Origin of the sequence: Streptomyces sp. NPDC028722 (assembly GCF_040637655.1) — a bacterium.
Taxonomy (GTDB): Bacteria; Actinomycetota; Actinomycetes; order Streptomycetales; family Streptomycetaceae; genus Streptomyces.
The window spans coordinates 341091-397428 of record NZ_JBEZWU010000004.1 but is presented as its reverse complement, the minus strand read 5'-3'; the positions used below and the strand labels follow the sequence as shown (position 1 = coordinate 397428).

General features: G+C 73.7%; 50 protein-coding genes and 1 pseudogene (2 of these 51 only partly in view). 28 read left to right on the top strand and 23 right to left on the bottom strand.

Annotated features, from left to right (window positions below; genetic code table 11):
• On the top strand, positions 1 to 103 hold the end of the coding sequence (locus tag AB0F03_RS09440; protein WP_361988137.1) for an acyl-CoA dehydrogenase family protein. It extends 1088 nt beyond the left edge of the window; 103 of the gene's 1191 nt are visible here — the last part of the coding sequence; the start codon falls outside the window, past its left edge; the stop codon is at positions 101 to 103.
• Between the two features lie 36 nt (positions 104 to 139).
• Here AB0F03_RS09440 and AB0F03_RS09435 read toward each other — a convergent pair whose 3' ends face one another.
• Together AB0F03_RS09435 and AB0F03_RS09430 are read right to left on the bottom strand one after the other, a co-directional pair.
• Positions 140 to 577: a cell division protein SepF gene (locus tag AB0F03_RS09435; protein WP_356821894.1), complete on the bottom strand. Its 438-nt coding sequence runs from the start codon at positions 575 to 577 to the stop codon at positions 140 to 142.
• 507 nt (positions 578 to 1084) lie between these two features.
• Complete coding sequence (locus AB0F03_RS09430) at positions 1085 to 2032, bottom strand: ABC transporter substrate-binding protein (RefSeq protein WP_361988135.1); 948 nt, start codon at positions 2030 to 2032, stop codon at positions 1085 to 1087.
• Between the two features lie 440 nt (positions 2033 to 2472).
• On the opposite strand from AB0F03_RS09430, the gene AB0F03_RS09425 reads away from it, so the two are divergent.
• The 8 genes from AB0F03_RS09425 (at position 2473) to AB0F03_RS09390 (ending at position 13817) form a co-directional block, all read left to right on the top strand.
• Positions 2473 to 3330 (top strand): amino acid ABC transporter permease, encoded by an 858-nt coding sequence (locus AB0F03_RS09425; protein WP_361988133.1) that lies wholly within the window; start codon positions 2473 to 2475, stop codon positions 3328 to 3330.
• Positions 3327 to 5084: an FAD/NAD(P)-binding protein gene (locus AB0F03_RS09420; protein ID WP_361988131.1), complete on the top strand. Its 1758-nt coding sequence runs from the start codon at positions 3327 to 3329 to the stop codon at positions 5082 to 5084. Before AB0F03_RS09425 ends, AB0F03_RS09420 begins: the two co-directional genes overlap by 4 nt.
• 31 nt (positions 5085 to 5115) lie before the next feature.
• The gene (locus AB0F03_RS09415) at positions 5116 to 5877 is read left to right on the top strand and encodes an amino acid ABC transporter ATP-binding protein (protein ID WP_361988129.1); all 762 of its coding nucleotides are present in this window, start codon (positions 5116 to 5118) and stop codon (positions 5875 to 5877) included.
• A 136-nt stretch (positions 5878 to 6013) separates the two neighbouring features.
• A complete protein-coding gene (locus tag AB0F03_RS09410) occupies positions 6014 to 7087 on the top strand; it encodes an LLM class flavin-dependent oxidoreductase (protein ID WP_361988127.1) in 1074 nt (357 codons plus the stop codon).
• A gap of 68 nt (positions 7088 to 7155) precedes the next feature.
• The gene (locus AB0F03_RS09405) at positions 7156 to 7938 is read left to right on the top strand and encodes a DUF1684 domain-containing protein (RefSeq protein ID WP_361988125.1); all 783 of its coding nucleotides are present in this window, start codon (positions 7156 to 7158) and stop codon (positions 7936 to 7938) included.
• 221 nt (positions 7939 to 8159) lie between these two features.
• A complete protein-coding gene (locus AB0F03_RS09400; RefSeq protein ID WP_361988123.1) occupies positions 8160 to 9059 on the top strand; it encodes a S1 family peptidase in 900 nt (299 codons plus the stop codon).
• A 265-nt stretch (positions 9060 to 9324) separates the two neighbouring features.
• Complete coding sequence (locus tag AB0F03_RS09395) at positions 9325 to 12846, top strand: DNA polymerase III subunit alpha (RefSeq protein ID WP_361988121.1); 3522 nt, start codon at positions 9325 to 9327, stop codon at positions 12844 to 12846.
• Positions 12843 to 13817, top strand: coding sequence for a hypothetical protein (locus AB0F03_RS09390; RefSeq protein WP_361988119.1), 975 nt, complete (start codon positions 12843 to 12845; stop codon positions 13815 to 13817). Before AB0F03_RS09395 ends, AB0F03_RS09390 begins: the two co-directional genes overlap by 4 nt.
• A gap of 17 nt (positions 13818 to 13834) precedes the next feature.
• Here AB0F03_RS09390 and AB0F03_RS09385 read toward each other — a convergent pair whose 3' ends face one another.
• On the bottom strand, positions 13835 to 14209 hold the full coding sequence (locus AB0F03_RS09385) for a cupin domain-containing protein (protein WP_361988117.1): 375 nt from the start codon (positions 14207 to 14209) through the stop codon (positions 13835 to 13837).
• Between the two features lie 88 nt (positions 14210 to 14297).
• Between AB0F03_RS09385 and AB0F03_RS09380 the strand changes: the two genes are divergently transcribed.
• Both AB0F03_RS09380 and AB0F03_RS09375 read left to right on the top strand, forming a co-directional pair.
• Positions 14298 to 14744 (top strand): MarR family winged helix-turn-helix transcriptional regulator, encoded by a 447-nt coding sequence (locus AB0F03_RS09380; RefSeq protein ID WP_361988115.1) that lies wholly within the window; start codon positions 14298 to 14300, stop codon positions 14742 to 14744.
• A 183-nt stretch (positions 14745 to 14927) separates the two neighbouring features.
• Entirely contained in the window at positions 14928 to 15794 is an 867-nt protein-coding gene (locus AB0F03_RS09375; protein WP_361988113.1) for an alpha/beta fold hydrolase, read from the top strand.
• A gap of 228 nt (positions 15795 to 16022) precedes the next feature.
• Here AB0F03_RS09375 and AB0F03_RS09370 read toward each other — a convergent pair whose 3' ends face one another.
• Entirely contained in the window at positions 16023 to 16157 is a 135-nt protein-coding gene (locus AB0F03_RS09370) for a hypothetical protein (RefSeq protein WP_361988111.1), read from the bottom strand.
• Positions 16158 to 16295: 138 nt separating this feature from the next.
• Here AB0F03_RS09370 and AB0F03_RS09365 point away from each other — a divergent pair, with 138 nt between their 5' ends.
• Positions 16296 to 16916: a class I SAM-dependent methyltransferase gene (locus tag AB0F03_RS09365; protein WP_361988109.1), complete on the top strand. Its 621-nt coding sequence runs from the start codon at positions 16296 to 16298 to the stop codon at positions 16914 to 16916.
• A gap of 19 nt (positions 16917 to 16935) precedes the next feature.
• On the opposite strand, the gene AB0F03_RS09360 is transcribed toward AB0F03_RS09365, so the two are convergent.
• Positions 16936 to 17436, bottom strand: a complete 501-nt coding sequence (locus AB0F03_RS09360; protein ID WP_361988107.1) for a DUF402 domain-containing protein — start codon at positions 17434 to 17436, stop codon at positions 16936 to 16938.
• The gene (locus tag AB0F03_RS09355; RefSeq protein ID WP_361988105.1) at positions 17417 to 18346 is read right to left on the bottom strand and encodes a GNAT family N-acetyltransferase; all 930 of its coding nucleotides are present in this window, start codon (positions 18344 to 18346) and stop codon (positions 17417 to 17419) included. The genes AB0F03_RS09360 and AB0F03_RS09355 overlap by 20 nt, the downstream gene beginning before the upstream one ends.
• A gap of 72 nt (positions 18347 to 18418) precedes the next feature.
• Between AB0F03_RS09355 and AB0F03_RS09350 the strand changes: the two genes are divergently transcribed.
• On the top strand, positions 18419 to 18787 hold the full coding sequence (locus AB0F03_RS09350; protein ID WP_356821861.1) for a GntR family transcriptional regulator: 369 nt from the start codon (positions 18419 to 18421) through the stop codon (positions 18785 to 18787).
• 22 nt (positions 18788 to 18809) lie between these two features.
• On the opposite strand, the gene AB0F03_RS09345 is transcribed toward AB0F03_RS09350, so the two are convergent.
• A complete protein-coding gene (locus tag AB0F03_RS09345) occupies positions 18810 to 19580 on the bottom strand; it encodes a DUF72 domain-containing protein (protein ID WP_361988103.1) in 771 nt (256 codons plus the stop codon).
• A 15-nt stretch (positions 19581 to 19595) separates the two neighbouring features.
• Entirely contained in the window at positions 19596 to 20690 is a 1095-nt protein-coding gene (locus tag AB0F03_RS09340; RefSeq protein ID WP_361988101.1) for a DUF5925 domain-containing protein, read from the bottom strand.
• A 154-nt stretch (positions 20691 to 20844) separates the two neighbouring features.
• Here AB0F03_RS09340 and AB0F03_RS09335 point away from each other — a divergent pair, with 154 nt between their 5' ends.
• Positions 20845 to 22251: a xylan 1,4-beta-xylosidase gene (locus AB0F03_RS09335; protein ID WP_361988099.1), complete on the top strand. Its 1407-nt coding sequence runs from the start codon at positions 20845 to 20847 to the stop codon at positions 22249 to 22251.
• Positions 22252 to 22263: 12 nt separating this feature from the next.
• Here the strand turns inward: AB0F03_RS09335 and AB0F03_RS09330 are convergent, their stop codons facing one another.
• From AB0F03_RS09330 to AB0F03_RS09310, 5 genes are all read right to left on the bottom strand, one after another.
• On the bottom strand, positions 22264 to 25605 hold the full coding sequence (locus AB0F03_RS09330) for a lipopolysaccharide biosynthesis protein (protein WP_361988228.1): 3342 nt from the start codon (positions 25603 to 25605) through the stop codon (positions 22264 to 22266).
• Between the two features lie 124 nt (positions 25606 to 25729).
• Positions 25730 to 26530 carry a polysaccharide deacetylase family protein gene (locus AB0F03_RS09325; RefSeq protein ID WP_361988097.1) on the bottom strand — a complete coding sequence of 267 codons (801 nt, stop codon included), beginning with the start codon at positions 26528 to 26530 and terminating at the stop codon, positions 25730 to 25732.
• Entirely contained in the window at positions 26527 to 27705 is a 1179-nt protein-coding gene (locus tag AB0F03_RS09320) for a glycosyltransferase (RefSeq protein WP_361988095.1), read from the bottom strand. Before AB0F03_RS09320 ends, AB0F03_RS09325 begins: the two co-directional genes overlap by 4 nt.
• Complete coding sequence (locus AB0F03_RS09315; protein ID WP_361988094.1) at positions 27702 to 28523, bottom strand: glycosyltransferase family 2 protein; 822 nt, start codon at positions 28521 to 28523, stop codon at positions 27702 to 27704. The genes AB0F03_RS09320 and AB0F03_RS09315 overlap by 4 nt, the downstream gene beginning before the upstream one ends.
• A 414-nt stretch (positions 28524 to 28937) precedes the next feature.
• Positions 28938 to 29246 (bottom strand): hypothetical protein, encoded by a 309-nt coding sequence (locus tag AB0F03_RS09310; protein ID WP_361988092.1) that lies wholly within the window; start codon positions 29244 to 29246, stop codon positions 28938 to 28940.
• A 362-nt stretch (positions 29247 to 29608) separates the two neighbouring features.
• Here AB0F03_RS09310 and AB0F03_RS09305 point away from each other — a divergent pair, with 362 nt between their 5' ends.
• Positions 29609 to 30415, top strand: coding sequence for an SGNH/GDSL hydrolase family protein (locus tag AB0F03_RS09305; RefSeq protein ID WP_361988090.1), 807 nt, complete (start codon positions 29609 to 29611; stop codon positions 30413 to 30415).
• A gap of 119 nt (positions 30416 to 30534) precedes the next feature.
• Here AB0F03_RS09305 and AB0F03_RS09300 read toward each other — a convergent pair whose 3' ends face one another.
• The 3 genes from AB0F03_RS09300 to AB0F03_RS09290 form a co-directional block, all read right to left on the bottom strand.
• Entirely contained in the window at positions 30535 to 32112 is a 1578-nt protein-coding gene (locus tag AB0F03_RS09300) for a nickel transporter (RefSeq protein ID WP_361988088.1), read from the bottom strand.
• Positions 32109 to 33635: a hypothetical protein gene (locus AB0F03_RS09295; protein WP_361988086.1), complete on the bottom strand. Its 1527-nt coding sequence runs from the start codon at positions 33633 to 33635 to the stop codon at positions 32109 to 32111. Before AB0F03_RS09295 ends, AB0F03_RS09300 begins: the two co-directional genes overlap by 4 nt.
• Before the next feature lie 108 nt (positions 33636 to 33743).
• On the bottom strand, positions 33744 to 35285 hold the full coding sequence (locus tag AB0F03_RS09290) for a DUF4331 domain-containing protein (RefSeq protein ID WP_361988085.1): 1542 nt from the start codon (positions 35283 to 35285) through the stop codon (positions 33744 to 33746).
• Between the two features lie 208 nt (positions 35286 to 35493).
• Here AB0F03_RS09290 and AB0F03_RS09285 point away from each other — a divergent pair, with 208 nt between their 5' ends.
• From AB0F03_RS09285 to AB0F03_RS09275, 3 genes are all read left to right on the top strand, one after another.
• Positions 35494 to 36036 (top strand): sigma-70 family RNA polymerase sigma factor, encoded by a 543-nt coding sequence (locus AB0F03_RS09285; protein ID WP_361988083.1) that lies wholly within the window; start codon positions 35494 to 35496, stop codon positions 36034 to 36036.
• Entirely contained in the window at positions 36033 to 36845 is an 813-nt protein-coding gene (locus AB0F03_RS09280) for an anti-sigma factor (protein ID WP_361988081.1), read from the top strand. The genes AB0F03_RS09285 and AB0F03_RS09280 overlap by 4 nt, the downstream gene beginning before the upstream one ends.
• Positions 36846 to 36971: 126 nt before the next feature.
• Entirely contained in the window at positions 36972 to 37241 is a 270-nt protein-coding gene (locus AB0F03_RS09275; RefSeq protein ID WP_356821838.1) for a hypothetical protein, read from the top strand.
• Between the two features lie 57 nt (positions 37242 to 37298).
• On the opposite strand, the gene AB0F03_RS09270 is transcribed toward AB0F03_RS09275, so the two are convergent.
• From AB0F03_RS09270 to AB0F03_RS09260, 3 genes are read right to left on the bottom strand one after another with little or no spacing between them, the layout of a single operon-like run.
• Positions 37299 to 38504, bottom strand: coding sequence for a CaiB/BaiF CoA-transferase family protein (locus AB0F03_RS09270; RefSeq protein WP_361988227.1), 1206 nt, complete (start codon positions 38502 to 38504; stop codon positions 37299 to 37301).
• 57 nt (positions 38505 to 38561) lie between these two features.
• Positions 38562 to 39341 carry an ABC transporter permease gene (locus tag AB0F03_RS09265; protein WP_361988079.1) on the bottom strand — a complete coding sequence of 260 codons (780 nt, stop codon included), beginning with the start codon at positions 39339 to 39341 and terminating at the stop codon, positions 38562 to 38564.
• On the bottom strand, positions 39338 to 40294 hold the full coding sequence (locus tag AB0F03_RS09260; RefSeq protein WP_361988077.1) for an ATP-binding cassette domain-containing protein: 957 nt from the start codon (positions 40292 to 40294) through the stop codon (positions 39338 to 39340). Before AB0F03_RS09260 ends, AB0F03_RS09265 begins: the two co-directional genes overlap by 4 nt.
• A 62-nt stretch (positions 40295 to 40356) precedes the next feature.
• Between AB0F03_RS09260 and AB0F03_RS09255 the strand changes: the two genes are divergently transcribed.
• Positions 40357 to 41085, top strand: coding sequence for a TetR/AcrR family transcriptional regulator (locus AB0F03_RS09255; protein WP_361988075.1), 729 nt, complete (start codon positions 40357 to 40359; stop codon positions 41083 to 41085).
• A gap of 190 nt (positions 41086 to 41275) precedes the next feature.
• Here AB0F03_RS09255 and AB0F03_RS09250 read toward each other — a convergent pair whose 3' ends face one another.
• From AB0F03_RS09250 to hmgA, 3 genes are all read right to left on the bottom strand, one after another.
• Positions 41276 to 42430 (bottom strand): type ISP restriction/modification enzyme, encoded by a 1155-nt coding sequence (locus AB0F03_RS09250; RefSeq protein WP_361988073.1) that lies wholly within the window; start codon positions 42428 to 42430, stop codon positions 41276 to 41278.
• A 293-nt stretch (positions 42431 to 42723) separates the two neighbouring features.
• Positions 42724 to 43470, bottom strand: coding sequence for a GntR family transcriptional regulator (locus AB0F03_RS09245; protein ID WP_361988071.1), 747 nt, complete (start codon positions 43468 to 43470; stop codon positions 42724 to 42726).
• Between the two features lie 45 nt (positions 43471 to 43515).
• The gene (gene hmgA / locus AB0F03_RS09240) at positions 43516 to 44826 is read right to left on the bottom strand and encodes a homogentisate 1,2-dioxygenase (RefSeq protein WP_361988069.1); all 1311 of its coding nucleotides are present in this window, start codon (positions 44824 to 44826) and stop codon (positions 43516 to 43518) included.
• Positions 44827 to 44980: 154 nt separating this feature from the next.
• Between hmgA and AB0F03_RS09235 the strand changes: the two genes are divergently transcribed.
• The 9 genes and pseudogenes from AB0F03_RS09235 to AB0F03_RS09195 all read left to right on the top strand — a co-directional run bounded on the left by AB0F03_RS09235 (position 44981) and on the right by AB0F03_RS09195 (position 55783).
• Positions 44981 to 45628: a hypothetical protein gene (locus tag AB0F03_RS09235; protein ID WP_361988068.1), complete on the top strand. Its 648-nt coding sequence runs from the start codon at positions 44981 to 44983 to the stop codon at positions 45626 to 45628.
• Positions 45629 to 45692: 64 nt separating this feature from the next.
• Positions 45693 to 46358: a TetR/AcrR family transcriptional regulator gene (locus AB0F03_RS09230; RefSeq protein ID WP_361988066.1), complete on the top strand. Its 666-nt coding sequence runs from the start codon at positions 45693 to 45695 to the stop codon at positions 46356 to 46358.
• 200 nt (positions 46359 to 46558) lie between these two features.
• Positions 46559 to 48790, top strand: a complete 2232-nt coding sequence (locus AB0F03_RS09225; RefSeq protein WP_361988064.1) for a molybdopterin oxidoreductase family protein — start codon at positions 46559 to 46561, stop codon at positions 48788 to 48790.
• 125 nt (positions 48791 to 48915) lie between these two features.
• Entirely contained in the window at positions 48916 to 50382 is a 1467-nt protein-coding gene (locus AB0F03_RS09220) for a citrate:proton symporter (protein ID WP_361988062.1), read from the top strand.
• Positions 50383 to 50406: 24 nt separating this feature from the next.
• Positions 50407 to 51657, top strand: a pseudogene (locus tag AB0F03_RS09215) (MFS transporter).
• Between the two features lie 101 nt (positions 51658 to 51758).
• A complete protein-coding gene (locus AB0F03_RS09210) occupies positions 51759 to 52421 on the top strand; it encodes a hypothetical protein (protein WP_361988060.1) in 663 nt (220 codons plus the stop codon).
• A complete protein-coding gene (locus tag AB0F03_RS09205) occupies positions 52408 to 53121 on the top strand; it encodes a class F sortase (protein ID WP_361988058.1) in 714 nt (237 codons plus the stop codon). The genes AB0F03_RS09210 and AB0F03_RS09205 overlap by 14 nt, the downstream gene beginning before the upstream one ends.
• Before the next feature lie 175 nt (positions 53122 to 53296).
• Positions 53297 to 54685: an aldehyde dehydrogenase family protein gene (locus AB0F03_RS09200; protein WP_361988056.1), complete on the top strand. Its 1389-nt coding sequence runs from the start codon at positions 53297 to 53299 to the stop codon at positions 54683 to 54685.
• Between the two features lie 15 nt (positions 54686 to 54700).
• Positions 54701 to 55783 (top strand): Zn-dependent alcohol dehydrogenase, encoded by a 1083-nt coding sequence (locus AB0F03_RS09195; protein ID WP_361988054.1) that lies wholly within the window; start codon positions 54701 to 54703, stop codon positions 55781 to 55783.
• Positions 55784 to 55842: 59 nt separating this feature from the next.
• Here AB0F03_RS09195 and AB0F03_RS09190 read toward each other — a convergent pair whose 3' ends face one another.
• On the bottom strand, positions 55843 to 56338 hold the 3' portion of the coding sequence (locus tag AB0F03_RS09190) for a TetR/AcrR family transcriptional regulator (protein WP_361988052.1). Its footprint extends 146 nt past the window's final position; the window shows 496 of its 642 coding nt (coding positions 147–642); the start codon falls outside the window, past its right edge — the gene reads right to left on this strand; its stop codon occupies positions 55843 to 55845.

The following is a 56338-nucleotide window of genomic DNA, read 5'->3' as shown; positions in this document are numbered from 1 at the left end:
GCACGCGACCAACCTGGAGTCCGTGCTCACCTACGAGGGCACCGTCGAGATGCACCAGCTCGTGCTGGGCAAGGCGCTCACCGGGCTTGACGCCTTCCGGTGAGCCCCGTCGGGGTGCGGGGCCGGGAGCGGCCCCGCCTCAGCTCTGGTTGAAGAATCCGTCGGAGCGGTGCGAGGACGCCTCACCGCTGATGATCTCGGTGTCGGCGGGGGTCAGCAGGAACACCCGGTTGGAGACACGGTCGATCGAACCGCGCAGTCCGAAGATGAGCCCCGCCGCGAAGTCCACGACGCGCTTGGCGTCGCCGGGTTCCATGTTGGTGAGGTTCATGATGACCGGGACACCCTCCCGGAACAGCTCGCCGATGGCACGGGCGTCCCGGAAGCTGTCCGGGGTGACCGTGCCGATTCTGCGGTCCTTCTCGTCGGCCGTGTCCGTGGCCACCTTCACGCGCGGGTCGGTGACCCAGGCGTCCCCGGACTCGGAGCCCTCGGAGTAGTCGTCGTCGTAGTAGCGCTCGTCATCGTTGTCGTCGACGAGGCCGAGCCACGCACTCGCCTTGCGTACCGATCCCATGGACGCCTCCTCTCACAGCGTTCTTTCTTGCTTTCCGTATCCCTATGGTCATCCATGATGCGGACGGTGCGCCAAGTGGATAGACGCCGCGCGGGGGGTTTGTGACGGTACTGGTGCACAGCAGATCCGTCGAGAGTCCTTGTGCCCCAAGGGGCGAGACTCATACGGGTGCTGACTGAGAGTGAAATATGATGGTACGCGGCGGACGGGTGATGCACAGTGCGTATGGGTGAACCCCAACGTCGTACCACAGTACGGGCGAAACCGGCAGATCGCGCGCGCGGAACGCGGACGGCGTACCGGCGCGCGGGCTCCGGCCCGCGCCCTCGCCGCGACCACGGCCGGTCCTGAGGATCGTGACACGATATGACGGGCTGCTCATATCCGCCCTGACGGTGGATCAGGCACCGCGACCCGGGACGCGCCGAGCCCCCGGCGGGGCCGGGGGCTGTTCGGCCGGCTTCACCGGGGGCTCGGAGGCGGGGGAGGGCCGAAGGCCCTGCTTCTCTAGTTCTTCAGCTCCGGAGGGGAGATCCGCGACGTGTCGATCGCGGAACCCGTCGTGTCCCACTTCTTGAGGATCCTGTCGTAGGTGCCGTCCGCGAGCAGCTTGTTCACCGCCGCCCGGAAGGCCGGGGCCAGCGCGGTGCCCTTCTTGAAGGCGAAGCCGACGTCCAGGCGGTGGAACTCGTTGAGGAATCTCAGGCCCCGCTGGTGGGCGACGGCGTAGCGCAGTCCGTTGATCGTGGACATCACCACGTCGCTGCGGCCCTGCTGGAGCGAGGACCAGATCGCGCTCGTCTCCCCGTACGTCTGCACCTGGTAGGCCTTCTTGCCCGCGTCGGCGCACACGTGCTTGTTCTCCTCCAGCGTGGCCTCGAAGGTCGTGCCGGCGGCGGTCGCGACGTTCAGGCCGCACAGCTGCGTCAGCTTCGTGATCTTCGAGAGCTTGCTGTCCTCGCGGGCGGCGAAGCCCTGGCCGTCGTTGATGTAGGTGACGAAGTCGATGGTCCTGCGCCGCTCGTCGGTGACGCCGAAGTTGCTCGCGCCGACGTCGTACTTGCCGCTGTCCAGGGCGGGCAGGATCGCCTCGAAACTCGCCTGCTCCAGCTTCGGCTCGATGCCCAGCACCCGGGCGACCGCCTTGGTGAAGTCGACGTCCTGGCCGGTGAGGGTCGTGCCGTCGGCGAGGTAGGTGGTGCCGGGCGGGGTGCCGCCGACGCTGACCGCGAAGGTGAGGCCGGTGGTGCCCGCCGGCAGCAGCCGCGCCGCGGCCTCGTCCTTCTTCTCGGCGGAGACGACGTCCGTGGTGGGCACCTTGACGGACCTGGCCGCCACTCCGGAGGCGTCCGCGCCGTCCTGGCCGCCGGACCCGGAACCGCAGGCGGTGAGGAGCAGGGCGGCCGACGTGATGCTGACAAAAGGGAGGAAATGCCGATAGGTGGGCGTACGCATCGGGGAGCGGTCTCCTGAAGCCGAAGGGGGTGCGACAACGCGAGGGGAGGGGTGCGCGTGTGAAGGCGGAGAAGCAAGAGAACGCGAGTGCGCCCGCCGTGAGGGCGGGTGCGCGCAGGGGGTCAGCTCAACAGGAAGAGGACCACACGCGACCGAAGTCGATGTGGGAGCGGGTGACCAGCCACTGCTGTGGATGCATGGGCCAAGTGGAACAGGCATTCGGTTCCGCGTCAACCGAGTTGAGATGTACCGCTCACAGTGTGGACAGCCTTGACAGCGGAGGGAAACGCCCCCGTACTCTCGGGGTGCGGCCCTGCTGAGGGGCTCGGCCGTAACGCGCCGCACGGCGCGTCCGTGTGAAGGCACCACCCCGTATCGACGACTCTCCCCCACTCCCGGCCTCGCCGAGCGGGGGACTCCTCCCGTCACGGAGCCTTCGCATGTCATCGGACACCCTCGCCAAAGTCCCCACGGTCCCGGATCTGCCCGACCCCGCGGACGTCCCCCGGATCGTCCCGCAGCGCCGGTACGGGCAGTGGGCGGCCGCCGTCGCCGTCCTCGTCGCGCTCGGCCTGGCCGTCAACTCGGTCGTGCGCAACGAGGCGTTCCAGTGGGACGTCGTCGCCGACTACTTCACCTCGGACTCCGTCCTGCGCGGACTGTGGCTCACGCTGTGGCTGACCGCGGTGGTGATGGTCCTCGGCTTCGCCCTCGGCACCCTGCTCGCCGCGTTCCGGCTGTCCGCCAACCCCGTGCTGCGCGCGGTCAGCTGGGGCTACGTGTGGCTGTTCCGGTCGATCCCGATCCTGGTGCAGCTGCTGCTGTGGTTCAACATCGGGGCGCTGTACCCGCAGGTGTTCGGTGTGCGGACCGTCAACCTGCTCAGCCCGGTGGCCGTCGCGATCGTCGGCCTCACCCTGCACGAGGCCGCCTACGCCGCCGAGGTCGTCCGCGGCGGGATCCTCTCCGTGGACCGCGGCCAGATCGAGGCGGCCCACGCGCTCGGCCTGAGCCGGTGGCGGCGCTGGTGGCGGATCGTGCTGCCGCAGGCGATGCGCTCCATCGTGCCGCCGGCCGGGAACATGCTGATCGGCACCCTCAAGGGCACCTCGATCGTCAGCGTCATCGCCGTCAACGACCTCTTGTTCTCCGCCCAGTTGATCTACCACCGCACCTATCAGGTGATCCCGCTCCTGATGGTGGCCACCCTCTGGTACGCCGTGGTCACCTCGCTGCTGGGTGTCGGCCAGTACTACGTCGAGAAGCGCTACGCGCGCGGCACGGAGAGCGCCCGATGAGACAGCAGCTGGTGATCGTCGGAGCCGGGCCGCGGGGGACCGGCATCCTCGAACGCCTCGCCGCCAACGCGCCCGGTCTGTACGCCGGTTCGGGCCTCGACATCCACCTGGTCGACCCCCATCCGCCGGGCGGCGGACGCATCTGGCGCGAGGAGCAGTCGCCGCTGCTGTGGATGAACTCGCACGCCGAGGACGTCACCATGTTCACCGACGAGACGGTGGCGATGGAGGGCCCGGTGCGCGAGGGGCCCACCCTGCACGAGTGGGCCCGGCTCGACGGCCGCGTCTTCGCCGGCCGCCAGGTCCAGGGCCGCTATCTGCGCTGGGTGTACGAGCGGGCCCTCGCCGACCTCCCCGCGAACGTCTCCGTGTACCACCACCCCCGGCGCGCCCTCCGGGTCGGCGGGCCGCGCGAGGGCCGCCAGCAGGTGTGGCTGGAGGGCCTCGCGCGGCCCCTCCTCGCCGACCTGGTGATCCTCACCCTCGGCCACCTGGACACCGAACCGGACGCGGAACAGGCCCGGCTGGCGCAGTACGCCCACGAACACGGTCTGGTGCACCTGCCGCCCGACTTCACCGCCGACAGCGACCTCTCGCCGCTCGCACCCGGCGAACCCGTCCTCGTCCGCGGGTTCGGCCTGGCCTTCGTCGACCTGATGGTGCTGCTCACCGAGGGACGCGGCGGACGGTACGAGGGGGAGACGTACCTCCCCTCGGGGCGCGAGCCGGTGCTGTACGTCGGCTCGCGGCGCGGAGTGCCGTACCACTCCAAGATCGGCTACGACTGGACCGGCGACCGTCCCCCGCTGCCCCGGTTCCTCGGCCCCGCCGAGGTGGCGGAACTGCTGGCCCGGCCCGGCGGCTTCGACTTCCGGCGCGATGTGTGGCCCCTGGTCGAGAAGGAACTGGGCTTCGCCCACTACCACCGGCTGTTCACCGCCCACCCCGGGCGTACGGCGATGGCCTGGGCCGACTTCGAGGAGAAGTACGCGGTGGCCGGCGACCCCGCCGAGATCCGGGCGCTGGTCGCCGCGGCCGTACCGGACCCGGCCGACCGGCTCGACCTCGCCGCGCTCGACCGCCCGCTGGACGGCGTCCGGTACGCCTCGCACGAGGACTTCCAGGCGGGGCTCAGGGACTATGTCGAAGCCGACCTGGACCGGCGTCACGACCCCGCGCACAGCGCGGACCTGGGCGTCTTCCTCGGGCTGCTCTCCGTCTACGGACAGCTCGTGCGGCTCGGGGACATCGGGCCCCGGTGGCACGGGTTCTTCAGCTACCTGGCGTCCGGGCCGCCCGGCCCGCGACTGCGGCAGATGCTCGCGCTGTCCCGGGCCGGGCTGCTGAAGTTCGTCGGCGCAGACATGACCGTCACCGCCGAGGACGGGGTGTTCCGGGCGGCCGGTTCCACGGTGCCCGGGTTCTCCGTGGAGGCCCGGGCGCTGGTCGAGGCCCGGCTGCCCGAGCCCACCGTCGGGCGCGCCCGGGACGGCCTGCTGCGCGAACTGCACGCCGACGGCGCCGCCGCGACCCCCGACGGGCTGCTCCGGGTCGACCCCCGCGACGGCCGCGTCCTCGACGGCGCGGGGCGCCCGCACCCCCGGCGCTTCGCGCTCGGCCCGTACACCGACACCCGTACCCCCGGCGCCTTCACCCGCCCCCGCACCGGCGGACCCGCGTTCCGGCAGAACGACGCCACCGCCCGGGCGGCACTGGTCTTCCTGCGGGACCTGGCCGGCCGCCTGGCCGCCTGAACCACTCGACTCGAAAAGGAACTCACCCGCCATGACCGTCATGGTCGACATCAGGTCGGTGCACAAGAGCTTCGGCCCGCTGGACGTGCTCAGGGGCATCGACCTCCAGGTGCGCGCCGGCGAGGTCACCGTCGTGCTCGGCCCGTCCGGCTCCGGCAAGTCCACGCTGCTGCGCACCATCAACCACCTGGAGAAGGTGGACCGGGGCGAGATCAGCGTGGACGGCGCGCTGATGGGCTACCGGCGCGCCGGGGACAGACTGTACGAGCTGCCCGAACGGGAGGTGCTCCGCCAGCGCACCCGGATCGGGTTCGTCTTCCAGAACTTCCGTCTCTTCCCGCACCTCACCGTGCTGGACAACGTCGTCGAGGCGCCGGTGTCCGCGCTGAAGCGGCCCCGCAAGGAGGCGCTGGAGCACGCGCGCCGGCTGCTGGAGCGGGTCGGGCTCGCGGACAAGGCCGGTGCCTATCCCCGGCAGTTGTCCGGCGGGCAGCAGCAACGGGTCGCCATCGCGCGGGCGCTGGCGCTGGAGCCGAAGCTGCTGCTGTTCGACGAGCCGACGTCGGCACTCGATCCCGAACTGGTGGGCGAGGTCCTCGATGTCATCCGGGACCTGGCGGCGCGGGGCACCACGATGATCGTCGTCACGCACGAGATCGCGTTCGCCCGGGAGGTCGCCGACACGGTGGTGTTCATGGCCGACGGGAGGATCGTCGAGCAGGGGCCGCCGCAGGAGGTGCTCGGCGCTCCGCGGGAGGAACGGACGCGGACGTTCCTGGCGAAGGTGCTGTGAGGGTGGCGGCCGTGGTCGCCATGGGCGGCGCGTCCGGCACCGCGCCGGCCGTCCGGACGGCGTGGACGGGCCCCCGGCCCCGCCCGGGCGGCGGCCCGCCGTCGCGGCGGGAACGGGAACCGGGGAGGCGCCCGGCATGAGCAGTCTGCTGCACCTCGCCGCCGCCGTGGACCAGCCCGGCGCGCCCGACGCGGCCACCTGCGCGGAGCTGGCTCTGCTCGCCGAACGCGGCGGGCTGGACTTCGTGACACTGGACGACTCCTTCGCCGGGCCCGACGCGCTCGGCGTGCTGTCCGGACTGGCACCCGCGACCCGGCGGATCGGGCTGGTGCCGACCGTCACCACCACCCACGGCGAGTCCCTCCGGGTGCGGGCCGCCGTGGCCACCCTGGACCGGGTCAGCCGCGGGCGGGCCGGCTGGCGGACCGGCGTGCCGGCCGCCGGGTCGGAGGCCCGGCTGGGCGGCCGCCGGTCCGCCGCGCCGCCGGAGACGCCGTGGCGGGAGGCGGACGAGGCCGCCGGCGCGGCGGCCGGGCCGGGGGACGGCTGGGAGGACGGCGCCGGGAGCCGGGACGCGGCCACCGGCCGGTTCCCGGACCGGGACCGCCCGCACCACGTCGACCTCACCCGCACCGCGTTCTCGGTCCGGGGCCCCTCCACCGTGCCCCGGCCGCCGCAGGGCCACCCCGTCCGCGTGGTCGACGCCACCGACGACCACGCTCTCACCGTCGCCGCCCGGTACGCGGACGTGGCCCTGGTGCGGGCCGCGGACCCGGCCCGGGCCGCCGGCTTACGCGACCGGCTGAGGGAACGGGCCCGCGCGTCCGGCCGGGATCCGGAGACACTGCGCATCCTGGTCAGCCTGCTGGTGGACCTCGGCGACGGCGAGTGCGCGGCCCGGCCGGGGCACGGCGGGGGCGGCCCGCGGCCCACCGCGCGGGGCCCGCTGTACCGGGGCGGCCCGGTCGATCTCGCGGAACTGGTGACCGCCTGGCATGCCGACGGCGTCACCGACGGCTTCCACCTGATCCCCGTCGAACCGCGCCGCGACCTTGAACGTCTGGTCAACGGCACGGTCGCGCTGCTCCAGCACCGCGGCCTGTTCCGCACCTTCTACCCGGGCAGCACCCTGCGCGAGCACCTGGGCCTCGGCCGGCCCGCCCACCGGTACGCCGTGCTGACGGACCACCGCCGGCACCCCGCGCCCTGATCGGCGACGGACCCCGGGCCTGCCGCTCCCGCCGGGGAGCGCGGCCGCACACGAAAGGAAACAACCGCATGACGACGGACGCATCCGACGCCTGGAAGCAGTGGCACGAGAAGCGCGTGGAGGCGGTCACGGCTCCCTACGGGCCGCTCGCGCTGACCGGGACCCATTGGATCGAGGACTATCCGGAGGGGCGACTTCCGGACATTCCCGGGACCTGGGTGGCCGAAGAGGACGGGGTGACGCTCACCGCCGGCGACACCGACGGCCTCACCGTGGACGGCCGGCCCCTCGCGGGGACGGTCGGGCTGGCCGCCGACCGCGGCCCGGAGTCCGGAGCGCGGATCGCGCTGGGCGCGAAGCGGCTGGTCGTCCTGGTCCGCGAGGGCGTCTGGGGCGTGCGCGTCTACGACCCCGGCGCAAAGGCCCGCCGCGCCTTCCCGGGCATCGAGGCCGGCCCCTACGACCCGGACTGGGTGGTGCCGGCGCGGTTCACGCCGTACGACGCCACGCGCACCGTCCGGGTCGGCAACGCGGACGGCCGCGAACGCGGCTTCGACCTCGCCGGGGAGCTGGACTTCACCCTGGCCGGGCGGGAGCGGACCCTGAAGGTCGCGCGGCAGGCGGACGGGGGCCTGTGGGCGGTGTTCGCCGACGCCACCAGCGGTGACACGAGCTTCCGGTTCCGCTTCCTCTTCGCCGGGGCGCCGGACGCCGAGAGGCGCACGACCGTCGACTTCAACCGCGCCCAGCTCCCGCCGTGCGCCTTCGCCGACCACTTCCTCTGCCCCTTCCCCGCTCCCGGGAACGCGCTGGACGTGGCGGTGCCGGCGGGGGAGCGCCGGGTGGGGTGAACGGGGTGCGCATCCGGGGCCGGTGCGGGGCGTGTTGATGCTTTCGAGTGGTTTGGGGGTGACGGCCGAAAGGCACCCTTGTGCCGACCGGCCGTTCGGCCGAATACTCCCCCTCAGCGCTTGTCAGGGGCATGCGTATTTGATCCGGTCGGCTCCCTGGCTGCGCCTCACGGGCCCCGACCCCACGCGGGCCCCCTGACGTCCCTTGGAGGGAACGACAAGTGAGGATCAAGCGCATCACTCCCCGCAACGGTGCCACGAGACGGACCCGGCTGACCGCCGTGGCCACCGGCTTCCTGGCCGCAGCGGCGTTCGCGGCCCCCACCGCCAACGCCAGCGATGCCCACACGTTCAGCGCCCCCCAGCTGACCAGTGCGAGCGACTCCGTCCGCAAGGCCGACATCCCCGGTACGGCCTGGGCGGTCGACGGCAGGACCCACCGCGTCGTCGTCACCGTCGACAGCACGGTGTCCCCGGCCGAGATCGCCAGGATCAAGCAGCAGGCCGGCGCCGACGCGGGCGCGCTCACCATCAAGCACACCCCCGGCAGGTTCAAGAAGCTGATCACCGGCGGCGACGCCATCTACGGCGGCGCCTACCGCTGTTCGCTCGGCTTCAACGTGCGCAGCGGCAGCACGTACTACTTCCTGACCGCAGGGCACTGCGGCCAGGTCGCCTCCACCTGGTACAGCAACTCCAGCAAGACCACGGTGCTCGGCACCAACGTCGGTTACAGCTTCCCGGGCAACGACTTCGCACTGGTGCGCTACACCAACTCCTCGGTGGCGCACCCGAGTGCGGTGGGCAGCCAGACCATCAGCAGCGCGGCCACCCCGTCCGTGGGGACGACCGTCTACCGGCGCGGTTCCACCACCGGCACCCACAGCGGCCGGGTGACGGCGCTGAACGCCACGGTCAACTACGGCAGCGGTGACGTCGTCTCCGGGCTGATCCAGACCACCGTCTGCGCCGAGGGCGGCGACAGCGGCGGCCCGCTCTACGGCGGCAGCGTGGCCTACGGTCTGACCTCCGGCGGCAGCGGCGACTGCACCTCCGGCGGTACGACCTTCTTCCAGCCGGTCACCGAGGCGCTGAGCTACTACGGGGTGACCCTGCCCTGACGGCCGCCGGGGCCCGCTCCGGTGACACGAGCCCCCGCCGGCCGAGTGCGAGCGGGGGCTCCGCCGTGCCCGGGCCCGGCCGGTGCGGGCTCCCCGGACTGCCGGTGTCATGTCCCCGAGGACCGCCCGCGGCGGGTGTTTGCGCAGGTGGGAGGCGCCCGAGCGGGAGTCGTACATACGTTCGGGAATGGGGGTATGGTGGGGTGAGGGAGTTGGGAACAGATGTTCGAGAGCCGTTCGGGGCTCACGAGTGCGGGAGGTGTGCGTGCCGGGTTTCGCGCATCTGCACACCGTCTCCGGGTTCTCCCTGAGATACGGGGCGTCCCACCCGGAGCGGCTGGCCGAGCGTGCCGCCGAACGGGGCATGGACGCCCTCGCCCTGACCGACCGCGACACCCTCGCCGGCACGGTGCGCTTCGCCAAGGCCTGTGCCGGCGCGGGCGTCCGTCCGCTGTTCGGGGTGGACCTGGCGGTGGAGACGGGACGGGACGTACGGCGGGACCGGCGGCGCACCCCGGTGCGCGGCGGCGCCTTCGTGGACGAGTCGGCGCCCCGGGTGACCTTCCTCGCCCGGGACGGTGCCCGTGGCTGGGGCGGTCTGTGCCGGCTCGTCACGCAGGCGCACGCCGGCGGGGGCACGCCGCTGCTTCCCTGGTCCGCGCACCAGGAGGACGGCCTGGTGGTGCTGCTCGGCCCGGGATCGGACGTGGGGCGTGCGCTGGCCGCCGGGCGGCCCGACCGGGCGGCGTCGCTGCTGGCCCCGTGGCGCGAGATCTATGGCGACGCGCTGCGCCTGGAGGCCGTGTGGCACGGCCGTACCGGCACGGGGACCGGCTCCCTGCGGCTCGCCGCCCGTACCGTCGGCTTCGCCGCCGAGCAGGGTATCCGGCCGGTGCTCAGCAACGCCGTCCGGTACGCCGATCCCGGTCAGGGGCCGGTCGCCGACGTGCTGGACGCCGCGCGCCGTCTGGTGCCGGTCGACCTCCGGGGCGAGCTGGACTCCGGCGAGGCCTGGCTGAAGGACCCCCAGGCCATGCTGCGGGTCGCCGAGCGGGTCGTGGAGGCCGCCGGGTTCCGCCGGGACACCGCCCACCGGCTGCTGGAGCAGACCCGGGCCACGGCCGCCGAGTGCCGGGTCGACCCCGAGGACGGCCTCGGCATCGGCACCGTCCACTTTCCCGAGCCGCACCTCGTCGGCGCCGGCCTGCGCACCGCACAGCGGACGCTCGCCTCGCGGGCGACGACGGGGATGCTGCGGCTCGGGTACGGCGGCCGGCGCGCGTACTGGGAGCGGATGCACCACGAGCTGGACATCATCGCCCACCACGGTTTCGCGTCCTACTTCCTGACGGTCGCCCAGGTGGTCGACGACGTACGGGAGATGGGCATCCGGGTGGCCGCGCGGGGCTCCGGCGCCGGGTCGCTCGTCAACCACCTGCTCGGGATCGCGCACGCCGACCCGGTCGGGCACGGGCTGCTGATGGAGCGCTTCCTGTCCAGGGAGCGGGTCGTGCTGCCCGACATCGACATCGACGTGGAGTCCGCGCGGCGGCTGGAGGTCTACCGGGCGATCATCGGCCGGTTCGGCGCCGAGCGGGTCGCGACCGTCTCCATGCCGGAGACCTACCGGGTCCGGCACGCGATCCGGGACGTGGGCGCCGCGCTGTCCATGGACCCGGCCGAGATCGACCGGATCGCCAAGTCCTTCCCGCACATCCGCGCCCGCGACGCCCGGGCCGCCCTGGCGGAGCTGCCCGAGCTGCGGCGGCTGGCGGGGGAGAAGGAGAGGTTCGGCAGGCTGTGGGAGCTGGTGGAGGCTCTCGACGCCCTGCCGCGCGGGATCGCCATGCATCCGTGCGGGGTGCTCCTGTCCGACGCCTCCCTGCTCGCCCGTACGCCGGTGGTGCCGACCAGCGGCGAGGGGCTGCCCATGTCGCAGTTCGACAAGGAGGACGTGGAGGACCTCGGGCTGCTCAAGCTGGACGTGCTGGGGGTGCGGATGCAGTCGGCGATGGCGCACGCGGTCGCCGAGGTGGAGCGGGCGAGCGGGGAGCGGATCGACCTGGACGCGGTGCCGCCGGAGGACCCGGAGACGTACCGGCTGATCCGGTCCACCGAGACCCTGGGGTGCTTCCAGATCGAGTCGCCGGGGCAGCGGGACCTGGTGGGGCGGTTGCAGCCGGCCACCTTCCACGACCTGGTGGTCGACATCTCGCTGTTCCGGCCCGGCCCGGTCGCCGCCGACATGGTGCGGCCGTTCATCGAGGCGCGGCACGGGCGGGCGCCGGTGCGCTGTCCGCACCCGGACCTGGAGGAGGCGCTGAAGGGGACGTACGGGGTCGTCGTCTTCCACGAGCAGGTCATCGACATCATCGCCGTCATGACCGGCTGCGGCCGGGGTGAGGCCGACCGGATGCGGCGCGGGCTGTCCGATCCGGAGACGCAGGGGCGGATCAAGGTGTGGTTCGCCGAGCGGGCGGCGGCCAGGGGGTATAGCGCAGAAACGATTCAGCAGACCTGGGGGACCGTGGAGGCCTTCGGTTCGTACGGCTTCTGCAAGGCACACGCGGTCGCCTTCGCCGTACCCACCTACCAGTCGGCCTGGCTGAAGGCGCACCACCCGGCCGCCTTCTACGCCGGGCTGCTCACGCACGACCCCGGGATGTATCCCAAGCGGCTGCTGCTGGCGGACGCGCGGCGGCGCGGGGTGCCGGTCCTGCCGCTGGACGTGAACGTCTCCGGGGTCGCCCATAAGATCGAACTGGTGTCCGGGTCTCCGGCGGTGTGGGGACTGCGCCTCGCCCTGGGCGACGTGCACGGCATCAGCGAGGCCGAGGCGGAGCGGATCGAGGACGGCCAGCCGTACGCCTCCCTGCTGGACTTCTGGGAGCGGGCCCGGCCCAGCAGGCCGCTGGCGGGACGGCTCGCCCAGGTGGGGGCGCTGGACGCCTTCGGCGCCAACCGGCGTGACCTGCAACTGCACCTCACCGAGCTGCACCGGGGCGCCCGGGGCGGTGGCGGCGGCCAGCTCCCGCTCGCGGGCGGCAGGAAGACCGCGCCGGCCGGCCTGCCGGATCTCACCCCGGCCGAACGGCTCAGCGCCGAGCTGGGTGTGCTGTCCATGGACGCCTCCCGCAATCTGATGGACGACCACCGGGAGTTCCTCGACGAACTGGGCGTGGTCTCCGCGCGCCGGCTGCGCGAGGCGCGGCACGGCGAGACCGTGCTGGTCGCGGGCGCCAAGGCGGCCACCCAGACCCCGCCGATCCGCTCCGGCAAGCGGGTCATCTTCTCCACGCTGGACGACGGCACGGGACTGGTCGACCTCGCGTTCTTCGACGACTCGCACGACACGTGCGCCCACACCGTCTTCCACTCCTGGCTGCTGCTGGTGCGCGGAGTGGTGCAGCGGCGCGGCCCGCGCAGCCTGAGCGTGGTGGGCTCCGCCGTCTGGAACCTCGCCGAACTGGTGGACGTACGCCACGAGGAGGGACTCGACGGGGTCGCCGCCCGGCTGGCCGGCCCCCGCGCCGGCGACGGATCCCCGGCGGGAACTCCGGCGGGCTCCCCGGCGGAGGACGGCGGCGGTCCGTCCCGGGCCCGGCTCGCCGGTTCGGACGGACTGCCGGCCCCGGCGGGTTCCGCGGCCCAGGACGCGATGGACCGGCGGCGGATCCGCCTGCCCACGGGGTACGAGATGCACCCCTGGGCCGATCTGCGCCCCGCGGGCGAAGGGCCCGCGGTGGGAAGGAAACTGTGGCACCAGAGCCCGGGGAGTGCGGGATGACCATTCTCTGCGTACGTTTCCAGCTGCCGCCGGCGCACGAGGCGGCCCTGCCGGAACTCCTCGGACTGCTGGAGGAGTTCACGCCGGTCGTGGAGGCGCTGCCCCCGGACGGGGCGCTGGCCGATCTGCGCGGTGCCGAGCGGTACTTCGGGCGCGGGGCGGTGGAGCTGGCCTCGGTGATCCGGGTACGCGCCCTCGCCCGGTACGGCGTCGACTGCGTGATCGGCGCCGGGCCGGGCCCGATGCTGGCCCGCGTGGCGCTGCGCGACGCCCGGCCGGGGGTGACCTGCGCCGTGCCCGAGGACCCCGACGGCATCGCCGGGTTCCTCGCCGGCCGCCCGGTGTCCGCGCTGCCCGGCGTCGGCACGGCGACCACCCGCACCCTGGACGAGTACGGCCTGGACACCCTGGGCCGGGTCGCCGCCGCGCCGCTGTCCACGCTCCAGCGCCTGATCGGCGCGAGGGCGGGCCGCGAACTGCGCGAGAAGGCGGCCGGTGTCGACCGCGGCCGGGTGGTACCGAACGCCGTCTCCCGCTCCCTGGCCACCGAACGCCCCTTCCGGCGGGACGAGCTGGACCCCGGCCGCCACCGCCGCGCCCTGCTCTCGGCGGCCGAGGAACTGGGCGCCCGGCTGCGCGCCCTGGACAAGGTCTGCCGCACCCTGACCCTCACCGTGCGCTACGCCGACCGCTCCTCGACCACCCGCAGCCGCACCCTGAAGGAGCCGACCGCGCACTCGGCCGAGCTGACGAGGACGGCCTACGGCATGTACGAGTCCCTGGGCCTCCAGCGGGCCCGGGTCCGGGCGATCGCCCTGCGCGCGGAGGATCTGGGGGCCGCCGAACATGCCTCCCACCAGCTCACCTTCGACCCGGTGGACGAGAAGGTCCGCCGTATCGAGGAGGTGGCGGACCGCGCGCGGGCGAAGTTCGGGCCGCGGGCGGTGATGCCGGGGCGACTGGCCGCCTGACTGTCTTGTCCCGGGCGTCAGTTGGCCCACGGCGGGGTGAGGCGCGTGCCGTCGGCCAGCTCCGCCGCCAGGCCGACGGGGGCGGTGACCCAGGAGATCGCGGTGTGCTCGGCCGGGTTCTCCAGGCCCAGGGCCGTACCGGGGTTGACGATCACGGTGTCGCCCGCGGTGATCCGCTCGGTACGGCCGTCGAGCGTGACCCGCAGCTCGCCGATGAGCAGGTGCAGGATCTCCTCGCGGGTGACGGTGTGGACCGGGGCCTTCGTCCCGGCCGGGATCTCGCTCCGCCAGGCGCACAGCTCCACGGCGCCGGTGAGCGGGGTGGCGTACGAGACGAAACGGGCGCCGTGGATCTCGTGGGTGACGGCTTGTGAGGATCGGACGACGGGCATGGTGCGGGTCTCCTTCTCGGTATGGTCAAGTAGCTTGACTATATAGTCAGTCTGCTTGACCGTTTGGTCAAGGTGTTTCAATGCCTTTGTGCAGAACTCCGAAGCCATGGCCCTGTCCGCCGCCCTGCTCGCCGTGGCGGGTGACCTCACGCAGCGCATCCATGACGGGGTGATGGCCCGTGGCTTCACGGACCTGCGGCCCGCCCACGGCTTCGCCTTCGCGCGGCTCGCTCCGGACGGGGCCACCGCCACCGACCTCGCCGCGCATCTCGGGGTGACCAAGCAGGCGGCGAGCCAGCTGGTGGACGAGATCGTACGCAAGGGGTACGCGGAGCGGCGGCCGCATCCCGAGGACGCGCGGGCGCGGCTGATCGTGCTGACCGAGCGGGGACGGGCGTGCACCCGGGCCGCGGAGGAGGCGGCCGCCGAGGTGGTGGGTCGCTGGGGTGACCTGCTGGGCGAGGGCGAACTCCGCCTGCTGCGGGAGCGGGTGGCGCGGCTCGCCCCCCATGGCCCCGTCAAGCCCGCCTGGTGACGGGGCGTCGGCCCGCCGGCGAGCCGCCGGCCACGGAGCCGCCGGTCACCGCCGGAAGTTTTTACTGACGCGTAACTTCACACGTCCACTACCCGCCCGTAACTTGACGAATGAACAGCATCCCGTGATCCGGATCACAGGTTGAGGCCGTGCACCTCCCTTGAGCCGCAAGGAGATCCCCCGATGCTGCCCTGGAAGCGAGCGCTCAGACCCGTCGCCGCCCTCCTCCTGACCGCCGCCCTCGCCGCCGTACCCGCCACCACCGCCAGCGCCTCGGGCACCGCCGCCCCGAGCGCGGGCTGGAACGACTACACCTGCAAGCCCTCCGCCGCCCACCCCCGCCCCGTCGTCCTCGTCCACGGCACCCTGGGCAACTCGGTCGACAACTGGCTCTCCCTCGCCCCCTACCTGGAGAGCCGCGGCTACTGCGTCTACTCCCTGGACTACGGTCAGCTCCCCGGCGTCCCCCTCTTCCACGGACTCGGCCCCATAGACGAGTCCGCCGGACAGCTGGCCGCCTTCGTCGACCGGGTGCTCGCCGCGACCGGCACCGCCAAGGCCGACCTGGTCGGTCACTCGCAGGGCGGCATGATGCCCCGCTACTACCTGAGGTTCCTGGGCGGGGCGGACAAGGTGAACGCGCTCGTCGGCATCGCCCCCGACAACCACGGCACCAGCCTCAGCGGCCTCACCCGGCTGCTGCCCTACTTCCCCGGCGCCGAGGACCTGCTCCGGGCCACCACCCCCGGCCTCGCCGACCAGATCGCCGGCTCCGCGTTCCTCACCCGGCTCAACGCGGGCGGCGACACCGTCCCCGGAGTGCGCTACACGGTCATCGCCACCCGGAACGACGAGGTCGTCACCCCCTGGCGCAGCCAGTACCTGACCGGCCCGGACGTCCACAACGTCCTGCTCCAGGACCTCTGCCCGCCCGACCTCTCCGAGCACGTCGCGATCGGCCTGCTCGACCGGATCGCCTTCCACGAGGTCGCCAACGCGCTCGACCCGGCCCACGCCACCGCCACCACCTGCGCGTCGGTGTTCAGCTGACGGCCACCGGGGCCTGACCGGCCTGAGCCGCCGGACAGGCCCCGGACAGCACCGCGAGGCGTGGCCGGCCGGTCGCTCACCGAAGCCCGTGGGGTGTTCGGGAGCTGCCCCCAGCAAACCGTGGAACCACCCGCCGCGGGTGGCCGGAGAAGATCCTTATGGTGCCGTTAAGGCAGTGCTCAGGCTGCGCTGAGGTGGGCTGCGCCGGCCGGGCCGGGCGCCGCGGGGTCAGCCCTGGGGCCACCAGGTGCGCGCGATGTCCCTGCGCACCTCGGGGCGTCCCGCGGGGGGCTCCTCCGCCTCCTCGCGGATCCGGCGGCTGTCCGTCCTCTTCAGGGGCTTCTGCACGGTCACGCGGCGCATGGCTGCCTCCTTCGGTGCCTACCGGGTTCCGCGTTGTCACGGAGATAGACGCCTGGGGGGAGAGTTCCTCATCGGTGCCGGGATGTCAGTGGTGGCAGTCACGTCCGCACTGTCAGTGGCGTGTGTCACTCTCCGGGCATGACGAACAGCAAGCGGCACACGGTCGCGGCCGCCCCGGAAGTGGACTGGGACGCGCGGGCCGCCGCCTTCGACGACGAACCCGATCACGGCCTGGGCGATCCCGGGGTCCGCGCGGCCTGGGCGGCCCGGCTGCGGACCTGGCTGCCCGGGCACCCCGCCGACATCCTCGACCTCGGCTGCGGCACCGGCAGCCTGTCACTCCTCGCGGCCGAACAGGGTCACCGGGTGACGGGCGTCGACCGGTCGCCCGCCATGGCCGGCAGGGCCCGCGCCAAGCTCGCCGGACGCGACGCGGAGATCCTGTGCGGGGACGCCGCGAGCCCGCCGGTCGGCGACCGCCGCTTCGACGTCGTCCTCGTACGGCACGTGCTGTGGACACTGCCGGACCCCGCCCGCGTCCTGCGGCACTGGCGGGACCTGCTGCGGCCCGGGGGCCGGTTCGTGCTGACCGAGGGCGTGTGGGGGACCGTCGCCCCGGTCGGCATACCCGCCGAGCGGCTCACCGCGCTGCTCCGGCCGCTCACCGCGGACGTGCGCGTGGAGCGGCTGTCCGGCGACCCGCTGCTGTGGGGAAAGACCGTGACCGACGAGCGGTACACGGTGGTGGCGACGGTGTGACACCGCGGGCGCCCGCGGGTCAGGCCGTCAGCTCCTCGAAGCCGCCGTCCCGGGCCAGCGCCTCCAGGGTGTCCAGCGCGGCCATCGCGGCGGACGCGGCCCGCGGGTCCACCTGCGTGAGGCCGCTCCCGGCGAACTCGTCCTCGTCCAGCCGCCGTACGTCCCGCCCGTCCGCGGAGCGCCACAGGTCCAGGTCGAGGTCCTCCACGACCAGCTCCGCGCCGGACAGGACCGCGGGGCGGGCGACGTCGCAGTACCAGCCCTTGAGGGCACCGTCCGCGCCGCGGACCTCCTTCACGGCGTACCACCGGTCCCGCCAGTAGTACTCGGTGAACACGTCGCCCGGCTCGAAGCGCACGAACCCGAAGTCACGGACCCCCGCACCCGCCCAGCGGGCCCGTACGGCGATGCGGGTGCCGTCGTCCCGGAGCAGCCGTGCCGGGTAACGGATCTTCGTACGGCCCCCCTTGACCAGCACGACCTCCAGCCACCGCACGGGCTCAGCCGAGTTCGCGGACATAGCGCACCTCCGACGCGCACTTCTCGTAACCGAGCCATGTGTTGACCGCGAGCATGGCCGCGTTGCCGGTGTCGTTGCCCGTGAAGGCCTCGGTGATACCGGCGGCGCGGGCCAGGCGCAGGGAACAGCTCTTGGTCAGCTTGGCCAGGCCCCGGCCGCGATGGGCGCGGGCGGTGCCGGTCATGGCCGTGTCGTAACGGGTGCCGCCGTCGGTGCGGGCCATGGTGAAGGCGACCGGACGGCCGTCCACGCAGGCGACCGTGGTCAGCTCCCGGTCCAGCAGCGGATGGTTCCAGCTCTCCTCCACCCAGGCGTCGTAGTCCGTCATCTCGGCGGTCACGTCCCCGGGTTCGTCCCGCACCGTCTCCGCGTCCAGGTCGAACAGCGGCCGGGGGTCGTCCGCGAAGTCGGCGGCGGGGCGCAGTTCGACGCCGGGCGGGGCCGGCGGCGCCGGGGGAAGGGTGCCGTGCGCGAGGTCCAGCCGGAGGAAGTGGGCGGAGCGGCCCCGCCGGTAGCCGCACCGCTCGGCGAAGGCCCGGCAGGCCGGCTCGTCCATCACCCAGGCCAGCAGCCTGGTCACGCCCAGGTCCGTCAGGTACTCCTCGGCGGCCCGTACCAGCAGCCGGCCGGCGCCCCGGCGGGTCCGGTCCGGACGGACGTGGATGTTCAGACAGCCCTGGCCGGGCTCGGGGCTGTCATGGGCCAGATACACCTGTGCCGTGCCGATCACCTCGCCGTCCTCCTCCGCGACGAGCGGACGGTAGCGGGCGCCCGGATGCATCCGGGCGCCCGCGTGCCGCACCGACTCCGGGGTGCACAGGAGGAAGGGGAGGGCGAGGCGGCGGACACGGGCGAAGCCCTCGGCGTCGGCCGGGACGCCGGGGCGCAGGTCGCGCACGAGCAGGGTCATGCGGTGGACCGTACGGGGCGCCGGCACCGGACCGCCTCCCCATTTCCGTGGCGGGTGCGGGACAATCGGGCCGTGAGCCTGAAGATCCGCATCGATGACAGCGCGCCGCCGTACGAGCAGGTGCGGGCGCAGATTTCCGAGCAGGCGCGGTCCGGCGCGCTCCCCGTGGGGTACCGGCTGCCGACCGTGCGGGGGCTGGCCGAGTCCCTGGGGCTCGCGGTGAACACGGTGGCGAAGGCGTACCGGGCGCTGGAAGGTGACGGGGTGATCGAGACGCGCGGACGCAACGGCACGTTCCTGGCCGCCGCCGGCTCGGCCGCCGAGCGGGAGGCGTCGTCGGCCGCGCAGGCGTACGCGGAGCGGGTGCGCAGGCTCGGGCTCGGCGAGGACGAGGCGCTCGCCGCCGTACGGGACGCCCTGCGGGCGGCCTACGCGGGATAGTCCCCGTGCCGGGCCCGCGCGGTCACCGCGGTCGCACGGGCTCCGGCGTCCGTGAAACCGTCAGACCCGCCCGGCGCGCCAGCGCCGCGAACACCTCCGCGTCCCGCACCGCCGCGCCCCCGGGGTCGTTGTTGAAGTACGCGTACACGTCCTCCCCGCCGGTCCAGGCCGTCGCCACGCGGTCCACCCAGGTCTCCAGGGAACGCCGGCCGTAGCGGGGCCAGGGCTGGGCGCGGCCCTGGTGGAAGCGGACGTACCCCCAGCCGGCGGTGCGCCACAGCGGGCCGGCCGGACGGGCCAGGACATCCGCCCAGCACAGGGCCGCGCCCCGGGACTCCAGCACGCGCCGCAGCTCCGGTGTCCACCACGAGTCGTGGCGGGGTTCCACCGCGACCCGTGTGCCGGCCGGGAAGCGGGCCAGGCACGCGTCCAGCAGGGGCGGGTCGGCGCGCAGGGTCGGCGGGAACTGGAGGAGGACCGGGCCCAGGCGGTCGCCGAGGCCCGCCGCGTGGGTCATCAGACGGTGGACCGGCTCCTCCGGGTCCTTCAGGCGCTTGATGTGGGTGAGGAAGCGGCTGGCCTTGACCGCGACGACGAAGTCCGGCGGGACGCGGTCGCGCCAGGCGGCGAAGGTGTCGTACGACGGCAGCCGGTAGAACGCGTTGTTGATCTCCACCGTCGCGAACAGCCGTGTGTACTCCTCCAGCCACAGCCGCGTCGGGACGCCCGCCGGGTAGACGAGGTCCCGCCAGTCCTTGTACTGCCACCCCGACGTGCCCACGAACACGGTCATACCCTCATGAAAGCATCACAGGTACAGGCCCGCGTCCGCTCCCTCCCGCGCGCCCGGCACGGACGTCGGTGTGGTGCCCCGGCGCAGCGCGTACAGCTCGGCCAGGGTCGCGCCCTCGCGGCCGACGCCCTCCTCGGTACCGAGCCAGTTCACCGCCTCGCGGTGGGTCAGCGGGCCGACCTCGATGCGGGCCAGGCAGCGGCCGGGGCGGACCACGGCCGGATGCAGGCGCTCCAGGTCCTCGTTGGTGGTGACGCCCACCAGGACGTTGCGGCCCTGGCCGAGCAGGCCGTCGGTGAGGTTCAGCAGCCGGGACAGGGCCTGGCCCGCCGTGTGCCGGGCCTCACCGCGGATCAGCTCGTCGCAGTCCTCCAGCAGCAGCAGCCGCCAACGGCCCTTGCCGGCACCGTCGTCCTCGCCGATGGCGATGTCCATCAGATAACCGACGTCGGAGAAGAGGCGTTCGGGGTCCAGGACGCAGTCCACCTGGCACCAGTCCCGCCAGGAGCGGGCCAGGGTGCGCAGCGCGGAGGTCTTCCCGGTGCCGGGCGGGCCGTGGAGCAGGAGCAGCCGGCCCGCGATGTCCTCGGGGGTCGTCTTCATGAGGTGGTCCATCGCGTCCGCCACCGGCGCCGTGTAGTTGGGCCGCACCTCGTCCCAGGTGCCCGCGGAGATCTGACGGGTGGTGCGGTGCGGGCCGCGCCGCGGGGAGACGTACCAGAACCCCATCGTCACGTTCTCCGGCTGGGGTTCGGGTTCGTCGGTCGCGCCGTCCGTGGCCTGGTCGAGGATCCGCTTCGCCAGCTCGGCGCTGGTCGCGGTGACCGTGACGTCGGCGCCGCGGTTCCAGCGGGAGACCAGCAACGTCCAGTCCTCGCCCTCCGCGAGGGTCGCGCTGCGGTCGTCGTCGCGGGCGACCCGCAGCACCCGGGCACCCTCCGGCAGCAGGGTCGCGCCCGAGCGGACGCGGTCGATGTTCACCGCGTGCGAGTACGGCTGCTCGCCCGTTGCGAAACGGCCGAGGAACAGCGCGTCGACGACGTCGGACGGCGAGTCGGAGTCGTCGACGTGGAGCCGGATCGGCAGAGCGTCGTGCGGGTTGGCAGCCATGCCGCCATGATCCGGCACGGACGCGCTCCGCGCACGGCATTTCCGCCGCTTGTCCCCGGTGTCCCGGCGACGGTTCCCGGTGTCCCAGGACCGTTGCCGGGGTTCCGGCCGACACCTGCCCGCCGCCCGGCTCCCCCCGTTACTGTGGTCCGCGATGGGACGCCCTGGCGGGGACGCGCGAAGGCGGCGGTGGCGGCGCACCGCCCCGCTCGGCGCGGCCCTGGCCGCGCTGGCCCTGCTGCTCACCCTCCTCGGCGCGCTGTCCGGCGGCCCCCGCACCGCACGTGACGGCGACAGGCCGCACGGCACCCCGGCCGCTCCGGCCGGGAGACCCGGACCGAACGTCGGCTGGGGCTTCACCCACACCCGGTACAGCGCAGGCCAGGGATCGCCGGCCGCCACCGCGCGCGTCACCCGGCTCCTCGGCCGGGACGGCGGGCTGCCGCAGAACCAGCACATCATGGGCTGGGGCGCCGACAACCCCGAACCGGTCAGGGGGCGTTACGACTTCGGCGCGCTGGACCGGCGCATCGGCCTCGTCCGCGCCTCCGGCGGCACCCCGGTGATCACGCTGTGCTGTGCCCCGGACTGGATGAAGGGCGCCGCGGCCGGGGCCGGCCGCACCGACTGGAGCCGTGCCGCGCTGGAGAGCGCCCCGCTGCCCGGCCACTACCAGGACTTCGCCGACCTCGCCGCGACCGTCGCCCGGCGCTACCCGGACGTGCGGCACTTCATCGTCTGGAACGAGTTCAAGGGCTTCTGGAACGACGCCGGCTCCCGCTGGGACTACGAGGGCTACACCCGGATGTACAACCTCGTGTACAAGGCGCTGAAGAACGTCGGCCAGGACATCATGGTCGGCGGCCCGTACCTGGTCATGGACAGCGTCGGCGCACACGACCCGAACGCCTCGACCGCGCTCAGGGGCCCCTGGGGCGCCATGGACCAGCGCGTCCTGGACGCCTTCGCCTACTGGAACACCCACCGGGCCGGCGCCGACTTCACCGTGGTCGACGGCTCCAGCTACACCCGCGACGACGCGCTGCTCCCGGACGAGTTCGCGGCCACCGCCAAATTCACCGCCGTCGGCGCCTGGGTACGGCGGCGGACCCGTGACCTGCCCCTGTGGTGGGCCGAGTACTACGTCGAACCCGGCGACGCCGACGGTGAACGCACCGGCTGGAGCGAACCGCACCGCGTCGCCGTCCAGGCCACCGGCATGATCGCCATGGTCAGGGGCGGTGCCGGCTCCGGCTTCTACTGGAACCCCGAGGAGCGGACGGGCCCGTGCCCCGGCTGCCTGTGGACCCCGGCCGACACCTCCGGCGGCGGCCGGGAACTGCCCCTGTACGGCCTGCTGTCCCGGTTCGCGCGGGCCTTCCCGCCGGGCACCCGGTACGCGACCGTGTCCGTCGCCCCGGACGACGCGCCCCACGTCCGCGTCCTCGCCACCCGGAGCACCGTCCTCGTCGTCAACACCCTCGCCCGGCGGATCAGCGCACGCGTCGACGGCAGGCGGTTCGAGATGGACGCGTACGAGGTGAAATGGCTCGACCGCTGAGCCGCCGCGCCCTCACTTCAGCGTCATGAACCGCTGCACCAGAGAGGCCAGCACCAGCCCCAGCAGCGGCAGCGCGAACCAGAAACCGCCCTGCACCAGCCGCAGCCGGCGCACACCCGGCCGCACCGCGACCCGGACCAGCTCGCGGGCGGCCAGCAGCAGGACCAGGACGACGGCGGCCAGCGCGCCGGCCACCGACCACGGTGTCCATGTCACCTGCGGCCCGGCCGGTCCGGGTCGCGGCTCGGGCACGGGCCCCGCCGGCCGCTCGCGCAGCGCGTACACCGTGACGTCGTCACCGGCCAGGACCCTCGTCAGCTCCCGCCGGCCGTCCAGCTGCCGGACCAGCCGGGGCTGCCAGGCCGCCGGGTAGCCCGCGTCCAGCTCCAGATACGTCGCCTGGCTGCGGTCGACCATCAGATACGAGTGCGGCCCGGCGTCCTCGAGCGCCTTCACCAGGCCCGACACCAGCCGGGGGTCGGCCGGTGCGCGCGTCGGCACGTAGGTCACCCGCTCCATGTCCCGCGCGCCCCACGGCAGCGCCGGCGTCACGTCGTCGACCGGATCCTGGCTGAGCCACAGCAGCCGTACCGTCGGCCGGTCATGGGCGTACACCCAGTCCATGGCCGCGACCTCGCCGGGCCGGACCCGTTCGAACGGCTCGTTGCCCCAGCGGGCCACCAGGAAACCGCCCATCAGCAGCAGTCCGGTGAGGAGCACGGCCGGCGGGGCGAGCCGCATCCGGACCTTCCGCGCGGCGGCACCGGTGCCCGGGAAGAGGGCGAGTCCGCCGAGCAGGGCCGCGCCGGGCACCGCGAACATGAAGACGCGCAGCGCCATCTCACCGCCGTACGACTGCATGCCGAAGCCGAGGAACGGGACGAACACGAGGACCGGCAGGGACCGTTCCCGGTACCGGTGCAGGCGCCGCCGCCACCAGCCCCAGCAGGCCAGGCCCAGCACCGAGCCGGCCAGCAGCACCCGGGTGTACAGCACCAGCTTGTGGGTCGCGCTGCCGCCCTGGATACGGCCGGAGACGGAGGTGGAGACGTTGCCGCCGACCCCGCCCACCCCGCCGAAGAGGTCGTCGAAGTGCCCGGACCAGTACGGCTCGGCCATGAAGCCGACCCAGACCGCCACCAGCACCCCGAACAGCAGCGGCAGCCCGGGGAGTTCGCACCGGCCGAGCAGGACGAGGGCCGTGAGCACGCCCAGCATCATGAACGGGGTGAGCTGGTGCGCGGGCACCGTCGCCGCGTAGAGGGCCATCAGCACGAGCAGCAGCACGGCGCGTTGCCGCCGGCCGGCCGGCTCCACCTCGGCCTCGCCCGGCCGACGTGACGTCCCGATCACCCGGGGCGGGCGGAACCAGACGAGCAGGATCGCCACGAACACCAGGTACAGCAGATAGGTGAAGCCCTGCGGGGAGAAGTAGTCCTGGCCGACCCAGCCGCTCAGCGCGAAGATCCACACGCCGGTCCACTTCGCCCGCCAGCTCGCACGCATCGCCCGGGTGAGCAGGAACACCGGTGCCAGGAAAGCGAGTTGTATGACCGTCGGCCACCAGCGGATGACCTCGGTGAAGTCGGTGATCCCGCACGCCCGGCCGGCGAACGCGGCCAGCGCGAAGAAGCCCGGCCAGCTCCAGCGGGCGTCCAGGTCAGGTACGGCGGAGCCGGTCCGGTCGATGTGGTCGAGGAAGCCGAGGTGCTGCCAGGCCGTCGGGAACCGTGGTTCGGTCTCGATCACCGCGGGCAGCGCGTGCAGGCAGACCACGGTCGCCAGCAGGGTGAGCAGCAGCAGCGCCCGGTGTTCGCGGCGCAGCCGGAGCAGCGCGGCGAACACGGTGACCAGCAGGGCCGCCCCGGCCAGGGTCGGCAGCGGCAGCACCGAGACCAGCCCCAGCCCGCCCATCCGGTCCAGGTCCGCCTCGCCGAGCCGCAGCGCGGGCACCCAGTACAGCACCAGCGCGGCCACCAGCAGGCACCCGAGCAGCACTCCGGCCCGGGTGTCCCGGTCGGGCACCCACGCCGGGCCGGAGCGGGGCGCCGGGGCGGGCGGGGTGCCGCCGCCGGAGCGCCGCCGGGAGCGGGAGAACGGCTCCAGGTCGGCGAGGTCACCGTCCGGTGCCGTGGTGTCCGGCACGGCGGTGGGCGCGGACCGCACCGTCCGCCACAGCTTCGGCGCGGCGACGGCCACGACCACCGCGAGGCTGGAGACCTCGGCGACGCCCGCGCCGGTCAGCCCCAGCCGGGGCAGGAGCAGCACGGTCAGGCCCAGCACCAGCACGCACAACAGACCCTGTAGCCAGGCGAGTCCGGCGGTGCGGCTCTGCGCGCGCAGCACCGCGAAGTGGGTCTCCAGCACCGTCCGCAGCACCGTGCCGACCGCGGACCAGCGCAGCAGCGGGGTCGCCGCGTGCGCGTAGCCCTCACCGAACACACCGAGGATCCAGGGCGCCCCGAGGAACAGCAGACCCGCGACCGGCAGCATGATCCGGGCCATCCGCCGCAGCGCGGCCCGGGTGTCGGCGGTCAGCCGCGCCGGGTCGTGCGAGCCCTCGACGGTGAGGGAGGCGCCCATGTTGATGGCGAGCAGATTGGTCGTGCCGGCGATGGTGGCGGTGATGTAGAAGTACGCGTTCTCCTCGGAGCTGACCCGCGCGGCGACGATGACCGGCACGAGGTAGACCACGGCGAGGGAGAACAGGGAACCGGTGTAGTCCCCGGCCAGGAACCTGCCGATCTCCCTCGGCGTCGGCGGGCCGGCCCGGTTCGCGGTGGCCCGCACGTGCCGGGGGACCAGCCGCCGGAACACCAGCCAGCCCAGCGGCACCACCGAGGTGGCGATCGCGGCCACCCAGGACACGAAGACACCGGTGGTGGGCAGGGCGACGGCGAACGCGGCGAGCAGCGCCAGCTTGACCGCCGAGAACACGGTGTTGCCGACCGGCACCCAGGGCGCGCTGCGCAGCCCGGTGAGCACGCCGTCCTGGAGGGTGAGCACGTTCCAGGCGGCGACGGCCAGCACGAACCCGAGCCCGTCGAGGGTGCCGTGCAGGAAGTGGTACGACGGCCCCCACGCGTCCAGGGTCAGCAGGAAGATCCCGGCGGCGGCCGCCACGACCAGCGAACCGCCCGCGTAGGTACGCAGCACGAGCCGCCCGGTGCGGTCACCGGAGACGGGGATGAAACGGGCCAGGGCGCCGGTCAGGGTCACGGCGGTCAGCCCGGCGAGGAATTTCATCGCGGCGATGGCGGCGGAGCCCTGCCCGACCGCCGACTCGGAGTAGTAGCGCGCCGCGGCCAGCCAGAAACCGAGCCCGAGGACGGCGGAGATGCCGGTGTTGAGCATCAGCGCGTAGGCGTTGCGGAACAGCGGACTGCCGCTGCCGCCGGCGGACCGGCCGGTTCCGGGTGCCGTGGCGCCGGGTGCCGCCGTCCCGGTCGCGGTGGTCGTCGTGGTCGCGGTCGTCGTGTCAGACACGGCTCGAGAAGGCCTTCCGGCGGACCTGGCGGGCTCTGCGGACGACGGCGTACCCCTTGGTGAGGACGCGGTCCCCGGCGAAGGCCCGGGTGAGACCGCGGCCTTCGAGGAGCCGCCCGAACTCCTCGGCACCGGTGCCGCGGCGGACCGTGACACGGCGCAGCGCGTACGGGCCCTGGGGGCGGCGGGCGAGAACGTTGCCGACGGCGAGCGCCTGCGCGTACCCGGCCGCGCGCACCGCCCGGCGGACCCGGCGGCTGGAGTAGCCGTACGGGTAGGCGAACGACACCGGCGGGGCGCCGAGTTCGGCGGTGACGATCCGCGTGCAGCGGTCCAGCTCGGCGCGCAGACCGCCGTCGGGCAGCTGGTCGAGCTGGGGGTGCGTGTGGCTGTGCCCGCCGATCTCGACCCCGGCGGCGGCCAGTTCGCGCACCTGCGGCCAGTCGAGCATGGTGTCCGGGGCGCCGCCGGTGTCGTGGGCGCCCCGGAGCCAGCCGGTGGCGACGAACACGGTGGCCGGGAAGCCGTGTCTCGCCAGGACGGGCAGCGCGTGCCGGTGCACGCCCTCGTAACCGTCGTCGAACGTGATCAGCACCGGCCGGGCGGGCAGCGGACGGCCCCGGCGCCAGCCGGCCGCGAGTGCGGCGGTGGTCACCGGGGTCAGCCCCAGGCCGCCGATGAGCGCCATCTGCTCCGCGAACGCCTCCGGCGCGACCGACAGGGCACGGGTGGCGTCGTTGGGGGTGGTGGCGACGGAGTGGTACATGAGGATGGGCACGGGGGCGTCACTCATCGGATCCCCCGGGTGCCGGCATCCGGGGGCGCCTGGACGGGGGGTCGGGGCGGCTTCTGGGTGGGGCCGCGGGGAGGCTGCTCGGCCGGTGCCCGGGCCGGTTCCTGGGCCAGTCGGCCGGGCGGTTCCCGGTCCGTCGCCCGGCTTGGCCGCTGGGCCGGTGCCGGGGTCGGTTCGCCGGCCGGTTCCTGGGTCGGTTCGAAAGCCGGCGGGGCCGGGTACGGCGTACCGGCCGCTCGTCGGGCGCGCAGGCTGCCCAGCGCGTAGCCGCCGGCCGCGCCCAGTGCCCCGGCGACGATCGCGCCCGCGCGACCCGCCCCGCCCGGCCTGCCGAGCAACGCGTCCCTGATTCCCCGCGCGACGCCGGCCGGCAGTACCCGTGTCACGTACCGGCGTTCGGACTCCAGGCCCTTGTCCGCGCCGACACTGCGGGCGACCAGGGCCTTGGACAGGCCCTCGGCGTAAGTGCGGCTGCGGAAGTAGGCGAAGTGCTCGCGGGACGCGGGCACCCGGTGGTGGATCACCGCGCGGTCGTCGATGAGCAGGACGGCGTCGGGGCGGGCGCGGCTGAGGCGGATGCACAGCTCCGTCTCCTCGCAGCCCAGCGGGCGGCGGTCGCCGTCGCGGCCGATGCCGGTGGCGAAGCCGCCCGCCGCCTCGAACGCCGTACGCCGGAAGGAGGCGTTGCCGCCGAGGACGTTGCGGACCCGGACCCGGCCGGGCGGCAGCCCCTGGTAGGTGCAGCCCACGACCCAGTCGAACTCCTCCGGGAACCAGTCCGGCCGCCGGCCCGACGCCCAGACGGGTTCCGTACGGCCGCCGACCGCGAGGACACGCGGGTCGGCGTACCCCTCGGTGAAGCGGCGCAGCCAGTCCCGTTCGGCCACGGCGTCGTCGTCCAGGAAGGCGATCACCTCGCCCCGGGAGGCGGCGATGCCGGTGTTGCGGCCCGCGGAGAGGCCGCGCGGACCGGCGTTGGCCAGGACGCGGACGCCGTCCCCGGCCTCGTACGCGCGCTCCAGCCGGGCCAGCAGGGCCGGGTTGTGGTCCACGACCAGGAGCGTCTCCAGCGCCGGACACGACTGCGCGCGTACCGAGGAGACCGCCGCGAGGATGTCCTCCCAGCGGTCCTCGGTGTACACGCAGATCACGACGGAGATGCCGGGACCGGTCACGACACTTCCCCCCGGACCGTGTCGAGCAGCGGCGAGCGGCGTTCCCGGCGGCGCAGTTCCCGCCGGTTGGAACGTTCCCGCAGGATCACCCGCAGCACCCGGAACCCGTCCCGTACGGCCCGCAGGTTGCTGGTGCCGTGGATGCGCAGGTACTCGTGGCTCGGTATCTCCTGCACCCGCAGGCCCGCCTTGACCACTCTGATGTTCATCAGCGTCTCGACCTCGAAGCCGGTGCAGTCGAGGTCGATCCTGTCCAGGCAGTGCCGCCAGAACGCGTTGTAGCCGTAGCAGAGATCGGTGTAGCGGGCGCCGAACTTGCGGTTGACGGTGGCGCACAGCGCCCGGTTGCCCAGTCTGCGGACGAAGGTCATGTCGTCGGTGCCGCCGCCGTTGGCGAAGCGGGAGCCCTTGGCGAAGTCGGCGCCGGAGACCAGGGCGGAGACGTACGACACGATCTCCCCGCCGTCGGCCGAGCCGTCCGCGTCGACCATCACGATGATGTCGCCGGTGCAGGCCTCGAACCCGGCGATCAGGGCATCCCCCTTGCCTCTGCCCCGCTGTTCGACGACCTTGACGTCCGGCCACAGGGAACGTGCCACGCCGACGGTGCCGTCCGTGGAGTTGCCGTCCACCAGGACCACTTCGTGTATCCAGCCGGGCAGACTCTTGAAGACGTACGGCAGGTTCTCCGCCTCGTTCATGGCGGGAATGACCACGCTCACCGGCACGGTGATCGCCAGGTGGGAGGAGATGGGCCGGTAGTCGGCGGCGAGCAGCGGATCTTGGCCCGGACCCGTCGGGCGCAGGACGGAACTCATGAATGTTTCCCTCTCGTCCGGTGGACCGCCCGCCCACGGGCGGTCCGGCTCTGTGTCCGGTTCGAAAGGGGGGTTCTCATCTTCGGCACGGCGGGCCGGTCTCCGGGGCGGCACCCGGGGCGGTCTCCGTGTCCGTCGACGAGCTGGCAAAGCTGGCCGGCCTGCCGGGGAACGACGGCAGCCGGTCGCGCGGCACGACTCGGTCACGGTTGTGGTCACCGAGCACGGCACCCCCCTACCGCGCCCCGCGCCGGGCACACCGTGGCCCTGAGCCCTCCCCTGGAGCCGAGTGCCGGCGGACCGGTGCGGGTGAGATGTATGACGGTATTGACGGTTGCACCCGAAAGGCAAGACACGGAAGGCTGCCTCACCTTCATGCTGGTTTGGCCGTTGGACCACCTTGGACCATAGCGGTCACTTTTGTGGGAGTTTTCCGGAAATTCGTGCCCGCAGCGGTACCGGGAGGAGCAGGAGCAGGCTCAGGACGGCCACCGCGGCCACTCCGCCACGGACCGACCACCGGTGCACGGCCAGCATGACCTGGGCGACCAGCATGTTCACGGTGATCGAGCCCGCGAGGGCGGCCAGTGCCCGGCCGTAGGGATCCAGCCCGCGCAGCGCCGCGCCGATCGCCGCGGCGGGCGCCGCGAGCAGGAAGAACAGGGTGAACGGGGCGCGCAGGGGCGAGGTGGAGCCGAGCAGCGCGAGCACCGCGCCGGCCACCGCCGCAGCGGTCGCGGCCCCGGCGAGCAGTGGCGGCAGGAGCCGCGGGGGCCCTGGCCGAGAGCGTGCCTCGGTGCGTGTTCTGGTGCGTGAGGTCCGCATAGGCGACTTCGCCCCCCGACGCGCCGGATGCCGGGCTTCAATGTGGCGCAGACCCGAGTGGGCGTCAAGAAGGCCTTGAAGCACGGCCGTCGCCGTTCCCCCGCGGTGGATTCACAAATGACATGCACATGCAATAGATGAGCAGTGAACATCTCGGGCTGATCCTGTTGAGATCACAAAACTCTTGGCATGAACACTTCCCGTCAACACGCGTAGTTGGTACCACGGTTGAGGCAGAGATCCTGCTAAAGGGAGGTTCCATGAGACGTTCCCGACTTACCGGACTCCTCACCTCACTCCTCCTCGCCACCGGCCTCGGTCTCACCGGGGCCGCTTCGGCGCACGCGTCCGGCACGGCCGCGGCCGGAGGCTACGTGGCGCTCGGCGACTCCTACTCCTCCGGGGTGGGCGCGGGGAGTTACATCAGCTCGAGCGGAAGCTGCGACCGGAGCACGAAGGCCTACCCCTACCTGTGGAACGCCGCCCACAGCTACTCCTCGTTCGCCTTCAACGCCTGCTCGGGCGCGAAGACGGACGACGTGCTCGCGAACCAGCTCGGCTCCCTCAGCTCCGCCACCTCGCTGGTGTCCCTCACGATCGGCGGCAACGACGCCGGTTTCTCCGACGTCATGACGACCTGTGTCATCCAGTCCGACAGCGCCTGCCTCTCCAAGATCGACACGGCCAGGGCGTACGTCGCCAACACGCTCCCCGGCAAGCTGGACACCGTCTACAACGCGATCAGCGCCAAAGCCCCGTCCGCCCACGTGGTCGTCATCGGCTACCCCCGCTTCTACCTGCTCGGCCAGACCTGCCTAGGCCTCTCCGAGACCAAGCGGTCCGCCATCAACGGCGCGGCCGACTACATCGACACCGTCATCAAGGCCCGTGCCACCGCTCACAACTTCGCCTTCGGCGACGTCCGCAACACGTTCACCGGCCACGAGATCTGCTCCGGCGACTCCTGGCTGCACAGCGTCAACTGGCTCGACATCGGCACGTCGTACCACCCGACCGCGGCCGGCCACTCCGGCGGCTACCTGCCGGTGCTCACGAACGCGGCCTGACCCGTTCGGGCTCGCCCGGCAGGGTGAACGTTCCCGGCCGGTTCCTCGGGGCGAGCCCGGCGGCGCGGCGGAGACCCGGTCCGACGGGGTCTCCGCCGCCGTCGTCCCGCCGAAGCGGCTCAACCGAGCGCCGACGCGGCCCCCTTGAGCACCAGTCCCGCCCCCAGCGCCACCACGACCAGCGCGGACGCGAACGGCAGGGTACGGCGCGCCAGCGTGGCCAGCGGATGCGCGGTCCAGCGCGGACGCCGCTCCAGCACCCGGGCCGCGCCCGAGCCCAGCCGTACGACGGCGAACCCGGCCGCGGTGAGCGTCAGCGCGAGACCGGCGCCGTAGGCCACGACGAGCAGCAGCCCGAACCAGGCCTTGCCGAGCGCGGCGGCACCGACCAGCACCACCACGGCCGACGGACTGGGTACCAGCCCACCGGCGAACCCGAGGAGAAGCGTGCCTCGCAGGGTCGGCGCGACGGGGTGGGTGTGCGTGTGACCTCCATGGGTGTGGGTGTGGGTGTGGGTGTGACCCGCGTGCGTGTGCGTATGACCGTCAGGGTTGTGGGTGTGGCCACCATGGGTGGGCTCCACACCGTCGTGGTGGTGGGGGTGTGGGCCGGCACCCACGGCCACCAACTCCCGCCGCACCGCCTCCCCGCGGGCGACGGCGACCGTACGCGGCCGGCTGTGCCACGCCCGGCGTACGAGGGTGACGCCCGCCGCGAGCACCAGGACGCCGCTGGCGAGGCCCAGCCAGGCGATCACCGCCGGCGTGGCGGCGGAACCGGCCGTCACCAGCAGGCCCAGGGCGACCACCCCGAGCGTGTGGGTCACGGTGACCGAGGCGGCCAGCGGCAGCACGTCCCGCGGCCGGGCCCGGCCCCCGCGCGCCGCCGCCGACGCGGCCATCAGGGTCTTGCCGTGCCCCGGCGCGAGCGCGTGCAGCGCGCCCAGGGCGACCGCGATGAGCAGCGCCAGCGCCCCGAAGCCGACGGTGAGATCACGCCGGGCCACCAGATCGTCCAGGGCCCGGGTCCAGCGGTCGGCGCCCCGGGGCAGCACGCCGGCGCCCGGGGTCTCCTGCCGCGCCGCGTCCCCGGCGAGCGCCGGACCACCGGGTCGCAGCCGTACGGAGGCCGTCGCGGTGTCGGCGGGCGAGGACAGCAGGTCCTTCGGATAAGTGGTCAGTTCGTGCGAGACCGAGGTGCGCGGTACGTCCGTCGCGGTCAGCGTCATCCGGTCGCCGCGCGCGGTGATCTCCCGCCAGCCGGGCCCGCCGGCGGCACCCGCGCCGTGGAAGCGCAGGGTGACGGTACCGGCGCGGGGGAGCGCGGCGGTCAGCCGGCACTCCACGCGCAGGGTGTGCAGCCCGGCCTGACCGGGGCGTGGGCGCGCGGTGCCGCGGGCGGCCGTCAGGGCCGTCGTACGCCCGTCCACGGTGAGGGCGCTGTCCGCGGCGGCCCGCGCGCACCGCTGCCGCGCCCACCCGCCCAGCCCCAGCCGCTCGACATCGGGCCCCGCCTGGGTCGCCGGGATCTCGGCGAGGTCCTCCACATGGTCGATCCGGAGCTGCCCGGGAGCGGCGACGAGGCCGTCGTAGCGGTTGACGGTGAAGTTGCCGAGGGGGTGCGCGCTCGCGGTGCCGGCCGGGAGGAGGGCGAGCGCGCACACGGCAAGGAGGAGGTACAGCGGGCGTGGCCTCACTCGGCTCCCTCCAGGGCCTTGCGGGCCGCGGCGGAACCCAGCGGGGAGAAGCCGGGGTTCAGCCTCAGGGCCGAGGTCAGCGAGGCGCGGCCGGCCGCCCGGTGGCCCGTGGCCAGCTCGATCACACCCCGGTGGTAGCGGAAGGCGGCGTTGCGGTAGCCGGTGGCGGTGGCGCGGCGGGCGTACGGCAGGGCCTCGGTGTCCCGGCCATTGACGTGCAGCGCCCAGGCGAGCGCGTCCGCCGTGTGCACGGTGTGCCGGCGGGCCCATTCCGCGCGGGCCGCGCGCAGGGCGGCCGTCCTGTCGCCGTGGTCGGCGGCGGCCAGCGCGGTGTCCAGGTCGGCGTCGACTCCGTTGGCGCGGGCCAGCGCCGTCCAGGCGTCGACGAGCGCGTACTGCCGCCGGGCCCGCGCCCGGTCGCCGGCCGCGCCGCGCGCCTCGTACAGCTCGCCCAGGACGACGAGCGGACCGGGCACCGGATACCGGGCGACCACCGCCTCCATCCCCTTGATCGCGGCGGCCCGGTCACCGCGGGCCGCCTGGGCACGGGCCCGGCCCTCCAGCGCCGGGAGGTAGCCGTCGTCGGCGGCAAGAGCGCGGGCGTAGCAGTCGAGGGCCGACCGGTAGTCGCCCTCGTTCCAGGCGAGCTGGCCGAGCTGAGAGGCCACGTACGCGGTGTCGCCCGGTGAGGTGGCCGCGGACAGCGCCTGTTCGAGGACCCGGCGTGCCGTGGTGACGTCCCCGCGCAGCTCGCGCACGTACGCGTACCGGGTGAAGACCGGGACGCCCGGCTTGCGCGCGTCGGCGGTCGCCGCGGCCTTCGCCGCGTCGGCGTACCGGCCGAGTTCGACCAGGGCGTCGATACGGGAGGACAGGGCGCGCTCGCTGTACGGGTTGCGCCGCAGGGCCGCGTCCGCGAACGTCAGCGCGTGCGCGAAGTCGTGCCGGGCCGCGGCGAGGGCGGCGCGGCCGGCCAGGGCCTGGTCACTGTCCGGCGTCAGGGACAGGGAACGCCGCAGCGCCTGCTCCGCCTGCGGGTAGCGGGCCGGATCGCCCTTGGTGCGCGCCTGTTCCACGTAGGCCAGGCCGAGGGTGGCCCAGCCGCCGGAGTCCTTCGGCTGCGACCGCAGATGCGTCTGGAGCGCGGCGATGCTCGCGTCCAGGTTCGCGCCGCCCAGGACACCGGGGTCGACGGCGTCGGCCACGACCGGCACGGTCGCCGGCGCCCGCTGCGCGCCGAGGGCGATCGCGCCGCCGGTCAGGGCGACGGCCACCAGGACGGCGGACCCGGCGAGCCGCGCGGCCCGCCACCGCCGCCCGGCCTCCCCGGCCCGCCGCACCGCGGCGGCCCGCTCGGCGCCTTCGCGTTCACCGGCACCCCGGGCCGCGCCCGCACCGGCGCGCCCCGCCTCGCCGGTGTCCGGCGTCGTCGTCTCCGGTGGCGGGGACGTCGTCGGCCGGGGGACGTCGGTCGTGCCCGCCGGCCGCTCGTCGTTCTCCTCGTGCTGCCCGCGCGGGCCCATGCCTGTTCCTCCGTCGGTCGTGCGTCGGTCATGTGGGAGGCGCGGCCCGCCGTGGGGGGAGCGGGGGAACGCGGGCCGCGCCGGTCCGGGTGGGGGTGGGGGCGGGGATCAGTACGCGCGCTGCATACGCCGGCGCCACCACGCGAACGCGGTGCCGAGCAGCAGGATCCCGGCCGCACCGGAGGCCGCCGAGGCGGCGATCAGCATCGTGTCGCCGGAGCCGCCGGCGGAGGACCCGGCCGGCTGGAGCGCGTCCCCGAGCTGGCTGCGCACGTCCGTGCCCGCGGTCGTGCCCTTGGCGAGCCGGCCGCGTGAACCGGCCGTGGGCTCGGCGACGTACGGGAAGTACTTCTCGAACTTCTTGTCGTTCTTGTCGACGGCGTCACCCAGGTCGTTCTTGGAGCCGACCAGTTCGCCCTCGACGACCTGGAGCGCGGCGTCGATCACGTCGTCGCCGAGCCGCCGCCCGTTCGGGAAGCCCGCGTTGTCACCGTCCAGCACGCCCAGCCGCTTGGGATGCATGCTCGGCCGGACCGAGGTGTTCAGCCGCAGTTCCTCCGAGGCCCGAACGTTCGGGGGCTGGTTGAGGCCCTTGACGCCCTTGAGGAAGACGTCGACGAGGTCGTTGCGCGGCTCGGCGGGTGCCTTGATCTTGTAGATGGACTCGATGAGCTTCGGCAGCTCGGGGTTGGTGACGTTCTTCAGGAACTGGCCGTCGTAGGCGGGCTGCGACGCGTTGAACTTGTCCTTGTCCTTCTGCGGGTTGACGACCTCGTTCACCAGCGGGTTGCCCAGGCGTGAGACCTGGCTGTAGTAACCCTGGGCGTTACGGCGCTGGGTGGTCGACCAGATGCCGACGACCGGCTGGTGGGCCGACTCGCGGATCAGCTCGTTCGGCACCTGGAGGGCGATGGTGTTGACGTTGTAGCCCTTGAGGGTGTCCCGGCCCACCTCGCTGAGGTTGCCGCCGTACAGCAGGTCGAAGACGCGCAGGTCGGCGAAGAACGGGTCGTCCGCCTGCCCGGCGAACGTGGTGGCGCCGCCCGCCGTCCGGTAGACGGCCTGCGAGCGCAGTTTGCCGTAGTCCGGCATGGACGCCTTGCCGACGTCGGACGGTGCCACCGGCACGTCGTCGGCGAGCTTCGTCCTCGACGCCTCGTGCCCGTTCTTCAGCCGGATGAGGTCGAGGTCGTAGGTCTGCGTGATGTTGAGGTCCGGGTCGGCCAGGTTGGTGACCGGGCCCGTGTTGTAGAGGAACGTGTCCCCGTTCTTCGTGTGCGTCCTGAACGTGTAGCGGAAGACCGTATCGCCCTGCGCGTCCCCGTTGTTGTCGATGTGCAGGTCGTACTGCGCGTCGTCCGCGAACGTGTAGAAGTTCGGTCCGCCCGCCGGTTCCTCGAAGGGGATCCAGTCCGCCACGATCGTCGTCGTGTCCGGCTTGTCCGGACTGACGAACGCGTACAGGTCGGTGTTGTCGTACTGCGGGGTCCCCGAGATCAGCGGTGCTTCCCGGTGGGAGGAGGCGGAGGCCGCCCCGGGTTCCAGCGTGGCCACGCCGGCGGCTGCGAGCCCTCCGGCGGCCAGCGCGCCACAGATGAGCGAGACCAGGCCCTTGCGTCCTGTGCCGCTCCTGGAGAAGAGAGGTGTCATGCCGTCCGTCCTCAGTGCCGTCTTGCCTTGACGGGGGGATATACGGAGCGGTCGCGCCGTTCGGATTGGTCGGCGCGGAAAAACTTTCCGGTGCCGGACGGCCCGCGTTTTCGGCCCGCGGATCCGTATGTTCCCCGGGAGGTGTGTCTCGGTGCGGATGCGCGGTGTGCGGGGAAGGACCGGTTGCGGGCACGGGGAGGGGGCCCGCGTGGGGGCGGACGATCTGCTGGTGCGCGTCGCGCGCGGTGACCAGCGGGCGTTCGAGGACCTGTACGCACTGGTCTCCGGGCCGGTGTTCGGACTCGTCCGGCGGGTGGTGCGCGACCCCGCCCAGTCCGAGGAGGTCGCCCAGGAGGTGCTGCTCGAACTGTGGCGCTCCGCCGCCCGGTTCGACCCCGGCCGGGGCAGCGCCCTGTCCTGGGTCCTCACCCTCGCCCACCGCCGGGCCGTCGACCGGGTGCGCAGCGCCCGCGCGGCCGGGGAACGCGAGCAGCGCGAGGCCCTGCGCGCCGGGGAACCCGCGTTCGACCACGTCGCCGAGGAGGTCGAGGCCGGCCTGGAACGCGAGTGGGTGCGCCGCTGCCTGAACCGGCTGACCGCCCTCCAGCGCCAGTCCGTCACCCTGGCCTACTACGACGGCTACACCTACCGTGAGGTGGCCGAGCGGCTCTCGCTGCCGCTCGGCACGGTCAAGACGCGGATGCGCGACGGGCTCACCCGGCTGCGTCAGTGCCTGGGAGGCGCCGTATGAGCATCCTCGGTGCACTGGTGCGCCGCGAGGACCCGCACTCGCTCGCCGCGCCCTACGCGCTCGACGCCCTCGAACCGGGCGAGCGGCGCCGCTTCGAGAAACACCTGGCGGGCTGCGACCGTTGTGCCGCCGAGGTGCGGGACCTGGCCGAGGACGCGGTGCGGCTCGCCTGGTCCGCGGCGGTCCCCGCGCCGGCCGCCCTGCGGGAGAGGGTGCTGGCCGCCGTGCGCACCACCCCGCAGGAGCAGGCACCGGCCCCGGAGGGCGCGCGCCGGCTGCCGCCGCACGTCTGGGGTGTCCAGCCTCCGCCGGGACGTGCCCACGCGCCCCGCGGGCGCCCCCTGTTCGCGCCGTTCGCCACGGCCACGGCCACCGCCGCCCTCGTCGTCGCCTCCCTCTTCGCGGTCCAGGCGCACCGCACCGGGGACCGGCTGGCCGCCGAGCAGGACCGGGCGCGTGAGATCGCCCACGTTCTGGCCGCTCCGGACGCCCGCGCGGCGGGCAGCGAGGACGCGCGGGGCCGTCGGATCGGAGTGATCGCTTCCGCTTCCGGGCGGGAAGCCGTCGTCACCCTCAGCGGGTACGCCGCCCCGGCCGGCGGGCGTGTGCACCAGCTCTGGCTCATGCGTCCCCGCGCGCAACCGCGCTCCCTGGGGCTCTTCGCGGGCGACACGCCCTTGGTCGCGCGAGGCCTCGACACCTCCTCGACGTCACTCGCCGTGACCGTCGAGCCCGACGGCGGCTCAGCACGCCCCACGGGCCAGCCGATTGTCCAACTCACCCTGGAATCGGTCGGATTCGGAGAGTAGTCGGCGAGGGATGGTCAACCCCCTTACAGGGAAGGTGAATCGTGTGGCCGAGATACACGCGTGCCCCACTGGGGCGATAGGGTTACCCTGCCCGGGCCGGGTGGATTCGTACGGGTGGGGAGTGACATGGAGCAGATAACAGTGCGCAGCAGGGCCAGGGTCCCTGCGATCACCTGCGGGAGCAGCGCGACCAGTTCGCGCCTCGACCGCCATCTGTCGGTACTGGCGGGTCCCGCCATACCGCAGCGGGAGACGATCGAGGCGACCTCGTTGATGCGCGAACTGACGGCGCGCAGCGCCGTGCACGAGCGCAGTGACCGGGGCAGGCGGGTCAGCCGCGTCTCCCTCTTCGCGCCGCTGCGCCGGCTGCGTCGTTCGCTGTTCGGCGGCCACTAGCGGCCACCGAGCGGTCACCCGCCCACCGAAGCGGCCACCGCGCGGGGAGGCCCGCGCTCAGGCCGCCACACCGTCCCGGCGCAACGCTGCGATCTCGTCGTCCGTCATCCCCACGGCACGCAGCAGCGTCCCGGTGTGCTGCCCGAGCGCGGGCACGTCGCCCATCCGTGCCTCGTCCCCGCCCGGCAGCGTGATGGGCGGCAGCAGCGCCTTCAGCGGCCCGGCCGGCGAACCCACCTGACGCCACCGCTCCCGGGCCGCCAGCTGCGGATGCTCCGCCAGCTCGTGCAGATCCCGCAGCCGCGCACAGGCGATGCCGGCCTTCTCCAGCCGCGCCAGGGCCTCCTCGGTGTCCAGCGCCCCCAGCGCCCGCGCGACCAGGGCATCGGTACTCTCCCGGTGCGCCACCCGGGCCGCGTTGGTCGCGTACGCCGGATCCGTGCCCAGCTCGGGACGGCCCATGACCTGTCCGGCCAGCCGCCGCCACTCCCGGTCGTTCTGCACCGACAGCAGCACCCGCCCGCCGTCCGCCGTCGGATAGGCGTCGTACGGAGCGATGACGGCGTGCGCCAGCCCGGTACGCGCCGGCGGTTCGCCTCCGTGCATCGCGTGGTGCAGCGGATGCCCCATCCACTCGGCGAGGGCCTCCAGCATCGACACCTCCACCGGCCCGCCCCGCCCGGTCGTCCCGCGCCGCACGAGAGCGGCCAGGACCCCCGAGAACGCGTACATGGCCGCCGCGATGTCCGCCGCCGGGATCCCCGCCTTCACCGGCTGCTCCGGCGTCCCGGTCACCGACACCAGGCCCGCCTCGCACTGCACCAGCATGTCGTAGGCCCGCTTGTCCGCGTACGGTCCCGAGCCGCCGTAGCCCGAGATGTCCACGGCGACCAGCCGCGGGTGCGCGGCGCACAGCGTGGCCGCGTCCAGGCCGAGCCGGGCCGCCGCGCCGTGCGCGAGGTTCTGCACGAACACGTCCGCGTCCGCGACCAGCCGCCGTACGACGTCGAGGCCGCGCGGGTCCTTCAGGTCCAGCGCGAGGGACTCCTTGCCGCGGTTGCACCACACGAAGTGCGAGGCGAGGCCGCCGGCCGCCGTGTCGTAGCCGCGCGCGAAGTCGCCGCCGTCGACCCGCTCCACCTTGATGACCCGGGCACCCAGGTCGGCGAGCTGCCGGGTCGCGAAGGGCGCGGACACGGCTTGTTCGACGGCGACGACGGTGATGCCCGCCAGGGGCAGGGGCTGACGCGCGTACGGGTCCATCGGCTGATCCATGCCCGGATCATGGCCCCTGAGCGGCGACTTTGTCAGCAGGGGGTCTCACTCGCCCCGTGCGTACCTGCGCACCGCGAGCGGCAGGAACAGCGCGGTCAGGGCGAGGCTCCAGGCGAGTGACCCGGCGACCGGGTGGGCCACCGGCCAGGCCGCGCCGTCCGGTACGGGCGCGTTGCCGAACAGTTCCCGCAGGGCGGTCGTCACCGCGCTGATCGGATTCCACTCGGCGAGCGTGCGCAGCCAGCCGGGCAGGTTGTCCGCCGGGATGTAGGCGTCGGACAGCAGCGGCAGCACGAAGGAGGCGGCGCCGAGCTGGCCGGCCGCCTCCTCGCTGCGGGTGAGCAGGCCCAGGTGGATCCCCGCGCAGGTGCACGCGAACCGGAAGAGCAGCAGCAGCCCCACGGCCCCGGTGGCCTCGAGTGCGCTCCCTTCGATCCGCCAGCCCACCGCGAGCCCCACCAGCAGCAGCGGCACAGTGCCGACGGTGGTGACGACCAGGTCCGCGACGGCCTGTCCGAGCGGTACGGCGGCCCGGCTCACCGGCATCGTGCGGAACCGGTCCGTCACCCCCCGGTGGGTGTCCTGGGCGGCCTGGAACATGCCGGTCATCAGCCCGCCGGCGGCGGTGGCGACGAGCAGCCCGGGCACCAGGAAGGAGCGGTACTCGCGGCCGGGCATCGCCAGGGCGCTGCCGAACACGTAACCGAAGAACAGCAGCATGTTGACCGGCATCATCTGGGTCAGGATCGCCAGGCCCGGGTTGTTGCGCACCCGGCGCAACTGCCGGCCCGCCATCGCCAGTCCGTCGTACGCCAAGGCGTTCACGCGGCGGCCTCCTTGTTGTCGGCGGACTCCGCAGTGAGTCGCAGAAAGACGTCGTCGAGGGTGGGCGGCCGGATGCTCGCGTCCAGCAACGGCACGCCGGCCGCGTCGAGTTCGCGCACCAGGCGGGGCAGGGTCAGGGTCGGGTCGGTGGTCACCGCGCCGACGGTGTTCCGCTCGTGGTCGAGCGCGGGTTCGGTGCCGGTCAGCCGGTGCAGCACGGCCGCGGCGCCGGACAGGGCCGTGCCGTCCGCGACCACCGCCTCCGCGTGCGATCCGATGAGCGCCTTGAGCCCGGCGGGCGAGCCGGTGTGCGCGACCCGTCCCCGGTCCACCAGGGCGATGCCGTCGGCGAGCTGATCCGCCTCGTCCAGATACTGCGTGGTCAGCAGCACGGTCGTCCCCTCTGTCCGCAGCTCGCGCACGGCCTGCCGGATACGGGCGCGGCTGGCCGGGTCGAGCCCGGTGGTCGGCTCGTCCAGGAAGAGCACCTCGGGCCGCCGCAGGAGGCTCGCCGCGAGGTCCAGCCGGCGCCGCATGCCGCCCGAGTACGTCGACGCCTTCCGGTCCGCGGCCTCGGTCAGGCCGAGCCGCTCCAGCAGCTCGTCCGCGCGGGCGGCCGGTCTGCGCACCCGGTGCAGCCGGGCGAAGAGCCGGAGGTTCTCCCGGCCGGTGAGGTCCCCGTCGACCGACGCGTACTGGCCGGTGACCCCGATCCGGCGCCGTACGGCCGCCGCCTCCCGGGTGAGATCGTGCCCGGCGATCCGCGCCGACCCCGCGTCCGGCCGCAGCAGCGTGGTCAACAGCCGTACCGCCGTCGTCTTCCCCGCTCCGTTCGGCCCCAGCAGCCCGCAGACCGTGCCTTCGGCGACGGCCAGATCCAGCCCGCGCAGGGCGTGGACCGCGCCGAAGCGCTTCTCCAGACCCTCGCTAAGTACAGCGTACGTAGTAGTCATGCGGTGACCCTACCGCACTACGTACGCCGTACGTAACTAGGATGGTGCCGAGGTGATGACCGATGGCAGTCCGAGGGGCCGTTCCCGAGGTGATCTGGGCGCGCCCCGAGCGCACGGGCCGGGGCCCGAAGCCGGCGTACACGCGCGACGACATCGCCGCCGCCGCCGTCCGGATCGCCGACGCGCAGGGGCTGGACGCGGTGTCGATGCGGCACGTCGCGGCCGAGCTGGGCTGCGGCACCATGTCGCTCTACAACTACGTCCCGCGCAAGGAGGACCTGCACGAGCTGATGGTGGACGCGGTCAGCGCGGAGCACGTCCCCTGGGAACCGAGCGGTGACTGGCGGGCGGACCTGCTCCGGGTGGCCCACGAGACCCGGGCGCTGATGCACCGCCATCCGTGGGTACCGCGACTGATGTCCCCGGTGTACGGCTTCAGCCCGCACGCCCTGCGGTATCTGGAGCACTGCCTCGCCTGCCTGGACCCGCTGGACATGCCGTACGGCACCAAGCTGGAGCTGATCGCGATGCTGAACGGTGTCGTGACGGCGTACGTCCGCAACGAACTCGACACCGCCGAGCGGGTGCGTGCCCTGCCCTGGTCCGAGGACGAGGAGAACGCGGTGCGCATCGCCTACCTGGGCGGCCGTATCGCCTCCGGGGCGTATCCGAGGATGGCGGCGGCGTTCAGCGAGGGCCCGGGGCCGATCGATATGGAGGCGGTGTTCCAGCGGGCGCTGGAGCGGGTGCTGGACGCCTTCGCGCCGCACCGGCCGGGCGGCGTGGGCTAGGGCCTCTCGTTCGGATCATGCCGGGCTCGCGGGGTCTGGCACCGCTCCCGCACTCTCGGCTTCGCTCGAGCGGGAGGTGCCCCCACCGCCGCGTTGTCGTCGGGTGCCGTGGCGCTCCGCCATGGCGCCCTCCTCCGCCTTGCGACGCACGGCACCGGACCCCGCTCCGGCCTGATCCGAACGAAAGACCCTAGAGAAGCGCGAACTGGCCGTCCGGGCCCTCCTCGTGGTGGTCCAGGACCGAGGCGGGGCGGCGGGACCGCTGCGGTGGCGGGAGGACGCCGGCGTCGCGCAGGTCGGCCGCCGTGACCGGTGACGTCATCCGCAACGCGGCCCGCAGCGGACGCAGTTCCGCCAGCAGCGCCAGGACCGTGATCAGCTCCAGCAGTTCCGACGTCCAGGCCTGCGGCCAGGTCGTCGGGCGGACCGCGGCGAGCGTGCCCGGCCCGGACGGGGCCGTGCGGGCCGCGAACCAGGTCTCCAGGACCCGTACTCCGGCCACTTCCAGGTCCCAGGCCTCCGGCGGTACGGGAGAGACGCGGCCCTCGTCGAGGTGCAGCGTCTCCTCGGCACGGTCGTAGCGCAGGGTCGTCGGGCGGCTGGGCAGGGGCGCGCGGACGTAGGGGCGGCGGCCGCCCGGCAGCTTGGGGCGTTCGCCGTCGCGGCGCAACAGCCACAGCATGCGGCGGCCCAGGCCCACGCCCGCGGACCACAGCCCGGGGTCCGCCGTGAGCGGCACGGTGAGGTCCGGGCGGACCGCCGCCAGGATCCACGCCAGCACGTCCGGTGCCGTCGGGGGCGTGCCCAGCCGGGCGGCGAGGTGGTCCGCCAGACCGGGGGCCAGGTTGGGTTCCGTGCCCCCGGGGCGGCGGTGGAGCGGGCGGATGCGGCCGGTGCGCAGCAGGGGCAGCACCGACGTCGCCAGCAGCGGGGTACCGGTGTCGCCCGTCTCCACCGTGAACACCTGGTGCGCGTCCGCCACCCGCCACAGCTCCGGGCGGGCCGCGTCGATCAGCCGGTGGTCCGGGATCAGCCACTGCTCGTCGAAGGGGGCGGCCAGCACCCGGACCGGCTCCGCGCAGGGACCCTCGGCGCGCGACAGCCGTCGCGTGCCGCCGGCCCGGCCGGGCAGCTGGCCCACCGCCGAGGTGAGCGTGCGGGCGCGGCTCGGCTCGAACAGGGCCTCCCGGTCCGGCCCCTGGGCCTTCAGCAGGGCGTCCCACCGGGCCCGCAGGGACGCCGGGTCCGGTGCCACCGGCCAGGCGCGGCCCAGCCGCAGGGGTGCGACCGACCACGGCATGAGGTCCGCCAGCAGCGGGTCGTCGTCGTGCGTCACGCCGGGCATCGTACGACAGCGCTCCGACGGGGCGGGGGCGTGCGCGATACGCGGCTCCGCCGCGGGAACGACGGGCCGGGGCGGGTCGGCGGGCGGCCGGGGCGCGGCCCTGCGGACGGCCGGGGCGGGCCTGCGGGCGGCCGGGTGAGCCTACGGACGGCCGGTGAGGGGGCGGCGACGACCGCGAGGGACCCGCGGACGGCCGTGAGGGGCCCCGGAGGGCTGCGAGGGGGCGGTGGACGGCCGTGACGGGGCGCCGACGTCGGGAGGGGTCGGCGGCCCCTCACGACCCGGCGGAGTGCTCAGGCGTCCAGCGTGACCGTGAACGAGAAGCGGTCGCCCCGGTAGTGGATGACGGCCACGTCCAGCACCCGGCCCTCGGAGTCGTAGGTCACGCCCGTGTAGTGCAGGATCGGGCTGAGCAGCGGGACCTCCAGCAGGCGGGCCGTCTCGGGGTCGGCGAGGCGGGCCTCCACGGTGTCCGTGATCCGGCTGATGTCCGCCCGCACCACGTCCCGCAGCACCTTGGTCATCGGCCAGCGGGCGAGGTCGTCCGGGTCGATGAGCGCGGCCAGGTCGGGACGGATGTGGTTGACGGCGTGGTTCGTCGGCTCGCCGGTCTTCTCGTCGCTGCGCAGGCGGTGGTACGCCGCCACCTCCGCGAGGTCGGGGAAGTACTCGGCGAGCCCGGCCGGCACGGGCACCGGGCCGTGCTCCAGCAGCTCGGCCGTCATCCCGGACTGCTGGGCCACGATGGCGTCCACCGAGCCCAGCAGCCGCACGGGAGCCCCGCGCCGGACCCCGGGCTCGATGAAGGTGCCGCGCCGCCGGTGCCGGCTGATCAGCCCCTCGTCCTCCAGCTCCTTCAGCGCCTGCCGCATGGTGAGCACACTCACCCCGTAGTGCTGCGCGAGCCGTTCCTCGGTCGGCAGGCGCAGCGGGTCCTGGGGGGAGCGGCCCAGTATCGAGGCGCGCAGCGACTGCGACACCTGGTACCACAGCGGCAGCTTGCGGTTCAGGACGATCGAATCCGGAGCGAAGGAGGTCACGCGGCTATCCGTACCTGTCGATGAACGGTCGGCGCAATGCGGCCGTCACACCCGGAAGTGGCGCTCGAGCCCCTGCCACACGTCGTCGTAGCGCTGCTGGAGGTGGTCCGCCCGGGCCGCGAGCGGGGTCAGGGTCACCGGCCAGCGGGTCTCGAACATGAACGCCAGCCCGTCGTCGATCTTCTGTGGCCTCAGCTCGGCCGCGCTCGCCCGGTCGAACGTCTCCCGGTCCGGACCGTGCGCCGACATCATGTTGTGCAGTGAGCCGCCACCGGGCACGAAGCCCTCCGCCTTCGCGTCGTACGCGCCCTCGATCAGGCCCATGTACTCGCTCATCACGTTCCGGTGGAAGTACGGCGGCCGGAAGGTGTCCTCGCCCACCAGCCAGCGCGGCGCGAACACGACGAAGTCGACCCCGGCCAGGCCGGGGGTGTCCGAGGGCGAGGTGAGGACCGTGAAGACGGACGGGTCGGGGTGGTCGTAGGAGATGGTGCCCATCACATTGAAGCGGCGCAGGTCATAGACGTACGGCACATAGTTGCCGTGCCAGGCGACCACGTCGAGGGGGCTGTGGTCGTAGGTCGCGGCCCACAGGTTGCCGCAGAACTTGTTCACCACCTCCACCGGCCCCTCCACGTCCTCGTAGGCCGCCACCGGCGCCCGGAAGTCCCGCGGAGCGGCGAGCCCGTTGGCGCCGATCGGGCCGAGGTCGGGCAGCCGGAACGGCGCCCCATAGTTCTCGCACACATAACCGCGCGCCGACTCGTCCAGCAGCTCCACACGGAAGCGGACCCCACGCGGAACCAGTGCTACCTCGGCGGGCTCCACATGGAGCCGGCCGAACTCGGTGTGCAGCAGCAGCCCGCCCCGCTCGGGCACGATCAGCAGCTCCCCGTCCGCGTCGGAGAACACCCGCTCCATCGAGGTGTCGGCGTGGTACAGGTGCACGGCCATGCCGGTGCGCTGGCTCACGTCGCCGTTGCCGCCCAGCGTCCACAGACCGGCGAGGAAGTCGGTGCCCGCCGGGGGCTCGGGCAGCGGGTTCCAGCGCAGCCGGTTGGGGTCGGGCACGGTCTGCGTGAAGGGGGCCGTGCGCAGGGCGCCGTTGCCGGTGCGGGTGAACGCCGGGTGCGCGGCCGACGGGCGGATGCGGTACAGCCACGAACGGCGGTTGTACGCCCGCGGCTCGGTGAACGCCGTACCGCTCAGCTGCTCCGCGTACAGCCCGAGCGGCGCGCGCTGCGGCGAGTTGCGGCCCTCGGGCAGGGCGCCCGGCACCGCCTCCGAGGCGTGTTCGTTGCCGAACCCGGTGAGATACGACAGCCCCTCGGCGGTCTTCCGCGCGTCCCCGCTCATGATCGCTCCCTTTGTGCCGCTGATTCCTATGCATCACCGTAGGAATCAATCGGGGGACTGCGCAAGAGGACCCCGGCTCCTCCCTCCGGGGTAGGGGGACAACCCGACCTGAGGGGGATCCGGGGTCCCCGGGCGGTGTTCTACGCTCCCGGCCATGTCGTGGATCAAGTGGACGCGTGGACCTCTCGCCGCGCTCGCCGTGTACGTCCTGCTGCCGCTCGGAGCGGCGGCCTGCGCGACGGGTGAGGCGCACGGGGGCACGGTCCCGTCCTCACCTGCGGGAACGGTGCTGGACGTCACCGACGGGACCGGCCGGAATCTGCGCGAGATGGCCAGGAAGGACGCCCCGGGGGTCGGCATCGAGGTCACCCCGGCCGCCGGCGGCGGCTGGGACGTGCGGCTGGCCTTCCGCCGCTTCCGCTCTTCCGCGCCCGGCGTCCGGCCGGTCGCGGTCACCGGGCGCGGGTTCGTCTCCCTGTTCGTCGACGGCCACCGCGTCGCCCGGCCGCGCACCCCCGCGTTCCACCTGGCCGCCGCCCTCGTCCCGCACGGCACCCACCACGTCACCGCGCGGCTGTACGCGGACGACGGCACCGTGTGGGCCGTACGGGGCAAGCCGGTCGAGAGCACCGCCGACGTCACGGTGTCGGGCGCGGAGGCGGCGGCGGTGCCGGGCGCCGGGCGGGACCCGGCGAAGGCGGACCCGGCGAAGGCGAAGGCGGCGAAGGTGAAGGCGGACCCGGCGGAGGCGGACGCGGTGTCACCCCCGGCCGCCGGTGCCACCCCCGGCACCGGCAGATGAGTGCATGAGCCATCCTTCTCCGTACTGTGGGACGAGCTTCACCGGACCACGGCGGAAAGGCATCATGAAGCCCGTGCCCCACGCGACATCGCTCCGCCGCGCGCCCGTCCAGCGGCGCAGCGCCGAACGCCTGACCAGGATCCTGGACGCCTGCGCCGAACTCCTCGACGAGGCCGGCTACGACGCCCTGAGCACCCGCGCCGTCGCCCAGCGCGCCGGGGTCCCCATCGGCTCGGTCTACCGCTTCTTCGGCAACAAACGGCAGATGGCCGACGCCCTCGCCCAGCGGAACCTGGAGCGGTACGTCGAGCGCGTCACCGAGCGGCTGAAGGACGGGGGCGGCGGCGCGCACGCCCGCTCGCGGGAGACCGCGGGCGGGGGCACCGGTGGGGGGGACTGGCGAGCCGCCATGGATGCCGTCCTGGACGAGTACCTGGCGATGAAACGCACCGCGCCCGGCTTCTCCCTGGTCGACTTCGGCAACCAGATACCGGTCGGCAGCCACCACAACGAGCCCAACACCCGGGTCGCCGACCGGCTGACCGACCTGCTCTCCGGCTATCTCTCCCGCACACCCGACGAAGAACTGCGCCGGGTCTTCCTGGTCGCCGTGGAGAGCGCCGACACCCTCGTCCAGCTGGCCTTCCGGATCGATCCGCAGGGTGACGAGGCGATCATCGCCGAGACCCGGCAGCTGCTGCGGGCCTATCTGGCACGCGCGCTCGACTGAACGGCCGGCCACCGGGACTCCCCAGCGGGCATACCGGTCGGTATGCTCCGACCGAGCCCGTCCGGTCCGCCCGCGCCCGCCTGTGCCCGTGCGAGCCCGTCCGGGCCCGTCCCTGCCTGCTCGCGCTCGTCCGTCCCCGTCCGAGCCCGCCCGCCCCCGTCCGGGCCCGGGTGGGCCCCCGCCGACCCTCCGGAGGACCCGTGTCCCGCACCGCCCTGCGAATCTGCCCCCTGTGCGAGGCCACCTGCGGGCTGACCCTCACCGTCGAGGGCACCCGTGTCACCGGCGCCCGCGGCGATGGTGAGGACGTCTTCAGCAAGGGGTTCATCTGCCCCAAGGGCGCCTCCTTCGGCGCCGTCGACGCCGACCCCGACCGGCTGCGCACCCCGCTCGTCCGGAGGGACGGCGCCCTGCGCGAGGCCACCTGGGAGGAGGCCTTCGACGCGGTCGCCGCCGGCCTGCGCCCGATCGTGGAGCGCCACGGCCCGGACGCCGTCGGCGTGGTCCTCGGCAACCCCAACGTGCACACCGTGGCCGGTGCCCTCTACCCGCCGGTGCTGCTCGGCGCCCTGCGCACCCGCAGCCTGTTCACCGCCTCGACGGTCGACCAGATGCCCAAGCACGTCTCCAGCGGGCTGCTGTTCGGCGACCCCAACGCCATCCCGGTGCCCGACCTCGACCACACCGGCCACCTGCTCCTGATCGGCGCCAACCCCCTGGAGTCCAACGGCAGTCTGTGCACTGCCCCCGACTTCCCCGGCCGGCTCAAGGCGCTCAAGGCCCGCGGCGGCCGGCTCACCGTCGTGGACCCGCGCCGCACCCGCACCGCCAAGCTCGCCGACCGGCACCTGGCGATACGCCCCGGCACCGACGCGCTGCTGCTCGCCGCGATGGCCCACACCCTCTTCGCGGAGGACCTGGCCGACCTCGGGGAGCTGGCCCCGCACGTCGAGGGTCTGGCCGAACTCCGGGCCGCGCTGGCCGACTTCACCCCCGAGGCCGTGGCCCCCGCCTGTGACCTGGACGCCGAGGTCATCCGCACCCTGGCCCGCGAACTGGCCGCCGCCCCGGCCGCCGCCGTCTACGCCCGCATCGGCAGCTGCACCGTCCCGCACGGCACCCTGGCGAGCTGGCTGGTCGACGTCCTCAACGTCCTCACCGGCAACCTGGACCGCCCGGGCGGCGCCCTCTTCCCGCAGGCCGCCACCGACCGGACGCCCCGCCCGGCGGGCCCCGGCCACGGGTTCGCCCTCGGCCGCTGGCACTCCCGGGTCGGGCGGCACCCGGAGGCCAAGGGCGAACTGCCCCTGTCGGCGCTCGCCGAGGAGATCGACACGGCGACCGGCACCGGGGAACCGGTCCGCGCGCTGATCGCCGTCGCCGCCAACCCGGTGCTCTCCGCGCCCGACGGCGACCGGCTCGACAAGGCCCTGGCCTCCCTGGACTTCATGGTCAGCGTCGACCCGTACCTCAACGAGACCTCGCGCCACGCCCACGTCGTCCTGCCCCCGCCCCCGCCCGCCCAGAGCCCGCACCACGACTTCGCCTTCAACACCCTCGCCGTCCGCAACCAGGTCCGCTACACCCGCCCCGCCGTCCCGCTGGAAGCCGGCCGCATGGCCGAGAGCGAGATCCTGGCCCGGCTGGTCCTGGCGGTCTCCGGCATGCACGGCACGGACCCGGCCGCCGTCGACACGATGGTCATCGACCGGACGCTCGCCAAGGCGGTCCAGGACGAGCACGCGCCGGTGCACGGCCGCGACCCGCGTGCCCTCGCCGACCTGCTCACCGGCGACAACGGCCCCGAGCGGCGGCTCGACATGATGCTCCGCCTCGGCCCGTACGGCGACGGCTTCGGCGCCCGGCCCGACGGGCTGAGCCTGGCCCGGCTGCTCGCCCACCCGCACGGCATCGACCTCGGCCCGCTGCGCCCCCGCCTGCCGCAGCCGCTGCGGACCCGCAGCGGCAGGATCGAGCTGCTGCCCGAGCCGATCGCCGGCGACCTGCCCCGGCTGCGCGGGGCCCTGCGCGAGCGCCCCGCGGGACTCGTCCTCGTCGGCCGCCGCCATCTGCGCTCCAACAACAGCTGGATGCACAACGTGCCCGCCCTGACCGGCGGCAGCAACCGCTGCACCCTGCACATCCACCCCGAGGACGCGGCCCGGCTCGGCGTCCGCGACGGCGTCGGCGTACGGGTCAGGGGCGCCGGGGGAGAGGTGGTCGCCCCCGCCGAGGTCACCGACGGCGTCCGGCCCGGCGTGGTGAGCCTGCCGCACGGCTGGGGCCACGACCGTCCCGGCACCCGGCTGGGCCACGCCTCCACCGTCCCGGGCGTCAACGTCAACCAGCTGCTCGACGGCAGCCTGCTCGACCCGCTGTCGGGCAACGCGGTCCTCAACGGCATCCCCGTCGAGGTCGTCACACTGCCGTGACCTGGACTTCTGCGCTTATTGCTCGCACGTCGACCACTTGTTAACGCCGTTCGAACGGACCTAACGTCAACGCACCGCCGGCCCCCAGGTGGGATGTTCAAGGGCGAACGTTAGGTATCCATTTCATGCTGACCATCCTCGGCTTCGCCATGATCGCGACCTTCCTGGTCCTGATCATGCTGAAGAAGATGTCGCCGATCGCGGCGCTCGTGCTCGTACCCGCGCTGTTCTGTGTGTGCGTGGGCAAGGGCGCCAAACTCGGCGACTACGTCATCGACGGCGTCACCAGCCTCGCCCCCACCGCGGCGATGCTCATGTTCGCGATCGTCTACTTCGGTGTGATGATCGACGTCGGCCTCTTCGACCCGGTCGTGCGGGGCATCCTGAGGTTCTGCAAGGCCGACCCGCTGCGCATCGTCGTCGGTACCGCGGTCCTCGCCGCGATCGTCTCCCTGGACGGCGACGGCTCCACCACGTTCATGATCACCGTGTCGGCGATGTACCCGCTGTACAAGCGCCTGAAGATGTCCCTGGTCGTGATGACCGGTGTCGCCGCCATGGCCAACGGCGTGATGAACACGCTGCCCTGGGGCGGACCCACCGCCCGGGCCGCCACCGCGCTGAAGGTCGACGCGAGCGACATCTTCGTGCCGATGATCCCGGCGCTGGCCGTGGGGCTGGCGTTCGTCCTCGCCCTCGCCTTCGTCCTCGGCCGCCGCGAGCGCAGGCGGCTCGGCGTGCTCACGCTGGACGAGGTCCTGGTGGAGGAGACCGAGACCGTACTGGCCGGCGCCGGCGCGGGCACCGGCAACGGCACGACGGGCGCCGGGGGGCCGGCCTCCGGCAACGGCGCGGAGAGCACCGGCGGCCCGGTTGCCGGTACGGACGTCTCGCCCGGCGAGCCCGCGGCTCCGGTGGCGGCGGCGGTGGCGGTGGCCGAGGACGACGGTTTGCAGGGCCTGGACCCGGACCGCGCCACCCTGCGCCCCCGGCTGTACTGGTTCAACGCGCTGCTCACGGTCGTCCTGCTCACCGCCATGATCATGGAGTGGCTGCCGATCCCGGTGCTGTTCCTGCTCGGCGCGGCCCTCGCCCTGACCGTCAACTTCCCGCACATGCCCGACCAGAAGGCCCGCATCGCCGCCCACGCCGAGAACGTCCTCAACGTCTCCGGCATGGTGTTCGCCGCCGCCGTCTTCACCGGCGTCCTCCAGGGCACCGGCATGGTCGACCACATGGCCGGGTGGCTGGTCGACAACATCCCCGCCGGCATGGGCCCGCACATGGCCGCCGTCACCGGCGTGCTGAGCATCCCGCTGACGTACTTCATGTCCAACGACGGCTTCTACTTCGGTGTCCTGCCGGTGCTCGCCGAGGCCGGCCACGCGCACGGCGTCTCCTCCCTCGAGATCGCCCGCGCCTCGATCATCGGCCAGCCCCTGCACATGTCCAGCCCGCTCGTCCCCGCCGTGTACGTCCTGGTCGGCATGGCCAAGGTCGAGTTCGGCGACCACACCCGGTTCGTGGTCAAGTGGGCCGCGCTCACCTCCCTGGTGGTGCTCGGCGCGGCCGTCGTGCTCGGCATCATCTGACCGCCCGCGACGGAGTTCGTGTCCATGGGGTCCGGTGGGAACCGCGGCCGGCTGCTGCGCCTCGTCATCGCCCTCTGCTGTGCGCAGGGGGGTGTCGATGGCCCGGCCCGCCGTCCCCTGCCGGGCCCGCGCGCTGGGCGCCTACGAACGGGCGGTCGGTGTGATCGCGGGCGTCCACGCCCTGCTGCCGCTGTTCGCGGCCGTACCGCTCGGCCGCCGTACCGGCCACGGCCGCTGCGCGCCCCCGCTCCCGGCGGGCGTGACTCTGCTCGCGGGCGGCTGTGTACTCAGCGGACTCGCCGGCTCGCTGCGCGGCGATGGCCCTGTGGAGCGGGGTGATGGGCCTCGGCCACCTCTGCTTCGTCATCGGCGCCCAGTCGCTGGTGGCCCGCCGGTCCGCGCCGCACGAACAGGACCGCGACCTCGGCCACTTCACCATCGGCGCCTCCCTCGGCCGGCCCGTCGGACCCGTGGCCGCGGGCGCCCTCGTCGGCGGTCCCGACCTGGCGCGCGGCAGCGCGCTCGCCCTCGTCACGGCGGGCGCGGGCGGGGCCGTCGCGTTCACGTCGCTGTGGCGCGTGGAGGACCGTACGGCCGTCACCTCCCGCCCGGGGCGGGGCGCACGCGTGCCGGTCGCCGGCATCCTGCGTGCCCGGGCGTGCCCGCCGGCATGCTGATCAGCCTGTCGGTGCTGTCCGCGACCGACATCCTGACCGCCTGTCTGCCGGTGGTCGGCGAGCACCGGGGCATCGCTCCCTCGGTGATCGGCGTCCTGCTCGGCCCGCGCGCCGGTGCCACCCTCGCGTGCCGGCTCGTCCTCACCCCGCTGCTCCCGCTGCTCCCGCTGCTCCCGCTGCTCGGCCGGCCGACGCTGCTCGCCGTGACCTGTCTGCCGGCGGCCCTGCTGTGCGCGGGGTCGCGCTGCCGGTTCCGGTGGGGGTGCTCGGCGCGATGCTCACGGCGCTCGGCTTCTGCCTGGGGGTGGGCCGGCCGCTGTCGATGACGACGGTGGTGCGGGCCGCGCCCGCGCGCGCCCGGTCCACCGCGCTCGCTCTGCGGCTGACCGGCAACCGGCTCGGCCAGATCGCCGCGCCGGCCGCCGCGGGCCTGGTCGCCGGTCCGGCGGGGACGGCGGCGCCGTTCGTGATGCTGGGGGGTCCGCCGCTGCTGTCGTCGGGCGTGGCGCTGCGCTCTGCGGACGGGCCTCGTTCGCCCGTCCGGGCGGACGAGGCCCGTCCGGAGCGCCCGGGACTGCGCCGCACGGGCGATTTCTGACGGCGCGCCGGGCGTCGCTCCCGGCTCGCGCGGGGTGGATGGCGCAAAGTCCAGGCGAAAGAGCGATTTGTATGAAAATCGTCTGACTCGGAGGAACATCCATGCCCACCCTGAAACTCCCACGAAGCCTCGGCTCGCGCGCGGGCGCCACCGTCATTCTCTCCGCTCTCGCGGCGTCCGGCGCGTCGTGGGTGGCGGCGCCGGCGGCGGTGGCCCAGGGGGAGAACGGCGACATCAGGATCCACCGCGTGGGCGTGCCCTTCGGGGTCTCGAAGGACGATCCGGTGGTGTGCAAGTTCTACCTGGACGCCGTCAACTTCGACGTGCTGCCCACCATCGCCTACACCATCACACCGCAGCCCCCGCTGCCGACCTCGGCCACCGTCGCGGGCACCATCCCGCTCGCCGGGGGCGCCGGTCACACCGACCCGCTCGGCCTGGCGGACGGTCAGTACCGGCTCACCTGGGTGGTGGCGGGCGCCCCCAAGGAGAAGGTCTTCCGGGTCCGGTGCAAGGACGAGCACCAGGAGGAGGGGCACGGGGGCCCGAACGGCCAGATCGCCGACGACCAGCACAACGACGGTGCCTGGGGCAAGAGCGACCAGGGCGGACCCAAGGGCGGGGTGCACGCGGGCGGCGGCGGTCTCATCGACACGGCCGCCGCGTACTCGCCGGTGGCCGCCGCGGGAGTCGTGGGCCTGATCGCCGTCAGTGGTGTCGTGTACGTCCGGGTGGTCCGCCGGCGGCCCCATGGTGCCGCGTAGGCGCCGACGCAGGCCCTGGTACCGGACCCGCGCCTACCGTCTGGTCAGGACGGCGCTGCTCGTGACCGTGCTGGTGACGGTCGGCAACCGGTGCGGACGGGACGGCGGAACGGTCCTGCCCGGCCGGCCGGCCGGGCAGGACGCCGTGGCCGCCCCCGGCGCGGGCTCCGCCCGGGCCGACGGACGGGGCCCCGGCCCGGACGACCCCGAGCCCGCCGCCGCGGGGCCCCCGCCGCGCCCGCTGCCCCGGTCCCGGCCGACGTCCTTCCGGGTGCCCTCCCTCGGGATCGACGCCCCCGTCACCCCGCTGCGCCTGGACGCGAACCGGCAGCTTCAGACGCCGCCCATCGACCGGCCCGAGCTGGTCGGCTGGTACCAGGGCGGCCCCACGCCGGGCGAGTCCGGCACCGCGGTCGCCGTCGGCCACCGCGACACCCGGACCGGACCCGCCGTCTTCGCCGGGCTCGCCCTGGTCCGGCCCGGCAAGCCCGTGGAGGTGCGGCGGGCGGACGGCCGTACCGCCGTCTACACCGTGGACCGCGTGCAGGTCTTCGACAAGGCGGGCTTCCCCGACAAGGAGGTCTACGGGCCCTCCGGGCGTCCGGAGCTGCGGATCCTCACCTGCGGCGGCCTCTTCTCCCGGCGGACCGGCTACACCAGCAACGTGGTGGTCTTCGCCCACCTGACCGCGACGAAGTGACCGGCGGACCGGCCGGTACGGGTCCTGCGACCGTACCGGCCGGTCCGCCGCCGTGAGCGTGACGTCCTTCGCGATGATGTCCCGGAACGTCTGCGGACCGGGAACGTCTGGCGCCCGAAAACTATCACCGCTAGTTTGTGAGCCGGACGACGCAGACCCGCCAGGAGGAAGCAGCATGAAGGCACACGACGCCCTGTACATCGACGGCGCCTGGCGCCCCGCCGACAGCGGGGACGTGATCGAGGTCGTGAACCCCGCCGACGAGCAGGTCATCGGCAGGGTCCCGGCGGGCGGGGCCCTGGACGTCGACACCGCCGTCCGGGCCGCCCGCGCCGCCCTGCCCGCCTGGGCGGCCACGCCCCCGGCCGGGCGGGCCGCACGCCTGGCCGCCCTCCGGGACGCCCTCGTGGCCCGCAAGGACGAGATCGCCGCGACGGTCACCGCCGAACTGGGCTCACCCCTCCAGTTCTCCCAGGCCGTGCATGCCGGCGTGCCAATCGCGGTCGCCGGCTCCTACGCCGAGCTGGCCGCCGCCCACCCCTTCGAGGAGCGGGTCGGCAACTCCACCGTCCTGCACGAACCGGTCGGCGTGGTCGGCGCGATCACCCCCTGGAACTACCCCCTCCACCAGATCGTCGCCAAGGTCGCCCCCGCGCTCGCCGCGGGCTGCACGGTCGTCCTCAAGCCCGCCGAGGACACCCCGCTCACCGCCCAGCTGTTCGCCGAGGCGGTGCACGAGGCGGGCGTACCCGCGGGCGTGTTCAACCTGGTCACCGGCCTCGGACCGGTCGCCGGACAGGCCCTCGCCGAACACCCGGGCGTCGACCTGGTCTCCTTCACCGGTTCCACCGCGGTCGGCCGGCGGATCGGCGCGGTGGCCGGCGCGGCCGTGAAGAGGGTCGCTCTCGAACTGGGCGGCAAGTCCGCCAACGTCATCCTGCCGAGCGCCGACCTCGCCAAGGCCGTCAACGTCGGCGTGGCCAACGTGATGGCGAACTCCGGCCAGACGTGCAGCGCCTGGACCCGCATGCTGGTCCACCGCGACCGGTACGCCGAGGCCGTCGAGCTGGCCGCGGCCGCCGCCGCCAAGTACGGCGACCGCATCGGCCCGGTGGTCAACGCCGGCCAGCGGGCACGGGTGCGCGGCTACATCGAGAAGGGCATCGCCGAGGGCGCCCGCCTGGTCGCCGGCGGTCCCGAAGCGCCGCGCGAACAGGGCTACTTCGTCAGCCCGACCGTCTTCGCGGACGTCACCCCGGAGATGACCGTCGCCCAGGAGGAGATCTTCGGGCCGGTCCTGTCGATCCTGAGCTACGACGACGAGGACGACGCCCTGCGCATCGCCAACGGCACGGTGTACGGCCTCGCGGGCGCCGTCTGGGCCGCCGACGAGGCGGAGGCGGTGGCCTTCGCCCGCCGCATGGACACCGGCCAGGTCGACATCAACGGCGGCCGGTTCAACCCCCTCGCGCCCTTCGGGGGTTACAAGCAGTCCGGAGTCGGCCGGGAACTCGGCGCGCACGGACTCGCGGAGTACCTCCAGACCAAGTCCCTCCAGTTCTAAGGGAGTCCGAGACCCATGGCCGTACGAGCCGCCGTCCTGCCCGCCATCGGCGCCCCCCTGGAGATCACCGGCATCGAACTGCCCGACCCGGGACCCGGACAGGTCCGGGTCCGCCTCGCCGCCGCCGGCGTCTGCCACTCCGACCTGTCCCTGGCGAACGGCACCATGCGGGTGCCGGTCCCGGCCGTCCTCGGCCACGAGGGGGCCGGCACGGTCGTCGCCGTCGGCGAGGGTGTCACCCACGTCGCGCCCGGCGCGTCCGTGGTCCTCAACTGGGCGCCGTCCTGCGGCACCTGCCACGCCTGCACGCTCGGCGAGGTCTGGCTGTGCGCCAACGCCCTGAACGGCGCCGCGGGCGTCCACGCCCGCACCACCGACGGCACCGACCTCCATCCCGGCCTCAACGTCGCCGCGTTCGCCGAGGAGACGGTGGTCGCCGCGTCCTGCGTGCTGCCGCTGCCTCAGGGAGTGCCGTTGGTGGACGCCGCCCTCCTCGGCTGCGCCGTGCTCACCGGGTACGGCGCCGTCCACCACTCGGCGAAGGTCCGGCCCGGCGAGACGGTCGCCGTGTTCGGTGTCGGCGGGGTCGGCCTCGCCACCCTCCAGTCGGCCCGCATCGCGGGCGCCTCCCGCGTCATCGCGGTGGACGTCTCGCCCGGCAAGGAGGAGCTGGCCCGCGCGGCCGGCGCCACGGACTACGTCCTCGCCTCCGACACCACCGCGCGCGAGATCCGTGCGCTCACCGGCAAGCAGGGCGTCGACGTCTCCGTGGAGTGCGCGGGCCGCGCGGTCTCCATCCGGGCCGCCTGGGAGTCCACCCGCCGGGGCGGCCGTACGACGGTCGTCGGCATCGGCGGCAAGGACGAGCAGGTCACCTTCAACGCCCTGGAACTCTTCCACTGGGGCCGCACCCTGTCCGGCTGCGTCTACGGCGACAGCGATCCGGCCCGCGACCTCCCGGTCATCGCCGCGCACGTACGGGAGGGCCGCCTGGACCTCTCCCGGCTGGTGACCGAGCGGATCACCCTGGAGGGCATCCCGGCGGCCTTCGACAACATGCTGGCGGGCAAGGGGGGCCGGGCGCTGGTGGTGTTCTGAGGGACCCCGCGGGACTCCGGGCGCCCTTGGGGGCGTGAACGCCCGGAGCGGGCCTGCCCCTACGCCCCCTCCCGTACCTGCCGGTACTGCTGCGCGAGCCCGTCCAGCAGCGCGCTCAGCCCCGTCTCGAAGGCCCGCTCGTCGATCTTCTCCTGCTGCTCGGCCAGGAGGTGGGCCTGGCCGAGGTGGGGGTAGTCGGCGGGGTCGTAGGCGCTGGCGTCGTCCACGAAGCCGCCGGCGAACGAGCCGAGCGCCGAGCCCATGATGAAGTACCGCATCAGCGCGCCGATGGAGGTCGCCTGGGCAGGCGGCCAGCCCGCGTCGACCATGGCGCCGTAGACCGCGTCGGCCAGGCGCAGCGCGGCGGGGCGGCGGCCGGGGCCCCGGGCGAGGACCGGGACGATGTTCGGGTGGTCGCGCAGGGCGGCCCGGTAGGAGACGGCCCAGTCGTGCAGCGCGGTCCGCCACTCCCGGCCGTCCTCGAACATCGACAGGTCCACCAGCCCGCTCACCGAGTCCGCGACCGCCTCCAGGATCTCGTCCTTGGTGCGGAAG

Excerpts from the sequence above, each read along its gene's own strand:
- AB0F03_RS09435 (WP_356821894.1), bottom strand. The coding sequence starts at position 577 with ATGGGATCGGTACGCAAGGCGAGTGCGTGGCTCGGCCTCGTCGACGAC.
- AB0F03_RS09430 (WP_361988135.1), bottom strand. The coding sequence starts at position 2,032 with ATGCGTACGCCCACCTATCGGCATTTCCTCCCTTTTGTCAGCATCACG.
- AB0F03_RS09425 (WP_361988133.1), top strand. The coding sequence starts at position 2,473 with ATGTCATCGGACACCCTCGCCAAAGTCCCCACGGTCCCGGATCTGCCC.
- AB0F03_RS09420 (WP_361988131.1), top strand. The coding sequence starts at position 3,327 with ATGAGACAGCAGCTGGTGATCGTCGGAGCCGGGCCGCGGGGGACCGGC.
- AB0F03_RS09415 (WP_361988129.1), top strand. The coding sequence starts at position 5,116 with ATGACCGTCATGGTCGACATCAGGTCGGTGCACAAGAGCTTCGGCCCG.
- AB0F03_RS09410 (WP_361988127.1), top strand. The coding sequence starts at position 6,014 with ATGAGCAGTCTGCTGCACCTCGCCGCCGCCGTGGACCAGCCCGGCGCG.
- AB0F03_RS09405 (WP_361988125.1), top strand. The coding sequence starts at position 7,156 with ATGACGACGGACGCATCCGACGCCTGGAAGCAGTGGCACGAGAAGCGC.
- AB0F03_RS09390 (WP_361988119.1), top strand. The coding sequence starts at position 12,843 with ATGACCATTCTCTGCGTACGTTTCCAGCTGCCGCCGGCGCACGAGGCG.
- AB0F03_RS09385 (WP_361988117.1), bottom strand. The coding sequence starts at position 14,209 with ATGCCCGTCGTCCGATCCTCACAAGCCGTCACCCACGAGATCCACGGC.
- AB0F03_RS09375 (WP_361988113.1), top strand. The coding sequence starts at position 14,928 with ATGCTGCCCTGGAAGCGAGCGCTCAGACCCGTCGCCGCCCTCCTCCTG.
- AB0F03_RS09370 (WP_361988111.1), bottom strand. The coding sequence starts at position 16,157 with ATGCGCCGCGTGACCGTGCAGAAGCCCCTGAAGAGGACGGACAGCCGC.
- AB0F03_RS09365 (WP_361988109.1), top strand. The coding sequence starts at position 16,296 with ATGACGAACAGCAAGCGGCACACGGTCGCGGCCGCCCCGGAAGTGGAC.
- AB0F03_RS09360 (WP_361988107.1), bottom strand. The coding sequence starts at position 17,436 with ATGTCCGCGAACTCGGCTGAGCCCGTGCGGTGGCTGGAGGTCGTGCTG.
- AB0F03_RS09355 (WP_361988105.1), bottom strand. The coding sequence starts at position 18,346 with ATGACCCTGCTCGTGCGCGACCTGCGCCCCGGCGTCCCGGCCGACGCC.
- AB0F03_RS09345 (WP_361988103.1), bottom strand. The coding sequence starts at position 19,580 with ATGACCGTGTTCGTGGGCACGTCGGGGTGGCAGTACAAGGACTGGCGG.
- AB0F03_RS09340 (WP_361988101.1), bottom strand. The coding sequence starts at position 20,690 with ATGGCTGCCAACCCGCACGACGCTCTGCCGATCCGGCTCCACGTCGAC.
- AB0F03_RS09335 (WP_361988099.1), top strand. The coding sequence starts at position 20,845 with ATGGGACGCCCTGGCGGGGACGCGCGAAGGCGGCGGTGGCGGCGCACC.
- AB0F03_RS09330 (WP_361988228.1), bottom strand. The coding sequence starts at position 25,605 with ATGCTCAACACCGGCATCTCCGCCGTCCTCGGGCTCGGTTTCTGGCTG.
- AB0F03_RS09325 (WP_361988097.1), bottom strand. The coding sequence starts at position 26,530 with ATGAGTGACGCCCCCGTGCCCATCCTCATGTACCACTCCGTCGCCACC.
- AB0F03_RS09315 (WP_361988094.1), bottom strand. The coding sequence starts at position 28,523 with ATGAGTTCCGTCCTGCGCCCGACGGGTCCGGGCCAAGATCCGCTGCTC.
- AB0F03_RS09305 (WP_361988090.1), top strand. The coding sequence starts at position 29,609 with ATGAGACGTTCCCGACTTACCGGACTCCTCACCTCACTCCTCCTCGCC.
- AB0F03_RS09295 (WP_361988086.1), bottom strand. The coding sequence starts at position 33,635 with ATGGGCCCGCGCGGGCAGCACGAGGAGAACGACGAGCGGCCGGCGGGC.
- AB0F03_RS09290 (WP_361988085.1), bottom strand. The coding sequence starts at position 35,285 with ATGACACCTCTCTTCTCCAGGAGCGGCACAGGACGCAAGGGCCTGGTC.
- AB0F03_RS09280 (WP_361988081.1), top strand. The coding sequence starts at position 36,033 with ATGAGCATCCTCGGTGCACTGGTGCGCCGCGAGGACCCGCACTCGCTC.
- AB0F03_RS09275 (WP_356821838.1), top strand. The coding sequence starts at position 36,972 with ATGGAGCAGATAACAGTGCGCAGCAGGGCCAGGGTCCCTGCGATCACC.
- AB0F03_RS09270 (WP_361988227.1), bottom strand. The coding sequence starts at position 38,504 with ATGGACCCGTACGCGCGTCAGCCCCTGCCCCTGGCGGGCATCACCGTC.
- AB0F03_RS09260 (WP_361988077.1), bottom strand. The coding sequence starts at position 40,294 with ATGACTACTACGTACGCTGTACTTAGCGAGGGTCTGGAGAAGCGCTTC.
- AB0F03_RS09255 (WP_361988075.1), top strand. The coding sequence starts at position 40,357 with ATGGCAGTCCGAGGGGCCGTTCCCGAGGTGATCTGGGCGCGCCCCGAG.
- AB0F03_RS09250 (WP_361988073.1), bottom strand. The coding sequence starts at position 42,430 with ATGCCCGGCGTGACGCACGACGACGACCCGCTGCTGGCGGACCTCATG.
- hmgA (WP_361988069.1), bottom strand. The coding sequence starts at position 44,826 with ATGAGCGGGGACGCGCGGAAGACCGCCGAGGGGCTGTCGTATCTCACC.
- AB0F03_RS09235 (WP_361988068.1), top strand. The coding sequence starts at position 44,981 with ATGTCGTGGATCAAGTGGACGCGTGGACCTCTCGCCGCGCTCGCCGTG.
- AB0F03_RS09230 (WP_361988066.1), top strand. The coding sequence starts at position 45,693 with ATGAAGCCCGTGCCCCACGCGACATCGCTCCGCCGCGCGCCCGTCCAG.
- AB0F03_RS09220 (WP_361988062.1), top strand. The coding sequence starts at position 48,916 with ATGCTGACCATCCTCGGCTTCGCCATGATCGCGACCTTCCTGGTCCTG.
- AB0F03_RS09210 (WP_361988060.1), top strand. The coding sequence starts at position 51,759 with ATGCCCACCCTGAAACTCCCACGAAGCCTCGGCTCGCGCGCGGGCGCC.
- AB0F03_RS09205 (WP_361988058.1), top strand. The coding sequence starts at position 52,408 with ATGGTGCCGCGTAGGCGCCGACGCAGGCCCTGGTACCGGACCCGCGCC.
- AB0F03_RS09200 (WP_361988056.1), top strand. The coding sequence starts at position 53,297 with ATGAAGGCACACGACGCCCTGTACATCGACGGCGCCTGGCGCCCCGCC.
- AB0F03_RS09195 (WP_361988054.1), top strand. The coding sequence starts at position 54,701 with ATGGCCGTACGAGCCGCCGTCCTGCCCGCCATCGGCGCCCCCCTGGAG.